Raw genomic sequence first — 55,879 nt, forward strand, 5'->3', positions numbered from 1 at the left:
CAGACCCGCTGCGAGATGATCGAGCCGCTGCCGCGGGATCGCGAGCAGCTCGTTCGCCGCCGGCAGCGCCCGCGCCGCGGCGCGCAGCTCGGTGCGGCGGGCCTCCTGGGCGCGTTGCCAGCACACCATGGTGCGGCGGGCGAGCGCGGCAACCTCGACGAACAGCTCGCTGCGCACCGGCACCGCCATTTCGGCGGCGGCGGTTGGCGTCGGCGCGCGCTTGTCGGCGACGAAGTCGATCAGCGTGATGTCGGTCTCATGGCCGACCGCCGAGATCAGCGGGATATGGCTCTCGGCCGCGGCGCGGACCACGATCTCCTCGTTGAACGACCAGAGGTCCTCCAGCGAGCCGCCGCCGCGCGCGACGATCAAGAGGTCAGGCCGTGGAATCCGACCGTCCTCCGGCAGCGCGTTGAAGCCGCGGATCGCGGCCGCCACCTGCTCGGCCGAGCCGTCGCCCTGCACCTTGACCGGCCAGACCAGCACGCGGCGGGGGAAGCGGTCCTCCAGCCGGTGCAGGATGTCGCGAATCACGGCGCCGGTCGGCGAGGTGACGACGCCGATCACCTCGGGCAGCCAGGGCAAGAGCTGCTTGCGGGCCTCGTCGAACAGGCCCTCGGCGGCGAGCTTCTTCTTGCGCTCCTCCATCAGCGCCATCAGCGCGCCGACGCCGGCCGGCTCCAGCGAATCGATGACGATCTGGTACTTTGAGGAGTTCGGATAGGTGGTCAGCTTGCCGGTGGCGATGACCTCGAGGCCCTCCTGCGGCTTGAAGCGCATCCGGGCATGGGCGAACTTCCAGATCACCGCCTCGATCTTGGCGCTCTCGTCCTTTAGCGCGAAATAGCAGTGGCCCGAGGAATGCGGGCCGCGAAAACCCGAAATCTCGCCGCGGACACGGACATGGCCGAAGCGGTCCTCCACCGTCCGCTTCAGGGCGGAGGAGAGTTCCGAGACGGTGAATTCAGGCGCGTTGACGAGATTCGGAGCAGCGGTCATCTGATCTATAGAATCGGGGTTTTCGACCCCGTGTGCAAGGTCCGGACGCCGCGTTTCGGGCGTCGAATCACATATCCACATCTGATCGAACCGCGTGTTGCTGCGGTTCGGGAGCGTGCTAAACCGGACGAAATGGCGTTACAACCCCTCTGATCGGCGACACAGATGAACATCCTCCTGCTCGGTTCCGGTGGCCGCGAACATGCGCTGGCGTGGAAGATCGCCGCATCCCCGCTGGTGACGAAACTCTGGTGCGCGCCGGGCAATGCCGGGATCGCGCGCGAGGCCGAATGCGTCGCGCTCGATGTCGCCGACCATGCGGCGGTGATCGAATTCTGCCGGCGCAATGCGGTCGATCTGGTGGTGGTCGGTCCGGAGACGCCGCTCGCCGCCGGGATCGTCGACGACCTCGCCGCTGAAGACATCAAGGCGTTCGGGCCGAGCAAGCAGGCCGCCCAGCTGGAGGGCTCGAAGGGTTTCACAAAGGACCTCTGCAGCGAGTTCGACATTCCGACCGGCGCCTATCGCCGCTTCGACAATGCGAAGGACGCGGTGGCCTATGTCCGCGCCCAGGGCGCGCCGATCGTGGTCAAAGCCGACGGGCTCGCCGCCGGCAAGGGCGTCGTGGTGGCACAGACGCTGCCCGAGGCCGAGGCCGCGATTGCGATGATGTTCGAGGGCGCGTTCGGCTCGGCCGGCGCCGAGGTGGTTATCGAGGAGTTCTTGTCGGGTCGCGAGATCAGCTTCTTCGCGCTGTGCGACGGCGAGACCGCGATCCCGCTGGCCTCGGCGCAGGACCACAAGCGGGTGTTCGATCACGACAAGGGGCCGAACACCGGCGGCATGGGCGCCTATTCGCCGACGCCGTTCGTGACATCAGAGGTGCACGACCAGATCATGGCGCGCATCATCCTGCCGACGGTTGCCGGGATGAAGAGCCGCGGCACGCTGTTCAAGGGCGTGCTCTATGCCGGCGTGATGCTGACCGCGCAGGGCCCAAAACTGTTCGAATACAATGTCCGCTTCGGCGATCCCGAGTGCCAGGTGCTGATGCTACGGATGATGTCGGACATCGTGCCGGCGCTGCTCGCCTCCATCGACGGGCAACTGAAGAACTTCGATCTGCGCTGGTATCCGGACCCGGCGCTGACGGTGGTGATGGCGGCGAAGGGCTATCCCGGCGACTACATCAAGGGCACGCGGATCGATGGCCTCGATGACGCCGCCAAGGTCGAGGGCGTCGAGATCTTCCACGCCGGTACGGTGGCGAAGGATGGCGCAATCATCGCCAATGGCGGGCGGGTGCTGAACGTCTGCGCGATGGGCAAGACGGTGACCGAGGCGCGCGACCGCGCCTATCAGTCCGTCGATCGGATCAAATGGCCGGACGGCTTCTGCCGTCGCGATATCGCCTGGCAGGCGGTGGAGGCGGAGAAGGGTTGATCGATCCGGCCTCAGCGGCGACAATGGCGCGCTGCGGGGGCCTTCGAATGACCGATTTCAGACTGCCCGAGACGCACTACGCGCAAAGCGCCGACGCGAGCATCGCCTATCAGGTGATGGGCGATGGTCCTGTCGACATCATCCTTGTCCCCGGCTTGTTCTCGCACATCGAGTTCATGCACGAGATGCCCGGCTACACTGCCGTGCTGCGTCGCCTGTCGCGCTTCGCCCGGGTCGTGACCTTCGACAAACGCGGACAGGGATTGTCGGATCGGATGACCGGCGCGCCCTCCCTCGAGCAGCGCATGGACGACGTCCGGGCCATCATGGATGCCATCGGCTCCACGAAGGCGGTGTTGTTCGGCTTCTCCGAGGGCTGTCCGATGAGTGTGCTGTTTGCAGCGACCTATCCGGACCGCGTTTCGCATCTCGTTCTGCTCGGCAGCTTTGCCCGCTCGAAGGATCGCCTGCCGGACGACGTGTGGCAGCTGCGCTGCGACGAGATCGTGCAGAACTGGGGTTCGGGCGACACGGTCAAGACTGTCGCGCCGAGCCAGGCAACGAATGCAGAAGTGATCGCGCAGATCGCGAAATTCGAGCGGCTGTCGAGCAGTCCGGGAGCGTTGCGGACGCTGCTCGTTCTCAATCGCGCGATCGACGTCACGACGATCCTGCCGATGCTCCAGACTCCGACGCTTGTCCTGCATCGGATGGGCGATGCCCGCGTTCCCGTGGCGCTCGGCCGTGCCGTCGCGCGCTCGATCCCCGGCGCGAAATACGTGGAATATCCCGGCTGCGATCACTACTATTGGGTCGGCGAGACCGAGGCGATGCTCGGCGATATCGAGGAATTCGTCACCGGCCATCGCGATGGTGGTGATGCCGAGCTCGACCGTGTGCTTGCGACCGTGCTGTTCACCGATATCGTCGATTCCACTCGCAGTGCCGCGGTGATGGGAGATCATCGTTGGCGACGCCTGCTCGACGATCACGATCAACTCGCGCAGCAGATGGTCGGCCGCCATCGCGGCCATCTGGTGAAGAGCACTGGCGACGGCATTCTGGCGACCTTCGACGGTCCCGGCCGCGCCGTACGCTGTGCGCTGGCGTTCGGCTCAGCCGCGCGGCAGATCGGCCTGCCGGTGCGAGCAGGCCTGCACACCGGCGAGATCGAGGTGAGGGGGGCGGATATCGGCGGCATAGCGGTCCACGCCGCGGCGCGCGTGATGTCGCAGTGCGGCTCGAACGAGGTGCTGGTGTCACGCGTGGTGACCGATCTGGTCGCGGGCGCCGGGTTGAAATTCGCCGAGCGCGGCGCGTTCGAGCTGAAGGGACTGCCCGGGACATGGGAGCTGTTTGCGGCGAGCGGCTAGGCCCCGCCCCAGGCCGTCATTCCGGACGACGCGCATCGCGCGCCGATCCGGAATCTCGATGTTGTGGGCACCTTCTCGAGATTCCGGGTTCGGCGCGTTGCGCCGCCCCGGAATGACGAAGTGGTCAGAGCAGATCCCCGCCCGCCGCTGACGCCGTGGTGCCGTGCTCGCGGAACGCCTTGATGACGTTCTTGCCGATCTTCCACTTGTGCACCTCGTCGGGCCCGTCGACCAGCCGCTGCGAGCGCACCTGGGTGTACCATTTCGCCAGCGGTGTATCCTGGCTGAAGCCGAGCGCGCCGTGCAGCTGGATCGCGGTGTCGATCACCTTGTGCACCATGTGGGCGTGGAAGATCTTGGCGATCGAGTTCTCTTGGCGGATGTCGAGGCCCTTCTCGGCCTTGTAGGCGATGTGCAGCAGCATCAGCCGGCCGATATAGAGCTCGCTCGCGCAGTCGGCGAGCATGAACTGCACCGCCTGACGGTCGGCCAGCAACTGCCCGAAGGTCGAGCGCTTGGTGACATGGGCGGCCGCCATGTCGAGCGCGCGCTGCGCCTTGGCGACGTTGTGCATGCCGTGGCGCAGCCGGCCGTAGGCGAGGCGGTGCTGACCCATGTTGAAGCCGTTGCCCTCGCCGCCGAGCAGATTGTCGGCGGGTACCTTCAGATCCTTGATCTCGATCTCGGAGTGGCCGCCATGGATCACGTCGTCATGCGGACCCTCGATCGCCATGTTGGCGACGTTGCGCTTGATGCGGTAGCCGGGGTTGGGCAGCTCGACGATGAAGGTCGAGTATTGCTTGTGGCGCGGCGCGTTCGGATCTGTCTTCGCCATCACAAGCGCGAGGTCGGCGACGCTCGCCGACGAGGAAAACCATTTCTCGCCGTTGAGGATGTAGTTCTCGTTGCCGTCCTTCACGGCCGTGGTCTGCATGCCGGTGGCATCGGCGCCGGCGGCCTTTTCCGTCATCGAGAAGCAGATGCGCTTCTCGCCGTTCAGCAGGGGCTTGAGGAATTTTTCCTTCTGGTACTCGGTGCCGTGCGCCAGGATCGTCATCATCGAGGCGTCGTCCGGTCCCTGCGTGTTCATCGAGAGCGCGCCGAGCATGCTCTCGCCGAGCTCCATCTGCACCAGGGCGTTGGCGAGCGGGCCGAGCCCCATACCGCCGTACTCCTTGGGCACGAAGGGGCACCACAGGCCCTGCGCGCGGGCCTTCTTCCGCAGCGGTCCCAGCACCTCGGCAAGCGGCTTGGTGTCGAGTTCCTTTTCCGCCGGAATGCACTCGTCGTGGACGAATTTGCGAACCTTCTCGCGGATCGCCTTGGCCTCGGCGGGGATTTCGAAGTCGATCGACATGGCACTTCCTCGTTTCATGTTGTTGTTGGCAGGACTTGAGGATGGCATAAACCCGGCCTGAGCCAGCGGCAACGCCGAACAAAGTTTGAAGCAGCGCCCGCGACAGGGAAGGAGCTACCGATGCCTGATCTCGCTGATCTTTTTCCCGGCTATGAATCAAAATGGATCAACACCTCGCAGGGCCGCATCTTCGCCCGCGTCGGCGGCAAGGGCCCGCCATTGCTGTTGCTGCACGGCTTCTCCTCGACGCATGTGATGTGGCACACGGTTGCGCCGAAACTCGACGACAGGTTCACGCTGATCGTCGCCGACCTGCCGGGCTATGGCTGGTCCGACATGCCCGACAGCGACAAGGATCATACGCCCTACACCAAGCGGGCCTGGGCGAAGACCATGGTCGAGGTGATGGAGCAACTCGGGCATGTGCATTTCGCGCTCGCCGGCCACGACCGCGGCGGCCGGGTGTCGTACCGCCTCGCGCTCGATCATCCCGGCCGGCTGTCGAAGCTTGCGGTGCTCGATATCGCGCCGACCTATGATTACTGGCAGAAGCTCAATCGCCTGTCGGCGCTGAAGATCTACCACTGGGCGTTCCTGGCGCAGCCCTATCCGCTGCCGGAGACGCTGATCTCCAACAATGGCGAATTCTTCCTCAAGGAGAAGATGGCGAGCCAGACCAAAAGCAAGACGCTGGAGGCGATCGATCCGCGCGCGCTCGCGCACTACCTCGCGCCATTCCGCGATCCCGCGCGCATCCACGCGATGTGCGAGGACTATCGCGCCGGCGCCTATGCCGACTACGAGATCGACAAGGCCGATGTCGACGCCGGCAAGAAGATCACGGTCCCGATGCTGGCACTGTGGGGCGATGCCGGGGTTGCGAGCGCGGCAACGACGCCGCTCGACACCTGGAAGACCTGGGCCACCAATGTCAGCGGCGCGCCGGTGGCGTCGGGGCATTTCCTGCCCGAGGAGGCGCCGGAGGCGACGGCGAAGCTGCTGCGGGAGTTTTTCCTGGCGGGGTGATGCGGCGCGTACCGTCATCCGAAGAGACCGTGAATATATGACTCTCGATGACGCAACACACTCGATGTCGTCCCGGCCTAGTGCGCAATTGCGCACGGGAGCCGGGACCCATAACCACCGAAGGTCATTGTTGCACGACGCTGGGGCCACAGCTTTCTAACGACTCAACCCTGTGGTTATGGGTCCCGGCTTTCGCCGGGACGACGAGGGGAGAGAGTGCGCTGCGTTTCATCCGCGCTACGGATTCGTCAGCGTCGCTCCCGGAAGAACTCGCGCAGCAGGCGCGCGGACTCGGTCTCGCCGACCGCGCCATAGACCTCCGGCACGTGGTGACAGGTCGGCTGCGCGAAGAACCGCACGCCTGACTCGACCGCGCCGCCCTTGGGGTCGGCGGCGCCGTAATAGAGCCGGCGGATGCGGGCAAAGGAGATTGCGCCGGCGCACATGGTGCAGGGCTCGAGCGTCACGTAGAGGTCGCAATCGACCAGCCGCTCGGTGCCGATGGCCTCGGCGGCCTGCCGGATCGCGAGGATTTCCGCATGGGCCGTCGGATCGCGGTCGGTCAGGGTGCGGTTGCCGGCGGTGGCGATCACCTCATAGCCCCGCACAATCACGCATCCGATCGGAACCTCGCCCGCTTTTCCGGCATTTTCGGCGGTTTTTAGCGCCAGATCCATGAAAGAAGGGGCAGACATGCCTCGTATCATCGGAAGAAACCTGCTAGTAGCGTCGCCTTCAGCAGAAGTGGATGCCGGTTTTGCGTCAGTCGCGCCCAGATGGCGCGCGTATCGCCGGTTGCCCTGCGTCCCAATTGAACCTCCAAGCGAGAACATTCATGCCCCGCGACAGCGACAAAAACAACGATTCCCCGCGCGGCCGGCGTGATCGACCCGGCGGCGGCAAGGGTCGCTCCGGTGCCGCCCGTGGCCCGGACAAGAAGTTTGCGAAGCGCGGCTTTGGCGACAAGAAGTTTGCCGGCAAGGGTGATGGCGAAAAGCGGCCCTACCGCGGCGATCGCGAGGACCGTCCGCCGCGCCGCGAGTTCGGCGACAAGCCGAGGTTCAACCGCGACGACCGCCCCCGCGGCGATCGGCCGTTCCGCCGGGATCGCAACAGCGACCCTAGTGATCGGCCCGCGCGTGACGGCGATGGCGAGAGGCGCACGTTCAAGCCGCGCGAAGACCGCGGCGGCGAAAAGCGACCCTACACGCCCCGTGGCGACCGCCCGAACTTCAATCGCGACGACCGCGCGCCGCGGCGCGATCGCGATGATGCCCGCCCGGCGGGGCGGTCTTCCGATCGGAAGTTCGGCGACCGCAAGCCTTACGCGGCGCGCGAGCGCGACGGCGAGAAGCGGCCGTATACGCCGCGTGGCGAGCGATCGTTCGGCGATCGTCCCTCGCGCGGCGGCGACCGGCCCGCGCGGAAATTCGGTGGCGACAGCAAGTTCAAGCGCGGTGCGGCGGATCGCGGGGGTGATCGTGGCGATCGCGGCCCGCGCAAGGACTTTGGCGATCGGCCGCCGCGCGGCGAATCCAAGCCATGGCAGAAGCGCGAGGGCGGCTCCGATCGTCCGGAGCGGGGTTCGCGTCCGTTCCGCGACGGCCCGCGCAATTTCGACAAGCCGCGTTACGACAGGCCGCGCGATGATCGTGGCGGCGGCGAGCGGCCCAGGTTCTCGCGCTCACGCGACGATCGCGAGCAGGGCGATCGCCATGAGCGGCCGAAGTTCAGCCGGCCGCGCTGGGAGCGGGACGAGGCTGGTGGCGACAATCGCCGCCGCGAGCGCCCCGAAGGCCGCACCGATTGGCAGGAACATCCGCGCAGCGAAGGCCGCTTCTCCGACCGGCCGCGCCGCGACAATGAAGACGACAGCAAGGTCTTTGCGAAGCGCCCGGCCTTCGGCGGCCGCGGCGCCTATCGCGAACGCTCCTACGACGAGCGCCGCGAGCGTCCCGAGCCGAAGCCGAAGAAGACCGGCGAGCGCATCGCCAAGGTGCTGGCGCGCGCCGGCCTGGCTTCGCGCCGCGATGCGGAGGAGATCGTCACCCAGGGCCGGGTCACGGTCAACGGACGCGTGATCAACTCGCCGGCGCTCGATATCACCGAGAACGATGTCGTGGCGGTCGACGGCAAGCCGTTGCCGCCGCGCGAGCGGACGCGGCTGTTCATGTATCACAAGCCGCGCGGGCTGATGACGACGCATGCCGATCCCGAGGGGCGGCCGACCGTGTTCGACAATCTGCCCGAGGGCTTGCCGCGGCTGATCTCGATCGGCCGGCTCGATTTCAACACCGAGGGCCTGTTGCTGCTGACCAATGACGGCGGCCTGGCGCGGACACTGGAGCACCCCGACACCGGATGGCTGCGCCGCTATCGCGTGCGCGCGCATGGCGAGGTGACGCAGGGCCAGCTCGACCAGCTCAAGGGTGGCGTCGAGGTCGACGGCGTCAAATACGGGCCGATCGACGCGACGCTGGAGCGCGACCAGAGCTCCAACGTCTGGGTGGTGTTCGCGATCCGCGAGGGCAAGAATCGCGAGGTGCGCAATGTGATGGCGCATCTCGGGCTCGAGGTGAACCGGTTGATCCGGATCTCCTACGGCCCGTTCCAGCTCGGCGAGCTCGAGGAGGGCAAGGTCGAGGAGGTCAAGACGCGGGTGCTGCGCGAGCAGCTCGGCGAGAAGATCGCCAAGATCGCGGGTGCGGACTTTGCGCGGCCGGAGCAGCGTGACGCCGCCGCCGGCGACGATGCGCCCGCCAGGAAGCCGAAGCCGAGCAAGCGCGAAACGATCAATGACCGCAAGGGCCGCCGCGTGCTGGTGCAGCGCACCGGCAGCGAGGAAGCGCGTGCCCGTAACGAGGACGAGGCCAGCGGCTACGGCCCGCCGCGTCGTCCCAAGCGCGGCTACCACGGCAAGCGCGATCTCACGCCGAAGGACGAGTAACGGTCAATGCGTGTCGTTGGGGGCAGGCTGAAGGGCCGCAACCTGGCTTCGCCGTCGGGCCACGAGATCCGCCCGACCGCGGACCGCCTGCGCGAGTCCGTGTTCAATATCCTGATCCACGCCTACGACAATCCGATTGAGGATGCGCGCGTGCTCGATCTGTTTGCCGGCACCGGCGCGCTCGGCATCGAGGCGGTCTCGCGCGGCGCCAGGTTCACGCTGTTCGTCGACAATGGCGCCGAGGCGCGGGCGCTGCTGCGCAACAATGTCGAGTCGCTCGGCCTCGGCGGCACGACCAAGGTCTATCGGCGCGATGCCACCGATCTTGGACCTGCACATCCGGTCGAGCCGTTCTCGCTGGTGTTTCTCGATCCGCCCTACGGCAAGGGGCTCGCCGACAAGGCGCTCGCCTCGCTGCGCGACGGCGGCTGGCTGACGACGGGCGCGCTGCTTGTGGTGGAAGAGGCAAAGGCCGCGGCGTTCGCGGCGCCCGATGGCTTCGAGGAGCTCGAGCGGCGGGCGTATGACGACACCGAGTTCGTGTTCCTGAGGATTTCGAATCCGTAGGATGGGTAGAGCGAAGCGAAACCCATCAACTTCTGAGCCGCGGGAGAGATGATGGGTTTCGCTGCGCTCTACCCATCCTACGCGATACTGATTCATCACCGCTAGCGGAGCGCGAACCATGGCCGACACTCTTGCCGGGCTGGCCGGTCAGCTGGAGACGCAGGTCAAGGCGTTGCGCGGCGCCGGCGATGATGCGGCGCTGCTTGCCGCAGCGCGCGATGCCGCCGACCAGATCGAACGCCGTCGCGGCGCGCAGGATGGTGACGAACGTGAAGTGCTCATGATGGTCCAGCGCTGGACGTTCAATGCGGCGGCCGATTGCTGGCCGGGCTGGAGAGTGTCCGACAAGCCGATCAATCAGGACAATCTGCTGGCCGCACGCGAGCTTGCGGAACGTTCGTTAGCGCTGGTGCGGAGCCTGGGGCTCGCACCGCTGCGCGAGGGAACGGGCGTCTGGATGGTGGGGGCCTTCGACCTTGCGCTCGGCCGCTACGACGACGCGTCCCGGCTGTTCCGCGATGCGCGGGAGCAATATGTTGCAGCGAGCGCGCCCGGCCTCGTGCTGCTGGTGGACGGCTATGCCGCGATCACTCGGCAAGTCAGCAGGCACGCGGCCGACGGCGATGATCTCGATAAGGTCTGCCAGCGGATCGCGGCAGGCGGGTTCGAGGATGGCGACGAATGGATCGCGCAGTTGCGCACGGCGCTGGAGGTGTTCACTCGGCAAAATTCGTAGGATGGGTAGAGCGCAGCGAAACCCATCAAGCTACGTCTGTGCGGCGAGATGATGGGTTTCGCTAGCGCTCTACCCATCCTACGGAATCTTCACCTCCGCCCGAACAGCTTCTCGATATCGCTCAGCTTCAACTCGACATAGGTCGGGCGGCCGTGGTTGCACTGGCCGGAGTTCGGCGTGTCTTCCATCTCGCGGAGCAGCGCGTTCATCTCCTCCGGCTTGAGGCGCCTTCCGGCGCGGACCGAGCCGTGGCAGGCCATGGTCGCGGCGACGTGCATCAGCCGGCGTTCCAGCGGCAGCGCCTCGTCCCACTCGGCCATGTGCTCGGCGAGGTCGCGCAACAGGCCCGCCGCATTGGACTTGCCGAGCAGCGAGGGCGTCTCGCGCACGGCGACGGCGCCGGGGCCGAAGGATTCGATAGCCAGCCCGAACGACGCCAGCTCCTCGGCGCGATCGAGCAGCTTCTCGACAGTCGCCTCATCGAGCTCGACGATCTCGGGGATCAAGAGGATCTGCCGCTGCACGCCGTTCTTCGCCAGCGAGGCCTTGAGCCTCTCATAGACGATGCGCTCATGGGCTGCGTGCTGGTCGACCACGATGAGGCCGTCGCGGGTCTGCGAGACGATGTAGGTCTCGTGGATCTGGGTGCGCGCAGCGCCGAGCGGCCGGTCGAGCAGGTCGGGCGCGGCCTCGAAGCGCACATCGGCGGTCGGCGTGCCGACGTCGAAGGCGGCTTGTCCGGGCTCGGCGAAGGCGGGCGCCGCCGCGCCGTCGAACGCGCGCATTGGACCGGCCGGATAGGACGGCGAGCCGCGCCAGTCCCAATTGCCCGGACGCGGCGGCGTGAAGGCCGGGCGGAAGGCCGAGAGCGCCGCGCCATCGGCGGTGTTGGCCGCGGTGCGCTTGCCTTCGCGCGCGAGGCCTTCCTTCAGGGCGTGCACGATCAGCGCGCGCACCAGACCGGCGTTGCGGAAGCGCACCTCGGTCTTGGCCGGATGCACATTGGCATCGACCTCTTGCGGGTCGCAGGTCACGAACAGCGCCACGACGGGATGGCGGTCGCGCGGCAAATAGTCGGAATAGGCCGCGCGCACCGCGCCGAGGATCAGCTTGTCGCGCACCGGGCGGCCGTTGACGAACAGATATTGCCCGAGCGCATTGGCGCGGGTCAGCGACGGTGCGGCGGCAAAGCCTTCGACCACGACGCCCTCGCGCTCGGCGCGCACCTCGATCGCGGAGCTGCGAAAATCCGCACCCAGGATATCGCCGAGCCGGATCAGCCGGCCGGCGGCGCCGGGCAGCGCCGCAGCCCAGGTGACCGGCGCGCGCTCTTCGCCGGCCAGCGTGAAGGCGATGTCCGGGCGCGCCATGCCGAGCCGCCGCACCACCTCGCGGATCGCCTCGGCCTCGGTGCGGTCGGTCTTGAGGAATTTTAGTCGCGCCGGCGTGGCGTAGAAGAGTTCGTTGACCTCGACGCGGGTGCCCTGGCCGAGCGCGGCCGGCATGACCTCGGACTTCTCGCCGCCTTCGACCGACAGCGACCAGGCATGCGGCTCGCTGGCATGACGCGTCGTGATGCCGAGCTTGGCGACCGCGCCGATCGAGGGCAGCGCCTCGCCGCGGAACCCGAGCGTGCGGATGCGCAGCAGGTCTTCGTCGTCGAGCTTGGAGGTGGCGTGACGGTCGACCGCAAGCGCGAGGTCGCCGCGGGTCATGCCGCCGCCATCGTCGGTGATGCCGATCCGGCGCCGCCCGCCGCCATCGGTGAAAACGTCGATCCGGCTGGCGCCGGCGTCGATCGCGTTCTCGACCAGTTCCTTGACCACGCTCGCGGGGCGTTCGACCACTTCGCCGGCGGCGATGCGGTTGACGAGCTGTTCGGGAAGCTGGCGGACGGGCATGGATTGGGCGTTCGGAGAGCGATTCGAGGCTGGCCATTACTATAAGTCGCCGCGCCGGCAAATGCATGGGACCGATCTGACGGCCGGATGCGGGGTGGGGATGAGTCCGGCCTATCGCCTTGAAGACGCTTGGCTTCGGCGGCTGGTGCGTTACGCCCTACGTCCCGATTGTGGGGTCGCGCGCACAGGTATATCGTTTAGAAAAATTATAAGTTCTCGCCGGAGGAACGCCATGTGCCATCTTTTCGCGCATCAGCCGCAACGCGACTATGAATCGCAGACCCGATCGTTGCGGATCGACGGCCATTGCACCTCGATCCGGCTGGAAATGTCGTTCTGGGATACGCTGGAGGAGATCGCGGCCAAGGAAGGCATGACGCTGGCCAAGTTCCTCACCACCCTGCACAACGAGGTGCTGGATCATCACGGCGAGGTGAACAATTTCGCCTCGCTGCTGCGCTGCTCCTGCCTGATCTACCGCGCCAAGGCGAATGCGCCGGCGGTGGTCCCGGACTATCGCGCGCCGGCGGCGATCATGGACGCGGCGGAATAGATTTCGCACCGGTCCATCACGCAAAGAAGAAAGCGGCCTTGTCCTGCCTGGACAAGGCCGCTTCAGTTCGAGGGGAACTGGATTTTCTTGCTAAACCGAGATGAGTTTACTTCGTATCGAGCAGCTCACTCCGTTTTACCTCGCCCCGCGTGCGGGGAGAGGTCGGAACGCATCGTTAGATGCGTTCCGGGTGAGGGGGAGTCTCCGCAAACGCAGCTAGCGCCGGATATGCGGAGAAAGCCCCTCACCCCAACCCTCTCCCCGTAAGAACGGGGCGAGGGAGCGCAGCACTGTCTCAGATCTCCTTGCGCTGCATCGTGCCGGCGATGTGGTCGGCCTGCCGGATCGCCAGCGACACGATCGTCAGCGTCGGGTTGCAGGCAGCACCGCTCGTGAACTGGCTGCCGTCGGAGACGAACAGGTTCTTGATGTCGTGGGTCTGGCCGAACTTGTTGACCACGCCATCGCGCGGCTTCTCGCTCATCCGGTTGGTGCCCATGTTGTGGGTCGAGGGATAAGGCGGCGTCGGGTAGGTCACGGTGGCGCCGACCGCTTCATAGACCGCGGAGCCCTGCTTGTAGGCGTGATCACGCATCGCGACGTCGTTCGGATGATCGTCGAAATGCACGCTGGCGACCGGCATGCCGAACTTGTCCTTGATCTTCGGATCCAGCGTGATGCGGTTGGTCTCCTGCGGCATGTCCTCGCCGACCAGCCACATGCCGGCCATCCGCGGATAGCCCTCGATCGCGCTGGTGAAGCCGCGGCCCCAGGCGCCGGGATTGAGGAACGCGGCCATGAAGGGCAGGCCGAGCGACAGCGTCTCCATCTCGTAGCCGCCGACGACGCCGCGCTTCGGATCGTTCTTCGCCTCGTCGCGGATGATGCCGGCCATCGTGGTGCCGCGATACATGTGCACCGATTTCTCGAAGCTCGCATACACGCTGCCGGTCATGTGCCGCATGTAGTTGCGGCCGACCTGGCCGGATGAATTGGCGAGCCCGTCCGGGAACATGGTGGAGGCGCTGTTGAGCAGCAGCCGCGGGCTCTCGATCGAGTTGCCGGCGACCGCGACGACGCGGGCCTTCTGGCGTTGCATGGCGCCGGTCGAATCGGCATAGACCACGCCGGTGACCTTGCCGGACTGGTCGTGCTCGATCTTGATCACCATGCTGCCGGGACGCACTTCGAGATTGCCGGTGGCCTCGCCCTTCGGGATCTCGGTGTAGAGCGTCGACCATTTGGCGCCCGACTTGCAGCCCTGGAAGCAGAAGCCGATCTGCTGGCAGGAGCCGCGACCGTCGCGCGGCTCGCTGTTGATCGCCATCCGCCCGGTGTGCACCTCCTTGTAGCCGAGCTTCTTCGCGCCGGCCTCCATCACCTTGAAGTTATTGTTGCCGGGCAATCCCGGGATGCCGTTGGTGCGGGTGACGCCCATCTTGTCCTCGGCCTTGGCGTACCACGGCTCCATCTCGGCGAGCGTGATCGGCCAGTCGATCAGGTTGGCGCCGGGAATGGCGCCATAGGCCGACTTGATCTTGAACTCGTGCTCGTCGAAGCGCAGCGAGGCGCCGGCCCAGTGCGTGGTCGAGCCGCCGACCGCCTTCACGATCCAGGCCGGCAGGCCCGGAAAGTCCTGGTGGACGCGCCAGCTGCCCGAGGTCGAGCGCGCGTCGGACCAGGCGAGCTGGGTAAAACTGTCCCATTCATCGTTGATGAAGTCCTGGTTCTCGATGCGCGGGCCGGCCTCCAGGATCACGACCTTGACGCCCTTCTGCGCCAGTTCATTGCCGAGCGTTCCGCCGCCGGCACCGGAGCCGACGATCACCACAACGCCGCTGTCATTCAGATCGAATTTTGCCATTGTTTCCTCCCGACCCGTTCAGACCTTCGGCAGCCAGTCGATATCGGCAAAGCCGCGCTTGATGTAGCCGCCATGCTCGGCGGAGGAGCCCTCGTAGCCGAACCGCGGCCACACCTCCTTGTTGTTGTAGATGGAGACGATGAGGTCGCCGCGGATCTTCTGGAAGAACGCGCTTTGCTCGATCTGTTGCAGCAGCGCGACGCGGTCGTTTTCCCAGGCGACCTGGACATAAGGCATCTTGTGACGGTCGTTGGCCGCCTGATCGAGCCTCGTGACGCCGTCATTGATCAGCGACTTGACCGCCGGATCCTTCGCGGCCTTCTCGTCATACGGCTTGACCGCCGCTATGTAGTAGCTGTCGCCGAGGAAGTCGTGCGGATAGATGTCGCGCGCCATCTTCAGCAGCGTCTTCAGCGTGGCCGGCGTCAGCGTCGTGGTGCCTTCGGCCCACGCATCGGTGATGCCGAGCCCCGTCGAGGTCGCAATCGCGACTGCGGGTGCGGTAACGGCCGCGCCTTTGAGAAAGACACGCCGGTCATATTTGCTGCGTCGATCGATTTCTCTCATGGGTTCCTCCGTCAATTTTTATTTGTGCAATTGCCTTGTTGTTTGAGCATGCTCTTTTTGCTTGAGCATGATCCTGTCGGAAAACCGGTCTCCACTTTTCCGGATCATGCTCTAGCCGAAGCGCCCGCCGCGCTGGATCACCTCGATCTTGTAGCCGTCGGGATCGGAGACGAAGAAGAAGCGCGCCAGCGTCTTGCCGTCATGCTTGAAGTCGCGCAGCGGCCCGGGCGACAGTTTCTCCTTTTCGAAGCGCGCGTGCTCGGCATCGACGTCATCGACGATGACGGCGAGATGGCCGTAGCCGTCGCCGAGCGTGTAGGGCTCCTTGCGATCGAAATTGACCGTGAGCTCGACCTCGAAGGGCGAGGAGGGATGGCGCAGATAGATCAGCGCGAAATCGGGAAATCTCAGATTGTCCGCGATCTCCAGGCCAAACGCGCGCCGGTAGAAGTCGAGCGCTTTGGCTTCGTCGAGCACGCGGATCATCGAATGCACGGGTTTCGCCATTCAGTTCAGCTCCTTCAGATAGGCGATGATCATGGCGCGGGTTTCCGGCTTGGCCTGCCGGTAGGCCATCACGGCGCCCGGGATCACCTCCTGCGGATTGGTCAGCCAGGCATCGAGCCTGACGTCGTCCCAGACGAAATCGGCCTTGCCGAAGCCCGCGGAATATTTGAAGCCGTCGGCCTTGCCGGCATGGCGGCCGACGATCCTGTAGAGCGACGGTCCCTGCCGGACGGCATCCGACATGTTGGTGGTGTGGCAGGTCGCGCATTGCTGCTTGAACAGCGTCGCCCCATCGGGCGGCTTGGCGGCGGGCAAGGGCATCTGCGCGCCGGCCATTTGCACTGCAAGCATTGCGCTGCAAAATCCCAGCCCCAACGTCCACCTTGCGCGCAGCTTTGTCATCTACATCACCGCCTCTGTGCGGTGACTGTAGGAGGCTGAAATCCGCCGTTGGTAGTAGCGGGCTGTTTCACAGCAGAACAAAGCTGGGCGGTGATCTGGCGCGGAACCGGTGGTTGCCGCATATGCGGACGACAATTTCGCAAAATGACCGCGAAATCCCTGCACGATCACCACACGACGCAGCTTGCATCTCGCGTGCGCCGTTTGCGGAAAATGCAGTCTCGCGCGATGGGGTTCAGGGTCGGCGCTGCAAACGGCGCACCACCTGCGCCGCTCCTCCATCGTCAATTAAAATCCCAGGAGAAGTGGATGACGTTTGCAAAAACCAGCGTGCTCGCCCTTGCCATCTCGGCCGCGATGGCCGGCCCGGTCCTGGCACAGGGAACGACTGCACCGGATACCCAGCTTCGCGGCGGTGCACAGGGCAGAGGTACCATGCAGCAGGGCGGCGGCATGTCCGGCAGCGGCGATGAGGACATGGCTGCGCAGCCGACTGCGCCGACGCAGAAGAGCGGTGCCACCGCCAAGTCAGGCAGCAAGGGAACGGTCGGCAGCGGACGCACGGCACCGAAGTCGGGCGGTTCCGAGATGGCGCCCGCAACCAAGAAATACTAGAGCCTTCCCGGTTCTGACCAATCAGAACCGGAACTCAAGCTTCTTGTTCTGACGCGTTTCCTTCGCGCGAACCGACATCCGCTTCGCGCGAAAACGCGTCTGGGCGTTGACCGGATCCCGGATGCAGTGCCGCGTGCGCTGCGTCCGGCGTTCCCTGGAGCCTTATCCGTTCCGATTGAATCGGAACGGGCTCTAGATTCTGGTTTTAACGCGTTTTCTTCACGCGAACCGGTATCCACTTCGCTCGAAAACGCTTTAATCGTCGAAACGGCGCGTGCCGCGCCCCGCCTTGATGTCGCTGCGGCGTTTCTTGCCCTCGAGCCGGCGCTGCTTGGAGCCGAGCGTCGGCTTGGTCGGCCGCCGCGGTGTCGGCCGCACCATCGCCTCCCTCAACATCTCGAGCAGCCGATCGATCGCATCGGCGCGATTGCGTTCCTGGGTGCGAAAGCGGAAGGCGTGGATCACGATCACGCCGTCCTTGGTCATGCGGCTGCCGGCGAGCCGCGCCAGCCGCTGCGCGGCGTCCGGCGGCAATGCAATCTTGTTGGTATCGAAGCGAAGCTGCGCCGCGGTCGAGACCTTGTTGACATTCTGTCCGCCCGGGCCGGAGGCGCGGACAAAGACGATCTCAACGTCGTTCTCGTCGATCGCAAGGTCGCGGGACACCCGCAGCATGACATCACCCAATGGAGGGAAGAATCGGCAGGCTGCAGGATAGCGGGTTTGCGGTGGATACGCTTGGGGTGCGTGGATCCAGCGCGGGTCGCGACTGCGACCGGCCCGCGCGGCCACCCCTCTCCCCAACCCTCCCCCGCAAGGGGGGAGGGAGCCTGACAGGCGTGCTCACCTCACGTAACGTCGCGGCCAAAGAGATGCAAAGATAGGTAAGGGACGCGCCAGCGGATGGGCTCCCTCCCCCCTTGCGGGGGAGGGGGGGGGAGAGGGGTGGCCACGGCGGTGGTGCGGACGAAGAAGTGAGCGCGCCGAAAAGTGTCAGTTCGCCTTCGGCGGCGCCGATACCGGCTGCGCGGCGGCCTGCGGGGCGCGGCCGACGATTGCGGTGAGCAGGCCGTTGCCCCAGAGCTTCCTGGCGACCCGCTTGGCATCGTCGAGCGTCACCGCGTCGACGATGGCGTTGCGCTTCTCGATGTAATCGATCGGCATCTTGTCGAGCTGGTATTGCAGCATCGCCTGCGCGAGCTTGGAGGAGGTGTCGAGCGCCAGCATCTGCGAGCCCTTCAGGTAGGACTTCGCCTCGTCGAGCTCCTTCTGCGTCGGACCTTCCTCGGCGATGCGGCGGACTTCCGCTTCGATCGCATCGACGGTCTCGCCGGCGCGGTCGGCGCGGGTGCCGGTGTTGCCGATGAACAGCGCGGAGTGATCCATCCAGACCAGCGCTTCATAGATCGAGTAGGCCAGCCCGCGCTTCTCGCGCACTTCCTTGTAGAGCCGCGACGACAGCCCGCCGCCGCCGAGAATGTGGTTCACCACATAGGCCGCCATGAAGTCCGGGTCGTGCCTGGCAATGCCGGGCCCGCCGAAGGTGACGACGGTCTGCGGCACGTCGAGCGGGACGAAGGCGCGCTGCGGCGGCCTGGTCGCCACGACGTCGGGGACGGGCGTCAATTCGGCCTTCGTCGGCAGGCCGCCAAAGGTCTTGTCCAGCAGCTTGCCGAGCGTATCGGGATCGACGTCACCGACCACGGCAACGCGCAGCGTATCCTTGGCGATGATGCGGCGGGTATAGTCCTTGAGATCCGGGATCTGGATGGTCGGCACGCTGTCGAGCGTGCCGGTGGCCGTCCTGGCATAGGGATGATCGCCGAATGCGAGCTCGAGGAATTTGCGGCCGGCGAGCGAGGACGGATTGGTCGATTCGCGGCGCAGATTGGCGATCACCTGAGCGCGGATCCGTTCGACGTCCTTTGGCTCGAAGTGCGGCGAGGTCAGCGCCATCCGCAACAGGTCGTAGGCTTCGTCCTTGTTGTCCTTGAGCATGCGCAGTGAGCCGCGGAATTGATCGCGGTTCGACTGGAAGCCGAGCTCGATGGCGCGGCGCTCGAGCCGCTCGTGATAGGTCTTGGAATCGAGATCGCCGGAGCCCTCGTCGAGCAGGTCGGCGACCAGATTGCCGACGCCGGGCTTGCCGGGCGGATCCTGGCTGGCGCCGCCGCTGAAGGAATATTCCATTGCGATCAGCGGCACGGTCGCGTCCTGCACGAACCACGCCTCGATGCCGCCGGGCGATACCAGCCGCTGGATCTTGGCCGCGGCCTGCGAGGGCGCCGACGTTAGCGTCAGCAGCGCGGCGCAGGCGCCGCCGATCAGCGCCGCGCGGCGGGTGAGGGAATAGATCACGAGCGCTTCTCCTCGCGTTTCGGCGCAGTAGTATCCTTGATCAGATAGCCGGTCACCGACCGCTTCTTGTCGAGCCAGCTCGCGGCGGCAGTGCGCACCTGCTCGGCGGTGACGGCGCGAATGCGGTCCGGCCAGCTGCGGATATCCTCGATGCTGAGCCCGGTGGTCAGCGCGCCGCCATACCAGCGTGCCAGTGTCGCCTGGTTGTCCTGGGCGTAGATCGCCTCCGCGATGAGCTGGGTCTTGACCCGTTCGAGATCCTCGGCGCGCGCCGGGTTCTGCGCGAGGTCGGCGATCACCTTGTCGATCGCGTCCTCGATCTGCGCGAACTCGACGCCGGGTTTCGGCGTCACCGAGATCGAGAATTGCGACGGATCGAGCGAGGTGCCCTGGTAGCCGGCGCCGGCCGAGATCGCGAGGCCCTTGTCGATCACCAGCGAGCGATAGAGATAGGAGTTGGCGCCGCCGCCCGTCAACTGCGCGAGCACATCGAGCGCCTGGCTCTCGCCTGAAGCCGCTGTTGTCGCCGAGGGCACGAGGTAATAGCGGCGCAGGCTCGGCTGCTCGACGCGCGGATCCGACAGCGTCACGGTGCGCGGCGCGGCAGGTGTCGGCTCCTGCGGCCGGACCCGCTTCTCGGGGATCGCATGCTGCGCCGGGATCGGGCCGAAATTCTTCTCGACCAGCGGGCGGACATCCTTGACGTCGACGTCGCCGGCGATGACCAGGATCGCGTTGTTCGGCGCATAGAAGCGCCGGTAGAAGGCGAGCGCATCCTCGCGGTCGAGCTTCTCGATCTCCTGGTGCCAGCCGATCACCGGCCGGCCATAGGGATGGTTGAGATAAAGCGCGGCCATGATCTGCTCGGCCAGCCTTGCATCCGGGTTGTTGGCAACCCGCATGTTGAACTCCTCGAGGACGACATCGCGCTCGGGCAGCACGTTCTCGTCCTTGAGGATCAGGCCGGTCATGCGGTCGGCCTCGAACTCCATCATGGTCGGCAGCTGCTCGCGCGGCACGCGCTGGAAGTAGCCGGTGTAGTCAACCGAGGTGAAGGCGTTCTCATTGCCGCCGACGCGCAGCACGGTCTGCGAGAACTCGCCCGCCGGATGCTTGGCGGTGCCCTTGAACATCAGGTGTTCGAGAAAATGCGCGAGGCCCGATTTGCCGGGCGTCTCGTCGGCCGAGCCGACCTTGTACCAGATCATCTGCGTCACCACCGGCGTGCGGTGGTCGGGGATCACCACGACCTGCAGGCCGTTATCGAGCGTGAAACTGGCGGGGCGTTCCGAGGTGACGGTGGTCTGGGCGCGGAGGCTGGCACCCGGCAGCGGGATGGTGGAAACAAATGCGGCAGCGAACAGGGCGATCGATCGGCGAGAGCGCATCATGGTCCTTATGAAAGCCCGGATACACAGCCGGGGCGCGAAAGCAAGCCATCGTACACGGTCGTTGCCGTGCCCATGGTCACGAAGCGGAGAGACACCCGCCGCCCCGCATTAAGCTTTGCTCATGTCAGCCTTCGCCCGAACGGGCCAAGCGATCACTGCACCGGTTTTCCGGTCATGACGTCGTACTGGCCTTCCTTCGCCATCGGCGCCTGCGGGCCGGTGCCGTAGGCATAGCCCGCGGACGGCGTCTGGTAGCCCGGAGGCGGCTCAGTCAGGGAATCGCGCGTCGGCTCGCCCTTGAAGGGTTTGGACTCGCTGCTGTTCCCCTTGAACATGCCGAGCAGGCCGCCGGTGTAACCGAGCTGGCTCGGCATCAGCGACGGATTGGTGCTCACGCCGGGCTCGAGCGGCTCCTTGCGGCCATCGGTGGCGGTCTGCTGCTTGCGGCCGGCCTCAATCTCGGCCGGCGTCAACGCCACCGCCGACTGCCACGGCTCCTTCTTGACTTCCTTCTTGCGCGCCGCGATCGCAGCCTTGCGCGCCGCGATATCAGGGTCCTTCGGCCAGTTCGGCGCGTTGACCTGGGCGGTCGATGCCGGCGGGGGCAGATCGAGCTTGGGCGGCACCACCAGCGGCGAGCGCTCGCGGTAGTCGATGCCCTTGCTGGCCGCGCTCTTGGCGCCGAGCCCGGTCATCAGATTGTCGACGATCCGCTCTTCGAAGGTCAGGCCGTCGTCGCCGTCATCCTCATCGTCGCCGGCGCGCACCGGGCCGGCCGTCATGACAAGGCCGATCCCGGCTGCGACGAACGCCAGGCGCAGGCCGCGCATCAACGGCAGCCGGGACGTCTCGATCAGGTAACCGCGGGCTTTGGTGTTGCGCATCGCGCCATTCCCATCTCAAAATTCGCCAAAGCGATCACTGGCTTAGGCACAGTTCCGCTTGAGCAGGTGTCGACCGCTGACCGGCTCGTATCGGCCGGGATCAGGGCGCTTTTACGGCGGGGGTCCCCACCACGGAATCATACAATAGGGCTGCCACGCCAGCAACGATGGCTACATCGGCAAGGTTGAAGATGTACCAATTGAAGGTTTTTCCCCCGATCTCGGCATGAAGCAGGGCAAAATCGACCACCGCGCCATAGGCGAAGCGGTCGATGCCGTTCCCGATGGCGCCGCCGATGATCAGGCCGAGCGACACCGTCGCGAGCCAGGTCCGCGACCGCGCCATCCAGATCGCCAGCGCGATCACGGCCGCGGCCTTGATCACCATCAGCAGGATCTGGGCCGCCGGGGTCTCGCTCTGGAACCAGCCGAAACTGATGCCGGGATTCCAGGCCAGTACCAGGTCGAAGAACGGCGTCACGGTCACCGGGGCGTGACGCGCGATATCCAGGACGTGGAGCAGCCAGAGCTTGGAGGCCTGGTCGGCGATCAGGGTGATGATCGCCGCAAGCACACCGGCGCGGAGGGGAGGGGTCATTGTCAGCCCACCAAAGGTGTCGTCCCTGCGAAAGCAGGGACCCATACGCCGTGCCAAGTGTTGTTTGAATGACTCGGAGTCATCAACCTCAGTCCATTCTAGACAGCGGTGGTTATGGGTCCCTGCTTTCGCAGGGACGACGGCTAGGCTGAGCCCCCCAGCGCCTTCCATTCGCGCAGCGCTTGCGCATCGCGCGGCGAGACGTCGGGATATTCGGGGTCCTCGCCCACCGTCGGCAGGATCTTCCACGAACGGGCGCATTTGGTGCCGACCGCCTTCTCGACCACGACCGCAACGCCAGGCACGGTATCGAGGCGGAAGGCGTTCGCCGGCGCCTCGCCCTCGCGCACCTCGTAGTTCGAGGTGATGCAGACCTCGGCGAGATCGATGTCGAACAATGTGGCCAGCATCTGCCTGTCGGCGACGTAGATCACCGGCGATGCCTCGAGCGAGGAGCCGATGCGCTTGGCGGCGCGTTCGAGTTCGAGCGCGCCGGTGACGACGCGGCGAACGTTGCGGATCGTCTCCCATTTCGCGGCAAGCGCGTCGTCGCGGAACTGCTCGAGACCTTCGGGGAACAGCGTCAGATGCACCGAAGGCTCGGCGTTCGGCCGATACATCCGCCAGGCTTCGTCGGTGGTGAAGCTGAGGATCGGCGCCAGCCATTTCAGGATCGCGTCGCAGAGCAGATCGATCGTGGTCAGCGCCGCCTTGCGCGCCACCGAGGACGGCGGATCGCAATACAGCGTGTCCTTGCGGATGTCGAAGTAGAACGCCGACAGCTCGGAGTTCATGAACGCCGCGAGGCTTGCGACCACGGTCTTGTAGTCGAAGTCGGCATAGGCCTTGCGGATGGTCTCGGCGTGGCCGGCGAGCTCGTGCAGCATCAGCCGCTCGAGCTCGGGCATCTCGGCAAAGGCGACCTTCTCGCTCGGCTTGAAATGATGCAGCGTGCCGAGCATCCAGCGGATCGAGTTGCGCAGCTTGCGATAGGTCTCGATGGTGTTCTTGAGGATCTCCGGGCCGATGCGCTGGTCGTCGGCATAGTCGGTGGCGCACACCCACAGGCGCAGGATGTCCGCGCCGGAATCCTTGATCACCTTTTGCGGCTCGACGGTGTTGCCGAGCGACTTCGACATCTTGCGGCCGTTCTCGTCGAGCGTGAAGCCGTGGGTCAGCACGATGTCGTAGGGCGCGCGTCCGCGCGTGCCGGCGCTTTCCAGCAGCGACGAGTGGAACCAGCCGCGATGCTGGTCGCTGCCTTCGAGATACATCACGGTGTCGTTGCCGCCATCGACCTTGCGGACGATGTTGCCGAGCTGCGGAAAGTTCTGGCGGTCCTCCAGCACGAAGGCGTGCGTGGAGCCGGAATCGAACCAGACGTCGCAGATGTCGTCGACCTTCTTCCAGTTCTCGGACGCGCGTGTCCCGAGGAAACGCTCGCGGGCGCCGTCCCTGTACCAGGCGTCGGCGCCTTCCTCCATGAACGCCTCGGTGATGCGCTGGTTGACGACCTCGTCCTGCAGGATCTCGGCCGAACCGTCGCTGTTCTCGCGCACGAACACGGCGATCGGCACGCCCCAGGCGCGCTGACGCGAGATCACCCAGTCGGGACGGTTGGCGATCATGCCCCAAATGCGATTTTTACCCGATGAAGGCACCCATTGTGTCGCTTCGATGCCGTCTAAGGCGCGGTTTCTCAGGGTATCAGGCGATTCGGGGTCGGTGAATTCTGGATGGTGCTTGGTTGCAAGCACCAAGCGCGCGGACACCTTATCCGTGATCGCCTTGTCCATCGCAATGAACCATTGTGGGGTGTTACGATAGAGCACTGGCTTCTTCGAGCGCCAAGAGTGCGGGTACTGATGTTTCCACGGCTTGCGGGCGATGATCATGCCTGCTTTGACGAGTTCATCGATCACAGCCGCGTTCGCATCTCCTTTGTTGCCTTTTTCGTCGAAGACACGCTTACCGGTAAAACCTGGCACATTCTCGGTGAACGCGCCGTTCTCATCCACTGAATACGGGATCGTCGTGTTGATGTTGCGCTGTTGAAGTTCTCGAGTGTGTGCTGTCCAAACCTCGAAGTCTTCCGTGCCATGCCCCGGAGCGGTATGAACAAAGCCTGTACCGGTGTCGTCAGTGACATGGTCACCGGCCAATAGCGGCACCTTGAAATCGTAACCGCCCAAGACTTTTGCGAACGGATGACTACACGTCAGCTCCAAGTCGGCGGGCCCAGCCTCAAAATCGACATCCAAGATTCTTTCAAATTTGACCCTCGATCGGTCGGCGACTTCACCGGCTAGCTTGTCCGCAATCACATACTCGTCGCCTAGCTTCGCCCAATTGTCCGGTGCAGCCTCGACTACTTTGTAGAGACCATACTGAATATCCAACGAGAAACTGATCGCGCGGTTCGCAGGCAGAGTCCAAGGTGTGGTCGTCCAAATGAGGATAGAGCTTGTCTCGAGTCGTTTGCAAAGGTCACGCAGCGGCTGAAGGTCTCCCTCTGTCGCTTGTTCGTGTTCACTAACAACCTTTGCCTCTCGGAGAGGGAATTTCACCCATACCGCATCCGAGGTGTAGTCCTCGTATTCGACCTCGGCTTCGGCCAGCGCGGTCTTCTCGACCACGCTCCACATCACGGGCTTCGAGCCGCGATAGAGCGTGCCGTTGGCCGCGAACTTCATCAGCTCGCGGGCGATCTGGGCTTCGGCCGGATAGCTCATCGTCTGGTAGGGATGATCCCAGTCGCCGATGATGCCGAGCCGCTTGAACTCCTCGCGCTGCACGTTGATCCAGTGCGTCGCATAGGCACGGCATTCCCGACGGAACGCGACCATCGCCGCCGAGTCGCGGAAATCGGGCTTCTGCTTGCCCTTGGAGCGGTAGTTCTCCTCCTCGATCTTCCATTCGATCGGCAGGCCGTGGCAGTCCCAGCCCGGCACGTAGTTGGAGTCGAAACCGAGCATCTGCTGGCTCTTGGTCACGACGTCCTTGAGGATCTTGTTCAGCGCGTGCCCGATATGGATGTTGCCGTTGGCGTAGGGCGGGCCGTCATGCAGCACGAATTTGGCGCGGCCTTCGGCTTCCCGGCGGAGCTTGTCGTAGAGGCCGATCTCGTTCCAGTATTTCAGGATTTCCGGCTCGCGCTGGGGCAGGCCGGCGCGCATCGGGAATTCCGTCTGCGGCAGGTAAAGGGTCTTGGAATAGTCCCTAACGTCAGTCTTTTGGGCGTCGGTCTTTTGCGGCTTGTCGGACATGAAAGCTCTGATTTGGCAGGTGCGGGCGCGGATACGCGATCAATCGCGGGTGAAACGGCGAAGTCCCGGTCTTGCGCCGAGCCTTCAGGCTCAGGCGGAAGCCGGGCAGCTAATCCGTATGATGCGCCGCGAAAACATGGGGTTTCCATAGCAGCCGGACGGGGAAATCGCAAAGCCCCCGCCGCTGGCAAATCCGGCCCCGCCGGGTGGCTAAAACGAGATGAAGTTAGCTTGAATCAGTTTAGCCTCGGGTTCGATACACCCCTCCCCAGCGGGGAGAGGTCGATTTGCGTAGCAAATCGGGTGAGGGGCCGCAGCTCCAACGAGGGACCGTAACCCCTCACCCGGCGCTGCGCGCCGACCTCTCCCAAGGGAGAGGTGGACCTCAGACGTCCCTCCAATTCAAGCCAATCTCATTCTGCTTTAGGCCGGCCGTGCCCGGGCCGGATTTCCCGCCACGATCGCGCCGGGGGCGACGTTCCGTGTGACCACGCTGCCGGCCCCGACCAGGGCGCCGTCGCCGATCGTGACGCCGGGCAGGATGATGGCGCCCCCGCCGATCCAGACGTCGCTGCCGATCCGGATCGGGCGGCCGAATTCCAGCCCGGCGCGGCGGGTTTCGGCATCGCGCGGGTGGTCGGCGGTATAGATCTGCACCGCAGGTCCGATCTGGGTCCGATCGCCGATCACGACCTCGACGACGTCGAGGATCACGCAATTGAAGTTGAGGAACACGCCGTCGCCGAGGCTGATATTGCTGCCGTAGTCGCAGAAGAACGGCGGCCGGATCACGGCATCCCTGCCCACCCTGCGGAAGCGCTCGCCGAGCAGCGCGTGCAACTCGGCGGCGGATGATGCGCCCGACGCGTTGTAGCGCGCCATCCAGTGTTCCGCCGCGGTATGGTCGGCGGCGAGCTCCGCATCCGGGCGATACAGCTCGCCCGCCAGCATTTTTTGCTTTTCAGTCCTGTTCAACCAATCACTCCGAGCTGCGGGAACGCGTCGGGCGCCGCGGCAAGTACCGCGCGCGCCTTGGCGCTGTCGTCATCCATCTGGCGTATCAACGCCTCGATGGTGTCGAATTTCAGCTCTTCGCGAATGAAACCGATGAATGCGACATCGAGGACCGCGTCGTACAGATCGCCCTTGAAGTCGAACAGGAACACCTCGAGCAGCGGCGCGCCGTTGTCGAAGGTTGGCCGGCGCCCGAAGCTTGCGACACCGTCGAACCGTTGCGAGCCCTTGCCGACCCGCACCGCGTAGATGCCGTGTTTCAGGCCGCAATGCTTGTCGAGGCGGATATTGGCGGTGGGGTAACCGAGGTCGCGGCCGCGCTTCTCGCCGTGGATCACCTTGCCGGTGACGAACCACGGTCCGCCCAGCATCGTGGTCGCATCCGCGATCTCGCCCTCGGCGAGCGCCATGCGGATGGCGCTGGAGGAAACCGGGCGTTCCTCGATGTCGACATGGGCCTGCACATCGACCTCGATGCCGAGCCGCGGCGCTTCGCTGACCAGGAGGCTCGGCGAGCCGACCCGGCCCTTGCCGAAATGAAAGTCGTAACCGACCGCGATCCCGCTGATGCCGAGCCGGCCGATCAGGTCATGGTGAATGAAATCCTGTGCCGAGGTCCCGGCGCGCGCCTTGTCGAAGGTCATCACGACGGCGCCGGCGAGCCCGGTGGCCGCGAGCAGCCGCAGCTTGTTGGTCTCGTCCGTGAGACGGAATTGCGGGGTGTTCGGGCTGAAGAAGCTGCGCGGATGCGGCTCGAAGGTCACGGCGAGCGCGGGCACGCCGCGCGCTTTGCCCATCGCAAGCGCCGCGCCGATCACGGCGCGGTGACCGAGGTGGACGCCATCGAAATTTCCCATCGCGACCACGGCGCCTTTCGGAATGGCGCTTGTGGGGGTGTTGTCGCGGATAACGGTAAAGCCGGTGCTCATGAGCGGTATTCTTCAAGGATTCTTAAGCATGATTGGTGCGGGCCGGACCGTGACGCGGCGGCGGCGTGGAAGTCAAGGCTAACGAAAATCGCGTCAAATCCGTAACAATCCGGATTCAGCCGGTTAACGCGCTGTTTAACGCCTGCTGTTAGTCGTTGGCGGAAAGCTGCGTTTGTGCAGAAGCCAAGTTGCGTTTGTGTTTTGGGGGGGAAGATGGCGGTTGATTTGTCCATGCCGGTTCTGGTGGTTGATGATTACAGCACCATGATCCGCATCATCCGGAATCTTCTCAAGCAGCTTGGATTCGAAAATATCGACGATGCCTCCGACGGCTCCGCAGCGCTGAACAAGATGCGCGGCAAGAAGTATGGCCTGGTGATTTCCGACTGGAACATGGAGCCGATGACCGGCTACGACCTGCTCAAGGAAGTCCGCGCCGATCCCAACCTCGCGACCACGCCCTTCATCATGATCACGGCGGAATCCAAGACCGAGAACGTGATCGCGGCCAAGAAGGCCGGCGTGAACAACTACATCGTCAAGCCGTTCAACGCGGCCACGCTGAAGACCAAGATCGAGGCGGTGTTCCCGGACATGGCGACGGCGTAACCGCCCGACATCGATCGCATCACGATTCATCCTCATCTCATCGCGCGTTAGCGAATGACCAGCGCCGCCTCACCGTCACCCTGAGGGCCGCGAAGCGGCGTCTCGAAGGGTCGACGGCCCGGCTGGTGGCCGTGCATCCTTCGAGACGCGCGCAAGAGCGCGCTCCTCAGGATGACGGAGCTAAAGCATGACGCGGATTGCACGATTTCGGAATATTAGAAGAATACCCCTGAGTTGCCCGACGTGTCAAGTTGCCTGGTAGAACGTCGGCCGCCGCCGGCTCCTTTGCATGGGGTTGTTTTCGATATTTTGGCGGCGCGCCCCTGCGGGGGTGGCCGCTACCACTTCAATTCGCGCATCAGCGCACGCGGCGGATGGCCGAACAATTCCTTGATCGAGGCCGCATCGAGCTGCTCGATGCCCTCGAACTGTTCGGAATGGATGCCGCGGGTGACGAACAGGAGATCGATGCCGAAGCCATGGGCGCCGGTGAGATCGGTGCGCACGGAATCGCCGATCGCGAGCACGCGGCTGAGCTCGGTCGGACGCCCGCGGCGCTCGGTGGCCAGCGCCATGGCGCGCTCATAGATCGGCCGGTGCGGCTTGCCGTAGAAGATCACTTCGCCGCCGAGCTCGCGATAGAGTTCGGCGACCGCGCCGGCGCAATAGATCAGCCGGTCGCCGCGCTCGACCACGATATCGGGATTGGCGCAGACCAGCGTGAGCTTGCGCTCGAGCGCCTTCAGCAGCGTGTCGCGGTAATCTTCGGCCGACTCGGTCTCGTCGTCGAACAGGCCGGTGCAGATGATGTAGTCGGCCTGCTCCAGCGGCACCAAGGTGGCGTCGAGGCCGCGGTGGATCGAGCTGTCGCGCTCCGGGCCGATCCAGAAGATCTTCTGGCCGGGATGATCGGCCACGAAGTGGCGCGTCAGGTCGCCCGAGGAGACGATCGCATCATAGGTCTCGTCGGCGACGCCGAGCTTGCGCAGCTGTCGCTGCACGGAATCGGCCGGCCGCGGCGCGTTGGTGATCAGGATGACCGTGCCGCCCTGCTGGCGGAACGTATGCAGTGCCTCGCAGGCCTCGGGAAAGGACTCGAGGCCGTTGTGCACGACGCCCCAGATGTCCGACAGCACGACGTCGACGCCGCCAATGAGATCGCGCAGCCGCTCTACGTAACGCAGCGAGGTCATGATGCGAATTGCCGGCTAATTTGGACCGAGGGCGCGGCGCGCCAGTGCGGCGCTGCCGGTTGCGCGCGGCGGAGCTGCGGGGCTGGAGACAGGGGCTGAAGTGCTGGCGCCATTAAGATCCTGGGGGTTGGTCTGCGGAGCCTCGGCGGTAGCTGATGCCCCCTCCGGCCGCAACGGCCGCGGCGGCGCGAACAGGAACCCCTGGCCGAACCGGACGTCGTAGTCGAGCAGGTCGACCACCGAGCGTTCGCCCTCGATCCGCTCGGCGATCAGGTCGATGCCGTAGCGGCCGAGCAGGTCGGACAGATCGGAAGGATGGATGTCGGTGCTCGCGATCTGCTTGGCGTCAAGCAGCAGCGCCGCCGGCACCTTGATGAAGCGGACACCGCGATCGGCGAGCTCGCGCGGCTCGAGGCGAAGGTCGCTGACATGGTCGATCGAGAACCGGTAGCCGCGCTGCGTCAGCGCCGCGAGATTCTCGCTCTCGACCGGGCCGAGATTGCGGAAGGTCGCCTGCTTGAACTCGAGCACGAAGGACGGCGCCAGCGCGCGGTTGGCCTCGAGGAAGTCGAGACACTGGGTGAAGTGCTGCGGGTTGGACAGCGTCGCCGCCGAGACGTTGCAGAACACGCCGACATCCTTGCTGCGGATCATCAGGCGGCGCAGCACCTGGACGCATCGAAGCATCACCATGTGATCGATGCGGCCGATCAGACCGCCGGCCTCGGCCGCCTCGATGAAATCCTCGGCGGCAAGCACCTGATCGCGCTCGTCGCGCAGCCGCGTCACCGCCTCGTAGTAGCGCACCTTGCGCTGCGGCAGCGTCACCATCGGCTGCAGGTAGATGTCGAGGCGGTTGTCGTCGATGGCCTGCTTGATCGCGCCGATCAGCTGGGTCTGGCTGCGCGAGACCTCCGGCGGAGCCGCAGCTGTCGGCTGAGGCGCAACCACGACGGTCGGCGCCGGCGCAACCCGCTGCAGCACATCGTCGCGCGGGGACGCGACCGGCTGCACCGCCGGAGCCGCCGCCAGCAGATCCTCATGATGCGCGACGGATGCCGCAAGCTGCCGCACCAGTCCGCCGAGCTCGCTGATCTCGCCGGCCATGCCCTGCATCCGGTCAGCGCCGGTGGAGTTGGCCGAGGCGACGCGGCCCTCGACTGCGGCCAGCCGGCGGCCGAACTCGGCGACCTGGCGGGCAAGGTCGGCGGTGCCGCGCGACAGATCCGCGATCTGGCCGCCGACATCGCTGCGGTCGCGCAGCCGCATCGAGACCGCGTTGTAGAGGATCAGGCAGGTGAGGGCGCTGAGCGCCACGATCGCCGATTCCGATCCGCTGATGCCCGCCACCGAATACAGCACGAAGCCGAGCGAGGCTGCGAGCAGCACCATACAGATGGCGATGAAGATCGTCGAAATGCGAATCATGTCGCGCGCCCGCGCCCTCTGTCCGAACGTCCCCGGACCGCGACCTTAGCACCATTGTTGATTCGACGGGCCAGCGATCTTCGGAACCGGCTGGAACTGCACACGATTTTCGTTTCGCCCGGATCGGGCTCCGTAAATCGCCGGAGCCGGCGGCGGCACGCCGGTCAGAGGTCCGCGGCAGCGATCCAGAATACCTCGCCCTCGGAGTCCTCGGTGTCGAGCCAGAGCAGCGGCAGGTTCGGATAGGCGGCCTCGAGATTGTCGCGGCCGCGGCCGATCTCGCAAAGCAGCCCGCCCTGCGGGGTCAGATGCTGCCTCGCCTCATCGATCAGGCGACGGACGATATCGAGCCCGTCAGCGCCGCCATCGAACGCGATCTTCGGCTCGGCACGGCACTCGCGCGGCAGCGCCGCCATGCCTTCGGCGTCGACATAGGGCGGGTTCGAGATGATGAGATCGTATCTGTTGCCGCCGAGCGGCTTGAACAGGTCGCCGCGATGGAGCATCAGGCGATCGTCGAGGCCGTGGTCGGCGACGTTGCGCGCGGCGACCTCGAGCGCATCCTTTGAAATATCGACCGCGTCGACCGCGGCGTTGGGAAAATGCCGCGCCGCCAAAATCGCAAGGCAGCCGGAGCCGGTGCAGAGGTCGAGCACGCGTTCGACCTCTTCGGGATCGCCGATCAGCGAGGTGCCGTGCTCGTCGCCGCCGAAATGCGAATCCAGCAATTCGCCGATGAAGGAGCGCGGCACGATGGTGCGCTCGTCGACATAGAACGGCAGGCCGCGCATATAGACCTTGTTGACGAGATAGGCGGCAGGCTTCCGCGTCGCGATCCGGCGCTCGATCAGGTCGAGGATCTGCTTGCCCTCGGCAATCGTGACGCGCGCGGTGGCAAAATTCTCGAACTGGTCGGGATGCAGGTGCAGCGTTTCACAGATCAGGAACGCGGCCTCGGCCACCGGATCGGTGGTGCCGTGTGCGAACACGAGCTTGGCCGCGTTGAAGCGGCTCACGGCATAGCGCAGGAAATCGAACAGGGTGTGAAGCTCGCCGGCGCCGACTTTCGGCGCTTTCGGCAGGGCGGGGCTGCGCCTCGCCGGCACTTTGCTGCGCTTGGCCATCAGGATTTGGTCCAGCGCGCGGCGGCCGCGTCGTCGTGGTCCTGCGCCTCGATCCAGCTCGCGCCGCGCGCGCTTTCCTCGCGCTTCCAGAACGGTGCGTTGGTCTTCAGATAGTCCATCAGGAACTCGGCGGCCTCGAACGCGGCCTGCCGGTGCGCCGAGGCGGTCACGACCAGCACGATGTTCTCGCCCGGCGCGATGCGGCCGAAACGATGGATGATGGTGAGGCCCTGCAACGGCCAGCGCGACAGCGCCTCGTCGGCGTGGCGTCCAATCTCTGCTTCCGCCATTTCAGGATAATGTTCGAGCGTCAGCGCCGCGATCGGCTCGCCCTGCTCGCTGCCGCGGCAGATGCCGCTGAAGCTGACGACCGCGCCGACATCGGTGCGGCCCTTGCTCAAGGCCGCGATCTCCTGCGCGACGTCGAAGTCGGCTTGCTGGATACGGATGGTCGCTGCGACGGTCATGTTGGGCTTTAGCCACCGGTCATCGGCGGAAAGAACGCGATCTCGCGGGCGCCGGAGATCGCCGCGTCCGATTTGACATGGGCGTGGTCGATCGCGGCGCGGATCACCGTCGGCTTCTCGAACGCATAGGCGTAGGCATCGTCGCGCGCGGCAAGCCAGCCGATCAGGTCGCCGACGGTGCGTACGTCGGCCGGCGGCTCGACGATCTCTTCAGCCTTGCCGATGCGTTCGCGTACCCAGGCGAAATATTTCAGCTTCATCCCTCATCCTCCTTGATGAGGTGATGGATGCCGGCACGGAAATAATCCCAGCCGGTGTAGATCGTGAAGATCGCCGACATCCACAACAGCACGATGCCGATCAGGGTGGTGGCCGGGAAGACCTGCTCGCCCGCTTCGCCGGCGATCAGAAAGCCGATCGCCACCAGCTGGATCGTCGTCTTCCATTTCGCCAGCTTGGTGACGGGAACGCTGACCCGCAAGCCTGCGAGATATTCGCGCAGGCCCGAGACCAGGATCTCGCGGCACAGGATCACGATCGCCGCCCACAGCGTCCAGCCATGGATCGAATTGTCGGCGGCCAGCATCAGAAGGCTGGAGGCGACCAGCAGCTTGTCGGCGATCGGATCGAGCATCCGGCCGAAGGCGGACTGCTGGTCCCACATCCGGGCATAATAGCCGTCGAGATAGTCGGTGATCCCCGCCGCAATGAACACGGCCAGCGCTACCCAGCGCAGCCACAACGGGCCGTCCAGGATCGATTGCCAGTAGACGCAGCCGATCACCACGGGGATCGCGGCGATCCGGGCGTAGGTCAGGATATTCGGGAGGGACATGGTCTTGGTCTGTCCCCGGGTCGTGGCGATGTTCATCCGTTCTACCAATACCGCTGAAGCGAGAAGGTCAACCGTGCGGACGCGTCAGGCGCGACCAGATTGCGCTGGATCGTCATAGCTCCTTAGCTCGTTGTTTAAGCATGATCTTTTCGGATAACTGCCTCACACTTTTTCGCATCATGCCCCAGATGCCCTGTCGCAGGCGACGCCCTGATGACTCGCCTTTGGTTTAACCCGGCTGGGCGTGGAAAAACTCGAAAATCTTGCGGGCGCTCTCGGCGCTGACGCCGGGAACCTTGCCGAGGTCGGCGATCGAGGCCCGCTCGATCTCCTTGAGCGTTCCGAAGTGGTGCAGCAAGGCACGCTTGCGGGACGGGCCGATGCCCGGGATCTCCTGCAGGCCGGCCTCGCGGATGTCTTTTTTGCGCAGCTTGCGGTGCGAGCCGATCACGAAGCGATGGGCCTCGTCGCGCAGCCGCTGGATGAAATAGAGCACCGGGTCCCGCGGCTCCAGCTTGATGGCCTCGCGGTCGGGCATGAACAGGGTTTCGCGCCCGGCATCGCGCTCCGGACCTTTAGCCACTGCCATCAGCGAGACCTCGGTCAGCCCGAGATTCTGGAAAATCTCCCGGACCGCGTTGAGCTGACCGCGGCCGCCGTCGATGATGACGAGGTCGGGCCATTGCGGGAACGAATCGTCATCCGCTTTTGTCCTGGCAGCGGCCTCGCCCTCCGGCGGCTTCAGCAATCGCTTGAAGCGGCGTTCCAGCACCTCGCGCATCATTCCGTAATCGTCGCCCGGCGTCAGCCCTTCGGACTTGATGTTGAACTTGCGGTACTGGTTTTTCATGAAGCCGTCGGGTCCCGCCACGATCATCGCGCCGACCGCGTTGGTGCCCTGGATGTGGCTGTTGTCGTAGACCTCGATCCGCTTGGGTGTGTGCGGCAGGCCGAGCGTCGAGACCATGCCCTCCAGCAGCCGGCTTTGCGTCGCGGTATCGGCGAGCTTGCGGCCGAGCGCCTCGCGCGCGTTGGTGAGTGCGTGGCCGATCAGCTCCTTCTTCTCGCCGCGCTTCGGCACGGAGACCTCGACCCTGGATCCGGCCTTGACCGACAGCGCGTCGGCGAGCAGCGCGCTTTCCTCGATCTCGTGCGACAGCAGGATCAGCTTTGGCGGCGGCTTGTCGTCGTAGAACTGCGCGAGGAACGAGGACAGCACCTCCTCGGGCGTGAAGCTCTTCTCGGCCTTGGGGAAATAGGCGCGGTTGCCCCAGTTCTGGCCGGTGCGGAAGAAGAACACCTCGACGCAGGAATAGCCGCCCTCCTGGTGAATCGCGAACACATCGGCCTCTTCGACCGTGCGCGGATTGATGCCCTGCTGCGACTGGATCGCCGACAGCGCCGCGAGACGGTCGCGGTACAGCGCCGCGGTTTCGAACTCGAGCTCGCCGGAGGCCTTCTCCATCTCCGCCGCGAGCAGCTCCTTCACGGCGTGGCTGCGGCCGGAGAGGAATTCGGTCGCCTCGCGCACCAGTTCGCTATAGCCGGGGAAGTCGATCTCACGCGTGCAGGGGCCGGCGCAGCGCTTGATCTGATAGAGCAGGCAGGGGCGGCTGCGGCTTTCGAAGAAGCCGTCGGTGCAGGAGCCTGTCTCTTATACACATCTGACGCTGCCGACGAACTTGTGTATAAGAGACAGTCAGAATATAGGGAAACGACTTGTCGTCGCGCAGCTGCACATTGAAGCGCGGACGGAGTTGCTTGATCAGATTGGCTTCGAGCAGCAGCGCCTCGGTCTCGGTCATGGTCGAGACGATCTCGACCTGCGTGGTCGCCGCGATCATGCGCAAGATGCGCGCCGGCAGCGGCGCGTTGGCCCGCGCATAGGACGACAGCCGCTTTTTGACGTTCTTCGCCTTGCCGACATAGAGCACGTCGTTGGCGGCGTTGAGCATGCGGTAGACGCCGGGCGAGGTCGGGGCGAGGCGGACCGCGTTCTCGATCGCGGCATGCCCGACCGAGAGTGTGCCCTCGGCGACCGCCTCGGCGGCGTCCTCCGAAGCCTCGGGCAGGCGTGCCTCGTCCTCCTCCTCGGCGGCGGAGGTTTCGGGATCGACGTCGCTTGTATCGAGCGTCAGATCGTCCTGCGGCAGGTCGGACTTTGAACCGCGCCGTGGCTTGGGATCAGCCTTGGAGTCGGCCTTGGGATCAGCTTTGGGGGCCGGCGTCGGACGCTCGGGAGAATCGTGAACCATGGGCCGTAAACTAAGTGCTTGGGCGACCGGTCGCCAGCGTTGGCGGCACCAAGAAAACCACCTCGATTGCAGGAGGTTACCGGCCCCGCGCGGATGCCCGGAGGGGGTGTGTAACACCTTGTTAAGACTGATGAGCGGGCCGGTAACCGGGCTTAACAGCCCTTTAACTTAAAACTCTCGATAAACCTTAGCGAAAAAAGTGGAATTCCGTAACCACGCCGGCCTTGGCCGGCGGGCTGCGGCTGTTGCGTGGTGGAGAGTACCAATGACCCGGTTTGTCGCGCGTGCGCTGGCACTGATCGTTGCAGGCTGGACGACCTCGGCGGCGTCGGCCGACCTCAACTACGGATCGCCCTATACCGTCTATCAGCCGCTCAATGCCTATAGCTGGGCCGGCCCCTATCTCGGCGGCAATGTCGGCTATGGCTGGGGCTCGGTCGAGAACAACCCGACCAAGCCATCCGGGTTCGTCGGCGGTGTGCAGGCCGGCTACAACTTCCAGAACGGCTCCCCCTGGGTGTTCGGTATCGAGGCCGATATCCAGGGCACCACGGCTGACGACCGGTTCGCGCCGTGGAAGTTCTCCAACCCGTGGTTCGGCACGGTGCGCGGCCGCGCCGGCTATGCGGTCAACAACGTGCTGTTCTACGCGACCGGCGGTCTCGCCTTCGGCGAACTGCGCGGCGAGACGTTCGGCATCACGGAGAGCCACACCAACGCAGGCTTCACCGTCGGTGCCGGCGCCGAAATGGGCTTTGCCCCCCACTGGAGCGCCAAGATCGAATATCTCTACGTCGACCTTGCCAACAGCAACTTCACGATCACCGGTGGCGTGTCGAACGGCTACAGCTTCAGCCTGGTTCGCGCCGGCATCAACTATCACTTTTGAGAACAAGAAAACGTCGACCATCAACTCCCGGCCGCGCCTTGCGCGGCCGGGTTTTTCTTTGTGTTGATGATCTCAACGTCGCGCATGGCGGCATGCACGCCGCGGCGTCCGCGAATCCAATCGGTGGGCCGCACGTGTGGGATATGCGGCACCGCCAGTCGCGTCCGCATCATGCAGGTGGTCATCCAGAGCACGCCAGCCGCGCGCTCGGCGGTCAACTCACACGCAACGCCTCATTCGGCGTTCACCACGAGCCGCGCATCGCGAGCGCTCGTCATGAGACCACCAGGTTGACGGCCTTCGGGCCCTTGCCCTTCTTGTCGGGCTCAACCTCGAACGTAATGCGTTGTCCTTCAGTCAGGTCCTTCAATCCTGCACGCTCGACAGCTGTGATGTGAACGAACACATCGCGGCCGCCATCATCAGGCTTGATGAAGCCGTAGCCACGCTCTCCGTTGAAGAACTTGACTGTCCCAGTCATGGCCATCGGGAAACTCCTCCCCCGTATTGCTCCACCGCTACGCGCACGCCGCGTAGCGGTTGACCGACATTCGCTTGTCGGAAGCTTGGCCACCTGAACAGGCCGGCGTCACGCCGCCGGTCTGCCTGGATTTATTTCGGCCTTGTCACTCCGCCGCAACCATTCGCGGAAGCGGAACGTAAAGCCAGTCGTAACAGGATGAGCATAATACGGTTCCGCGCAAATTGCCTATGCTCAAAATTGAACTTTTCAGTAGGAGCTGTCGATCAAGGTTTAGGCGTCTCGAGTCTGAAGCGCCCCGCACCGCCTTGACCGAGCGGCCGCTCGAGTTCGGGCAGGATGATCTTCAACTCATTCGCCAGCGTCCACGGCGGATTCACCAGCAAAAGCCCTGTGGAAACGAGGCCTGCGCCTGCTTCTTGCGGTGCCACACTGAATTCCAAACGCAGGCATTTGCCGGCGGGCCGACTCGCTGCTGCTGCAGCGGCCACACTGCGCGCTAGCTCATCGGTGGCTCTCCGGGTTTTTACGGGGTACCACAAAAGATACGTGCCGGTCGGCCACTTCGCGAATGCTTCCGTGAAAGCACTGGCCAGCCGCTCGAACTCGTCCTTCGCTTCGAACGGCGGATCGATCAGCACCAGGCCGCGCCGTTCGTTCGGCGGCACGAATGCGGGCAGCGCCATCCAGCCGTCGAGATCGACGACGCGCGCTTGCGCGTCACGTCGCAAGGCGTCGATCAGTTGTTTGCGCGCCGTCGGTTCGATCTCGCAGGCGGTGAGGCGATCTTGCGGACGCAGCAGCGCCCGCGCAATCAACGGCGAACCCGGATAGGCTTTCAGCTCGCCCCTCGGATTGAATGCCCTGATGATGTCGAGATAGGGCGCGATCAGCGGCAACGCCTTGTCGGAGAGCCGCGCCTGCATCAGCCGCGCGATGCCGGTGAGCCATTCGCCGCCGCGCTGCGCTTCGCTCGACGTCAAATCATAGAGGCCGGCGCCGGCATGGGTGTCGATGACGCGGAACGGCGCCTGCTTGTCCTGCAGATAGGTGAGCATGCGCACCAGCACGATGTGCTTGATGACGTCGGCAAAGCTGCCGGCATGAAAGGCGTGACGGTAGTTCATGTGATGATCGTACTGCGCTCCCAAAGGGTGCGCATGTTGTACTCGTCATGCCCGGGCTTGTCCCGGCCTTCGCTAAAGCTTCGGCGGGGTTACCACCCGAGCTCGGCGAAGCCTTGGCGTAGCCGGCTCGCGGGCATCTGCGCCTTATCTTGCTTGTTTCGCGATGGCGCAGGTGGCCGGGACGTTCTGCGCGACGACGCGCGGCACGGGTCTGCCGGCCATGACCCAGAGCGTCAGCCGCCGCGAACCGGCGGCATCAGCACCTGATCGCGGCGGCAGGCGCGGCGATCGATTTCCTCGCAGGAGCGGAATTGCAGATCCTTGCTGAGGCAGATCCGCACCTCGCTGAGCCGCTTGCTGTCGCAGGTCACCGAGATTGCGGAGTTGCTGAGGCCCGGATTGACCTTGATGAACGCAGCCTCCAGCTCGTCGGGCGCGACCGTCTTCGGCTCCGACAATTGCAGGAATTCCTCGGGGATCTTCACCGTGGCGCGGGCCTTGCGGATGGCTTCGAAATAGGCGCGTTCGCCGAGACCGGAGCAGGTGCCGTGCTTGTCCCACTCATTGTAGATCAGCCCGGGCGCCGGCATCAGGTCGAGCATCGAGCTCATGATGCTGCGGGCGAGTCGCGGCGAGGGCCGCTGGCAGTATTCCGGAAAGCCCCGCTCATATTGCGGCCACAGGCCGTGCACCACGAAGGAATAGGGCCGTCCGCCGCACTGCGCCTGCGTGCCGCGGCCGTTGTTGCCACGCTCGCTCGCCGCCTCGCAGAACGAGGGCGACCACGACAGCGACAGCACATAGAAATCGAACTCACCGGGCGCATTCTGGCGGCGATCCTGGGCCGAGGCCCCAACCGCACCGCACAGAATAATGGCAACCGAAATCAAAAATCGGGAAATTGTGTCCAACCGAGGCATCAAACGCTCCCCTCACTCGACCGCCCAGAACCTAGCAGGCCGCGAGAACATTTCAAGAACAAAAAGCCGCCGTCCAAATGGCGGCGGCTCCTGCTTTAGCAGTCTGGTCGGAGATCAGGGCCGGGCGGCCTTGCAGGACGGGTTATAGGCCCAGTTGCGGTCGAGCCCCGCGACGCACCATTCGACGCCCTGATTGATGCTGGCAAAGCCGCCGTCCTCGATGATCGAATAGTGCACCTTGCGCACCTTGCCGTCGCTCAGCATCGCCTCGCCGCTGCAATAGCGGCGCGGAATATTGTCGGACTGCCAGGGACGGAAGGCGGTTTCGTGAATCCCGTTGAAGCCGGTGATCACGAGCGGCGAATTCCAGAAGGTCGCTTCCTTTTCCTGGAATTGCGTGCTGATGACCGTCAGGGCCTTCTCGCATGGGGCCACATTGCCGTCATAGCGCGGGCCGGACAGCCAAAAGTTCATTTCGAACGGATTGGCGGCCTGGGCCGTGCCCCCGAACGCCAGCGTGCCGACCACGAGTGCGGCGCCGAGGCCGAGCTTGCGGCCGAGTTTATTGCGGGAGCTGAACAGGTTGCGCATGGGAATCCACCCGATTATCCGATGCCGCGGACGGTGCCGCGAAGCCTCGGCAAGGTCAAGTGCAGCGCGGCAACACCTGCGGAGAAGTCCACCTTGGGGAGCCGGCTCGTTCTTTTCACGGTCGCCGGCGCACTCTATGTTGGTCTCAGCGAAATGGAGTCTGCGATGCGAAGGAAATTGGCCGCGTGCCTGGTTGCCGTTTGCGGGATGCTGGCCGTTGTGCCGGCGCGGGCGGATTGGATGCAGCCGGTACCGCCGTTCAAGGGCAACGATACCGGCGGTATCATCGCCTATGCGCTGGCGACCCAGAGCGACGCCCGGCAGCTCGCCGTCGATCACTGCGCCTCCTACGGCAAGGTGGTCAAGTTCCTTGCGATGCAGAACTATCCGGGCGGCTACATCTCTTTCGCCTGTCGCTGGGTGCCCTATGGCGCGGCCCAGAGGCCGCTGCGCACGCTCTACTGAGCGCGCTTCAAATCTTTCGATCGTTCAGCCGGGGAGCCAACCGCATGACCCGACAGCTTGCCTTGCTTGGTTCGGCTGTGTGCCTTGTCCTGTCCGTTGGCGCCGCAAGTGCCGTCGACCTGCCGATCCGCAAGGCCGGCCTGTGGGAGATGAAAATGGTGCGCACCGGCGGGCCGATGCCGGAAATCACCATGCAGCACTGCACCGACGAGACCACCGACAAGGAGATGAGCGCGGCGGCCTCGCCGATGGCCAAGGAAGTCTGCTCCAAGCAGGATATCCAGAAGACCGCGACCGGCTATGTCAGCGACAGCGTCTGCAGCGTCGCCGGCATGACGATGCAGAGCCATGCCGAGATCGTCGGCGATTTCAATTCCGCCTACACGGTGAAGAGCACCTCGCATGCCGAGGGCGGCGCGGCCGGCTCGCGCGACACCACGATGACCATCGAGGCGAAGTGGCTCGGCGCCTGCAAGAGCGACCAGAAGGCCGGTGACATCATCATGCCCGGCGGCATGAAGATGAACGTCAAGGACATGGAAAAGCTGAAGGGCCTCCTGCCCAAGCAGAAGTAGCGCGCAGCGCATTCGGCCGTTGCCGCGCGACTGAATACATCGCCTCGCATGCCGAGAGGCTGTGCCGCTTCGCATCACCGTCATTACGAGCAGTTCGCGACGAAAATGCGGAGCAATCTTGCGCTGAGGCGATGCGCAATCCATCCGATCCCTCCCGGTCACCCCCAAGGGCTATCGCATATGCCCCTTGGCGACCGCGCAAGTGCTTGGCCTCGTGGTTCGAGACGCGCCGCAAGCGGCGCTCCTCACCATGAGGGTCTACTATTGTGCCGCAGAACAAGACCTCATCCTGAGGAGCCCGCCGAAGGCGGGCGTCTCGAAGGATGGCCATGGGCACACCGCCACGAAATGGCGATAGCCTTTGCGCGGGGATGACGGTTCGCCGCGTTCGTGCGCTCCTTGGCGCGCGATGACGTCGACCGGATGCAACATCATTGAATGATCACCGAGTGCGTCGCGTTCGAGACTCTCTGCGAGCGACGACGCGCATCGCGTTCGTCGTGTCGGAAGCGTGATGCACCAACATGTCGTTTTGAACCCTTCCAGTGTTGCGCAACTTGAATCGCTCCAGTGTTTCGCATCGTGTGCGTTTCAATGGATTCTATTTTGCGCGTGTGGAATTTCGTTCATCCCGCCGATAGTAGTCCGCCCCAATCGATGCCGGCCTTGTCGCGAACGCGACTCGATCGATGTCAGCGTAAGGCAATGTGGGGATTTGTTCGGTGGGAATGGCTTCGTTGCGGTGCAAGCGCGGCTTGCTTGCATCAAATGCTGCGATCAATGCAGCGCTGCTCGGTTCGGTCGCGCTTGTGCCAATGGGCTCAGACGTCGCTTGCGCTCAGGCGCAGAGCAGTCCTCCGCAGAACAATGTCAGCGAACTTCCCGCAGTGACGGTGGATGAACCCGGCGCCGCAAAGAAGCGCGGTGCCGTCGTTTCAAGTCAGAATACCAGGGCTTCGCGCGCGGTCGCGGCGAACCGGCGCCGCAATGCCGCGGCGCCCGCTCAGAGTCAGGCTCCGCGGTCGCAAGGCACAGGTGGCGCGATCGGTACGACGACGGGTTACGTCGCGACCGCCAGCACGGCCGGCACCAAGACCAGCACAGCGCTGATCGAAACGCCGCAGTCGCTTTCGGTCGTCACGCAAAAGGAGCTTCGGGATCGCAACGTTCAGACGCTCAAGGACGCCGTCAGCTACACGCCGGGCGTGACGACCACGGCGTTCGGCTATGATCCAAGATTCGATAGCTTCTATATCCGTGGCTTCGATGCGACCTATACGGGGATCTATCGCGACGGCCTGCGTCAGGGCGGCGGCAACTTCGCCATTCCCAAGATCGAACCTTACGGTCTCGACAGCGTGTCGATCCTCCGCGGACCGGCCTCGGGCCTCTATGGCCTCGGCTCTCCGGGAGGCATCGTGGATGTCACGACCAAGCGGCCGCCGTTGACGGCATTCGGTGAGGTGCAGCTGCAGGGCGGCACCTACGACCGTTACCAGGGCAGTTTCGATGTCGGTGGTCCGGTGCCCGGCAGCGATCAACTGTACTACCGGCTGACCGGTTTGCTGTGCGACGCGAAGACCTGGTACCCCGGCAACGACGACGATCGCGCCTATATCGCGCCTGCGCTGACCTGGCGGCCGGACGCCGACACGTCCTTCACCATCCTGAGCGAATATCAAAGCAGCCGAACCGCCGCGAGCATCGGCAACTTCCGCACGCCTGACGGACAGTTGACCAACATCTATTCGAATGATCCGGCCTTCAGCGCGATGGATCAGAAGCAGTATCGCATCGGCTACGCGTTCGAGCACAATGTCGACGACGTGTGGACGGTGCGGCAGAACTTCCGCTTCTACCAGGTCGACGTCGACGCGAAGTACACCCAGATCGATTCGATCGACAGCAGCACCAATCTCGCGTCGCGGTCAGCCTGGCGGATCCTGGACAGCTTCAACACGGTCACGCTCGACAATCAGGCCGAGGCCAAGTTCATGCTCGGCGCGATCAGGAACACGGCCCTGTTCGGCGTCGACTACGGTCACTCCTACTACAATGACAAGATCGGCTACGGGCCGGCGCCCGATCTCAATCTCCTGACCATGAACTACGGCGCCCAGGCGATCGCGACGCCGGCATTCTCGATCTTCAACAAGCAGTCGACCGACGAGGTCGGTGTCTATGCGCAGGAGCAGGCCAAGCTCGGAGGCTTCATTCTGACGCTCAACGGCCGTCAGAGCTGGGTGTCGCAGACGACGACCGCGGGTCTGGACGGCGTGCCGTCAACGCAGAGAGCGACCGCCTTCACGGGCCGTGCGGGGCTGAGCTACGTCTTCGACAACGGCATTGCGCCCTATGTCAGCTATGCGACGGCATTCGCCCCGCAGGTCGGCGTCGATGCATCCGGATTGCCGTTCAGGCCGACCACCGGCGAGCAGAAGGAAGTGGGCATCAAGTACCAGATGCCGAACCTTCCGGTGCTGTTGACCGCTGCGGTGTTCGACATCACGCAGGACAATGTGCTGCGCACCGATCCGAACAACATGGCGTTCCAGGCAGCGACCGGGCAGGTCGAATCCAAGGGCGTGGAGCTCGAGGCGAAGCTGGCGCTCAAGCAGGGATTTGATCTCACCGCCGCCTACACCCATCTCAACGTCGTGATCACGCAGGGCAATCCCGATACGACCGGCAATGAGCTCTCCGGCATTCCGAGGAATTCCTTCGCCGCCTTCGGCAAATATACGTTCCAGTCGGGCGTGCCCGTCGAAGGGCTCGGGCTTGGTCTCGGCGTGCGTTATATCGGGACGAACTTCGGCAACGACCAGAACACGTTCCAGAACGCCGCGACGACGCTGTTCGATGCGGTGATCGATTACGATCTCGGCAAGCTGGACCGGCGCTTCCTCGGCGCCACCGCGCGCCTGAACGCGACCAATCTGTTCGACACGCACTACCAGACCTGCCAGTCCGGCTACTGTTATGCCGGCGAGCGGCGGCAGGTCATCGGCACGTTGTCCTACCGCTGGTAGCTCGAATTTGTTGTTTGGACGCGTTGTCTTCACGCGAACCGGCGTCCACTGCGCTCGAAAACGCTGTGTTACACCGGCACCCGCACGACGGCGCGCAGGCCGCCCATCGGGCTTTCGCTGAGCATGATGTCGCCGCCATGCGAGCGGGCGATGTCGCGGGCGATGGCAAGCCCGAGCCCGGTGCCGCCTTCGTCCTGGTTGCGGGCGTCGTCGAGCCGCAGGAACGGCTTGAACACTTCCTCGCGCATGTCGGCGGGGATGCCCGGCCCGTCGTCGTCGACCGTGACGTTGAGATAGCGATGGTCGCGATGGCCGGTGATCGAGATCGTGTTGGCGTGGCGCGCCGCGTTGGAGACGAGATTGGCGAGACAGCGCTTGAACGAGGCCGGCTTCACCGTGACGACGGGCAGGCCGTGGAACGCAACGGTTGCGGTGTGGCCGTGGCGTTCGGCGTCGCTGCGCAATTCCTCCAGCGCCAATGCCATGTCGGTCGGCTGCGCGACCTCGCCGGAATCGCCGCGCGCGAAGGCGAGATAATCCTCCAGCATCATCGACATCTCGTCGACGTCCTTGCGCATCGCGTCGATCTCGGGGCCTTCGCCGATCAGGGCAAGCTCGAGCTTGAACCGGGTCAGGATGGTGCGCAGATCATGCGATACGCCGGCGAGCATCGCGGTGCGCTGCTCGATCGAACGTTCGACGCGCGCCTTCATCTCGATGAAGGCCTGCGCCGCGCGCCGCACCTCGCGCGCACCGCGCGGCCGGAAGTTCGGCGCCTCGCGGCCCTTACCGAAACTTTCGGCGGCGTCCGCCAGCCGTAGGATCGGCTTGATCTGGTTGCGCAGGAACAGCACGGCGACGATCAAGAGGATCGTCGAGGTGCCGAGCATCCAGAAGATGAAGATCTCCGAATTGGAGGCGTAGGCCGCGCTGCGCTGGGCGAAGATCCGCATCACCGAATCGTCGAGCTGCACGCGGATCTCCACCAAATTGGATTTGCCGACGGTGTCGATCCAGAACGGACGGCTGATCTGGCGGCCGAGCTGCACCGACAAGGTCTGGTCGAGCAGCGAGAAGAAGGGCTTCGGCCCCGGCGGCGGCATGTCGCCGGCGGGCAGGAAGTCGACCACCAGCTGCAGTTTCTGGGCGATGCGGCGAAGCTGCGCGCGGTCCTTGTCCTGCGGGTAGCTCTTGTAGACGTCGATCAGCGCGGCGATATCGGACACCACCGCGGCCGACAGCCGCCGCGTCACCGTGTTCCAGTGCCGCTCCATGAACACGAACGCCACCACGGTCTGCAGGATCACCATCGGCACGATCATGATCAGCAGCGCGCGGGCATAGAGGCCGGTCGGCATCCAGCTCTTGAACGCATTGCCCATCCAGCCGTTCGCCTTCGAGACGCGCTGCGAGGCGTTCTTGATCAGGGTCAGGCCGGAGTCGAGCGTGCTCATGGCAGCATCTTTGGCAGCATCTTATGGCGAGGCGACCAGGCGATAGCCGATGCCGCGCACCGCCTGCAGGAACAGCGGATTGGCGGGATCGTGCTCGATCTTGCGGCGCAGGCGGTTGATCTGAACGTCGACCGCGCGTTCGTTGACGGTGCCGCCGGAGGTCAGCTCGGCGCGCGGCACGGTCTCGCCAGGCGCGCTGGCGAGGATGCGCAGCATCTCGCGCTCGCGATCGGTGAGATGGATGATCTCTTCGCCCTGGCGCAGTTCGCTGCGCTCGATGTGGAAAATGTAGGGGCCGAACGCGATCTGCTCGACGATTGCGACCTGCGGCGGCGCGGTGCGCTTGAGGATATTGCCGATCCGGAGCACCAGCTCGCGCGGCTCGAACGGCTTGGCGACATAATCGTCGGCGCCGATCTGCAGGCCCTCGATGCGGGCTTCCGCCTCGTGGCGGGCGGTCAGCATGATGATCGGCACCGTCGAGGAGCTGCGGATGAAGCGGGCGAGGTCGAAGCCGTTCTCGCCGGGCATCATCACGTCGAGGATCAGCAGGTCGAAATGCAGCCCGAGCAGCTTGGCGCGTGCGTCGGTGGCGCTCATCGCCGTCGTGACGCGATAGCCTTCGCCGGAAAGAAAGCGCGACAGCAGGTCGCGAATGCGGCGGTCGTCGTCGACCAACAGAAGATGCGGCGCGTCGTCGGCCGGCTCGACCGGCGCGCGCATCATGGTTGCAGCCTGCACCAGCTCACTCCCTCGTTTTTTTGCCGCCGCCGAAGATCGCTTCGAGCACCTTGTCGGGATCGTCGCGGTCGATCATCGCGCGGAGGAATTGGCGAACCGTCTCGACGCCGGCCGGATCGATGCCGGCGACCGCGCGGTTGATGCGGTCGGTCTGCAGCCCGGCGAGCTTGGCGACCAGCGCCTCGCCCTTCGGGGTGGCGTAGAGCAGGCGCTGCCGGCGGTCGTTGTTGCCGGTCTTCTGCACGATGTAGCCCTCGTCCAAGAGCTGCTTGAGCACGCGCCCGAGCGACTGCTTGGTGATGCGCAGGACGTCGAGCAGGTCGGCGACCTTCAGCCCCGGATAGCGGGTAACGAAGTGGATGACGCGGTGGTGGGCGCGGCCGAAGCCGAACGCCTCCAGCTCCTGGTCGGCGTCGCCGACGAAGTCGCGGTAGGCGAAGAACAACAGCTCGATGATGTCCCAGCGCAGGTCGCGCGGCCCCGCCGCAGGAGCGTGGTCGTCTCCCTGCGAATCGGGCTTGGCAGCCCCTGAGAAATTTATGTCAGTCATATTGACGTATCTTGGGTTCAATGTTACAAAACTGCCTGTCACGACGAAACATTAGGTCGTTTTGTCCTCGACAGCGTTTGAGGCGGCCTGAACGAGCCTGTGAGGCGGTTTGGGCCGCAAATTGGACTACCGTGCGATTGTCGAGCGGCATTTCGGCAAACATACTGGACTTCAGCATTCCGCAAAAGCATGTCTAAACGGCATGTTGGCGATGGAAGCCGGCGGCGCGGCCGGCGGTGGTGAAGTTCGGGCCAGCCGAGCCTGATGGCTCCGGGGGAAACAGGCCGGCGCCGGGTATCGCGCCGGTTCCGACAGCGGAAAGCAAGAAAAATGACTTTGAAATTCGACATCCAGCCTTCGCCGAATGCAACGTCCGACAAGGATCGCGCGGCGAAGCTCGTGGACCCCGGCTTCGGCCGGGTCTTTACCGATCACATGGCGATCGTCCGCTACAGCCAGGGCAAGGGCTGGCACAGCGCCCGCGTCGAGGCCCGCGCGAATTTTCCGCTCGATCCGGCCGGCGCGGTGCTGCACTACGCCCAGGAAATTTTCGAAGGCCTCAAGGCCTACAAGCGCGACGATGGCGGCGTGAACCTGTTTCGCCCCGACGCCAATGCCCGCCGCTTCCATGATTCGGCCGAGCGCATGGCGATGGCGCCGTTGCCCGAGGATTTGTTCATCGATGCGGTCGAGCAGCTGGTGCGGATCGATCGCGCCTGGATCCCGGGCGGCGAGGGCAGTCTCTATCTGCGGCCCTTCATGATCGCGAGCGAGATCTTCCTCGGCGTGAAGCCGTCGGCCGAATACATCTTCTCGGTCATCGCCTCGCCGGTCGGCTCCTATTTCAAGGGCGGCCCTGCGCCGGTGTCGATCTGGGTGTCGGAGAATTACACCCGCGCCGCCATCGGCGGCACCGGCGCCGTCAAGTGCGGCGGCAATTACGCCGCCAGCCTGCGCGCGCAGGCCGAGGCGATCGAACGGGGCTGCGACCAGGTCGTGTTTCTCGATGCGGTCGAGCGCCGCTACATCGAGGAGCTCGGCGGCATGAACGTGTTCTTCGCGTTCGATGACGGCTCGCTGCTGACGCCGCCGCTCGGCACCATCCTGCCCGGCATCACCCGCGACTCGATCATCGCGCTTGCCAAGGATGCCGGCACGCGTGTGCGCGAGGAGCCCTACACGATCCAGCAATGGCGGGCTGACGCCGCCAGCGGCAAGCTGAAAGAGGCGTTCGCCTGCGGCACCGCGGCCGTCATCTCGCCGATCGGCAAGGTGTGCTCGGCGAGCGGCGATTTCCAGATCAGCGGCGGCGTGGCCGGCCCGGTCGCCATGGGCCTGCGCAAGAAGCTGGTCGACATCCAGTACGGTCGCACCAACGACCCGCATAACTGGATCCGAAACGTCCAGTGACGGACGCAACGTCATTCCGGGGCGAGGCGCAGCATCGAACCCGGAATCTCGAGATTCCCCGGTGCGCAATTGCGCACCTGCGGTCTGGTCCTGCGGACCATCCCGGAATGACAGCGTAGCGGCACCGGTTGCCGCCTTGCGCGCCGGCTGGTAAACGGCCGCTCATGGCCGAGAAACCCAAAAAACCCCAGAAACTGAAGGCGCGCCTGCCGCGCGGACTGGAAGATCGCGGCCCGGCCGCGATCAATGCCACGCGGGCGATGGTCGAGAAGATCCGCGCCGTGTACGAGCTCTACGGCTTCGAGCCGGTGGAGACGCCGGCGATGGAATACACCGACGCGCTCGGCAAGTTCCTGCCCGACCAGGACCGTCCCAACGAGGGCGTGTTCTCGTTCCAGGACGATGACGAGCAGTGGATATCGCTGCGCTACGACCTCACCGCGCCGCTGGCGCGCTATGTCGCGGAAAACTTCGACGCGCTGCCGAAGCCTTATCGGTCGTATCGGTTCGGCTATGTCTTCCGCAACGAGAAGCCCGGTCCCGGCCGCTTCCGCCAGTTCATGCAGTTCGACGCCGACACCGTCGGCTCGGCGACGCCGGCGGCCGACGCCGAGATTTGCATGATGGCAGCCGACACGATGGAGGCGCTCGGCATTCCGCGCGGCTCCTATGTCGTGAAGGTGAACAACCGCAAGGTCCTCGATGGCGTGCTCGAGGCCATTGGCCTTGGCGGCGACGAGAATGCAGGCCGCCGTCTCACGGTGCTGCGCGCGATCGACAAGCTCGACAAATTTCCCGCCGAGGAGGTTCGCAAGCTGCTGGGTCCCGGACGGTGGGATGGCGGCGAAGAGGGCAAGGGCGACTTTACCAAGGGCGCCGACCTGAGCCCTGCCGATGCCGATATCGTCCTGGCCGTCACGCAGCAGCGTGACGATTGGCGAGAGGCGATTGCTGCGGCCGAGACCTATCTGGCGAAGAGCGAAGTTGGTCAGGCCGGCGTGAGCGAGCTCGAAGAGATCGCCAAGCTGGTCGCGGCGTCCGGCTATGGCGCGGATCGCATCCGCATCGATCCCACCGTTGTTCGTGGTCTCGAATATTACACCGGCCCGGTCTACGAGGTTGAACTGCTGCTCGACACCAAGGACGAGAAAGGCCGCCCGGTGCGGTTCGGCTCGGTCGGTGGCGGCGGCCGCTATGACGGTCTGGTCTCGCGCTTCCGCGGCGAGCCGGTGCCGGCAACCGGCTTCTCGATCGGCGTGTCGCGCCTGCAGGCCGCGCTGACGATGCTCGGCCAGCTCGATACGCAGGCCGAGTTCGGTCCTGTCGTCGTCACCGTGTTCGATCGCGATCGCGTCGCCGACTACCAGAAGATGGTCGCGCAGCTGCGCCAGGCCGGCATCCGCGCCGAGCTCTATCTCGGCAATCCGAAGAACATGGGCAATCAGCTCAAATATGCCGATCGCCGCAACTCGCCCTGCGTGATCATCCAGGGCTCGGACGAGAAGGCGCGCGGCGAGGTGCAGATCAAGGATCTGATCGAAGGCGCCAAGGCCGCGGCTGCGATCGCCTCCAATCAGGAATGGCGTGAGACGCGTCCGGCGCAGTTCTCCTGCGCGGAAGCCGATCTGGTCGCCAGGGTCCGCGAGGTCCTGGCGCGGCATGACGTAGCGTGGGGATAGCCATTCGCTTGTGACGTCATGCCCGGCCTTGTGCCGGGCATCCACCTCTTGTTTGATGCGCGGCGACGTGGATGGCCGGGAGGAGCCCGGCCATGGCGACAACAAGAGGGAGAGCAACAATGCCTGAGATCACCGTGAGCATGGCCGCCGGCCGCACCGACGAGCAGAAGCTCGGCATGATGCGCGACATCACCCAGGCGCTGGTGAAGAATCTCGGCGTCGATGCCGACGCGGTCGTGATCCAGATCAACGAAGCGCCGCTGCATCACAAGATGAAGGGCGGCAAGTCGTTCGTCGAGCGCGCCGCCGCGGCGAAGAAGTAATTCACCTCTGTCGTCCCTGCGAAAGCAGGGACCCATAACCACCGATGCCGGTTGTTGCGCTCGCTGGGGCTCCAGCTTGCGCAATAACTAGCTTTGGTGGTTATGGGTCCCGGCTCAAGGCCGGGACGACACCTGTTTTGAGGCACCGATGGACGCACGCGACTTCATCAAGGTCGGCATGAGCGCCGAGCGCATGCTCGTGGTGCCGCCGGAGCGCACCGTCGGGCATTTCGTGCCCGGCATGCCGATGGTCTATGCGACGCCGATGATGATCCTCGAAATGGAGATGGCGTCGGGCGACGCCATCCGCGCCGCGTTGCGGTCCGGCTGGGTCACGGTCGGGACCGAGGTCGACATCCGCCATCTCGCCGCTGCCCTGGTCGGCGCCACCGTGCGGACCACCGCGAAGGTGATCGCGGTCGAGCGCCGCGTGATCCGCTTCGAGGTCGAGGCCTTTGAGGGCACGCGCAAGCTCGGCGAAGGCCGCCACGCCCGCGGTTTGATCAATGTCGAGAGTTTTAACAAGCGGCTCGCCGGGGCATCGGGCACTGAGTAGGGTGGACAAAGGCGCGCTTGCGCCCTGCCCACCGCATACGGCGTGTTCGCGATGGTGGTCACGCTGCGCTTTGCCCAGCCTACGACTCTTGCCACTTGTTCAGACGTCATCCTGAGGTGCGCGCCCTTGCGCGCCTCGAAGGATGGGCCGCGGGCCGTGCACCCTTCGAGGCTCGCTTCGCTCGCACCTCAGGGTGACGGGCAGGCAGTGTACTCGCAGCTACTTCGCCAATTCCCTTGAACGCCTTGTCGCGGCGGCAATCGCGCGGGTCATCAGCGGCTGCATGCCGTCGTTGGCCATCAGCACCTCCAGCGCCGCAGCGGTGGTGCCGCCGGGCGAGGTGACGTTCTGCCGCAGGGTCGCGGATGGCAGATCCGAGCGATGCAGCAACTCGCCGGAGCCCGCGACGGTCGCCCGCGCCAGCGTGGTCGCAAGCTGCTCGGGCAGGCCGGCCGCAACGCCGGCACGCGCGAGCTCCTCGGCGAGCAGGAACACATAGGCGGGGCCCGAGCCGGACACCGCGGTCACCGCGTCCATCAGGCTCTCATCGTCGACCCATTCGACGAGCCCGGTCGCTTTCAGCAGCGCATCGGTCATCGCGCGCTGCGCGGCGGTGACGCGATTCGACGGTACCGCAACGGTGATGCCGCGGCCGATCGCCGCCGGCGTGTTCGGCATCGCGCGCACGACTGCGCCGCCGACAACCTCTTCCAGCGCTGACATGGTCGTCCCGGCCATGATCGAGACGACGAGTGTCGAGGGGCCGACGAAGGATTTCAGCGCGGCGCCGGCGTCGCGGAATGATTGCGGCTTCACCGCGACGACAAGCGTGTCGACCGTGCCGAGATCCTTCGCCTGCGGATTGAGCCGCACGCCCTTTGCGGCAAGCGCGGAGATCTCCGGCGAGAGGTGCGGATCGATCACCGCGACGCGCTCGGGTGCGAGGCCCTGCGCGAGCCAGCCGGTCAGCATGGCGCCGCCCATCTTGCCCGCGCCCGCTAGCGCGATGGTGCCGGTGGTGTTCTTAAGTGCGCTGCTCGTGTTCACAGGCGTCTCCACAAACCCGGTGTCGTCCCGGCGAAAGCCGGGACCCATAACCACAGCCGGTTCTAGTGAGACGAGCGATCAGCCACAAGCAGTTTGCGTGAGCCCCGCGGCCGCGGAGTATGGGTCCCTGCTCCCGTGCGCAATTGCGCACTAGGCAGGGACGACACTGAGGGTGTGGATTGCTGGAGCGAAACCGTTACGCCTCGCCCTCGGTGTCGAACATCGCCGCGGCCATCGCCTCGGCGGTCGACTTGCCGGCCCACACCACGAACTGGAATGCCGGATAGTAGCGCTCGCAGGCGTGGATCGCGTTGACCACCATGGCCTCGCACTGCGCGGTGGAGGCGGTGAGACCGCCGGGCAGCACCAGCGCCTGACGGTGCATCACCATGCCGGTGTGGGTCCACAGATCGAAATGGCCGACCCACAATTGTTCGTTGATCGCGGCGACCAGCCGCTGCACCTCGGCGCGGCGCGCCTGCGGCATCTTCATGTCGAAGGCGCAGGCGAGATGCAGCGCCTCGATCTCGCCCATCCAGGTGAACGAGAGCTGATAATCGATCCAGTCTCCCTTGGAGACGATCGTCACCTCGTCTTCGCCGGAACGCTCGAACGCCCAGTTGTTGTCGGTGGCGATATCCTCGACCACCGCAAGCGGGTTGTTCCGGGAATCGATAATGCTTTCGAGGAGGGACATGCCGTCTCGGACCTTGTTCTTATGATCGCTTGATACGCACACGGAAGCCGGCACTTGCGACATACTGCGTCGTGGCCGAGTGCAGTTCCTGATGCGGGCTTCCGGATGCCCCTGGACCTGACGCCGATGAAGTGATGTGATTTGCGGAATCCGCGCAACCGCACGCCGAGTCCGTCCACAGCCAAAGCGCGCATCGTCCACAGCTGATCTCCGCCACATCTGTGATTTTGAGAACAAATCGGAATCTAAGCGTTCGCGTAACGCTTTGTTAACCATTTGCCGGCGCTTCGCCGCGCCTGTGAATCAGTGGTCGGGCCTTCACATCAACCTCGCAGAGCCGCAACCCGCTCATGGGGACATGCCGTTTCCCCATGCCAAAGGCCTTGCCCGGCTGTCGCGCTTTGGTCATATTTCGCCTCAGGCACGTCCATCCCGGGCGTGCCGAGTTCTCAGGGCGGGGTGAAAATCCCCACCGGCGGTAAGGGTGATGAGCCCAAGCCCGCGAGCGCCTTCCTCCGCGAAGCCGGGGGAAGGGTCAGCAGATTCGGTGCAATTCCGAAGCCGACGGTTACAGTCCGGATGAAAGAGAACGGTTGCGGCGGCCAACGCGATTTTCGCGTGGGCTCGTGTCGTTGTCCGTGTGCCCTGATTCTGGTCCTGAAAGAGGAAAGCCATGAATCAGATGTTGCAAGACCAAGACGTTCAAGCTTCTCAAGTCCAAACCTCCCAGGCAGAAAGTGCTCCCGATACGCCGGCCATTCCGCCGGCGCTGGAGCATCCGCACTTCGCAAAGCCGCAGCGCGTTGCCTTCGTGCAGTCGTCCTGGCATCGCGACGTGGTGGAAGAGTGCCGCATCTCCTTCCTGAAGGAGATCGAGGCACGCCACATCACCAATGTCGACGTGTTCGAGGTGCCGGGCTCGTTCGAGATCCCGCTGCACGCGCAGCTGCTGGCGAAGACCCGCCGCTACACCGCGATCGTCGCGGCCGGGCTCGTCGTCGATGGCGGCATCTACCGCCACGAATTCGTCGCCGACACCGTGATCAAGGCACTGATGGATGTGCAGTTGCGCACCGAGGTGCCGGTGTTCTCGGCGGTGCTGACGCCGCAGCAATTCCACGAGACCGAGGTGCATTACGAGTTCTTCCGCAAGCACTTCGTGATCAAGGGGATCGAGGTCGCGGAGGCCTGCGCCAACACGCTGCTCAGCCTCGAGCGGCTGCGCGGCCAGGTCGCGGCGGGAATCCCCGGTTAGCATCGGCGGAAAAGCGATTCCGGCATGCGTGCCGGGATCGCTCTCGCCTGCGGCGCGTTCGGTTATGCTTGCGGCATAAAACCAAAACGCGCGGGAGGCGCCCATGATCGAACAACATTCCTCCGACTGGCTCGGCCTGTCGGGCCGCGTTGCCGTCGTTACCGGCGGAGGCGGCGGCATTGGCCGCGCCACCGCGCTCAGCTTCGCGCGCGCCGGCGCCAGGGTCGCCGCGCTCGATCGCGACGAGCGCTCCCTCGCGGAGACCAAGGCAACGCTTCGCGAGTTCGGTGACGGTCATCTCGTTGCGAGCTGCGACACGACCAGCGAGGACAATGTCGCCGCTGTCGCCGACGCCGTCGCGCGCACGTTTGGCGCTTGCGACATCCTCGTCAACACCGCGGCGGTGCTGCGCCCGGGCGGACTCGATACGCTCGCGCTCGCGGAATGGAATGCGGTGCTGGCGGTCAATCTCACCGGCTATTTCATCTGCGCGCAGGCGTTCGGCCGCCAGATGCGCAAGGCCGGACGCGGCAGCCTCATCCACGTCGCCTCGATCGCCGCCAGCAATGCGCAGGGGCAGAGCGGCGCCTACAGCGTCAGCAAGGCTGGCGTCGTGATGCTCTCGCAGCAACTCGCAGCGGAATGGGGGCCGCATGGCATCCGCAGCAATGTGGTGAGCCCCGGCCTTGTCGTGACGCCGATGAGCCAGGCCTTCTACGACACGCCTGGCGTCACCGAACGGCGCACCGCCGTGGTGCCGATGCGCCGGATCGGCGCGCCCCAGGACATGGCGGACGCGACCCTGTTCCTGGCCAGTGATCGCTCGTCTTACGTCAACGGTGAGGAGATCATCGTCGATGGCGGCTATGCGCGGACGTTGATGAGCCACGTGCCACGGCCGGGGTTTTAGCGCGGTGGCTGCCGCATACCCGGTGTCGTCCCGGCCTTGAGCCGGGACCCATAACCACGAATGCGAATTGATTGACAACGCCGGAGCCACAGCCTTCGCAACAACAACGGCCTGTGGTTATGGGTCCCTGCTTTCGCAGGGACGACAGCAAATATCGATTTAATCGAACAGGCTCGAGACCGACTCTTCCGCCGCGGTGCGACCGATCGCTTCGGCGATCAGGCCGGCGATCGAGATCTGGCGGATGTTCGGCGCCTTGTTGACGGCCTCGGTCGGCAGGATCGAGTCGGTGATGACCAGTTCCTTCAGCCGCGACGAGGCGATGCGCGCGGCGGCGCCGCCGGACAGCACGCCGTGGGTGATGTAGGCCGAAACCTCCTTGGCGCCGTGCGCGATCAGCGCTTCGGCTGCATTCACCAGCGTGCCGCCGGAATCGACGATGTCGTCGACGAGGATGCAGTTGTAGCCGGCGACGTCGCCGATCACGTTCATCACCTCGGACTCACCCGGGCGCTCGCGGCGCTTGTCGACGATGGCAAGCGGGGTGTTGATGCGCTTGGCGAGGCCGCGGGCACGCGCCACGCCGCCGACGTCGGGCGACACCACCATCACCTTGGCGAGGTCGAACTTCTCCTTGATGTCGCGCACCATCAGGGGCGCCGCGAACAGGTTGTCGGTCGGGATGTCGAAGAAGCCCTGGATCTGGCCGGCATGCAGGTCGAGCGTCATGACGCGGTCGACGCCGGCGTGCGAGATCAGGTTGGCGACGAGCTTGGCCGAGATCGGCGTACGCGAGCCGGACCTGCGATCCTGCCTGGCGTAGCCGAAATAGGGCACCACCGCGGTGATGCGGCGCGCCGAGGAACGGCGCAACGCGTCGGTGATGATCAACAGTTCCATCAGATTGTCGTTGGCCGGAAACGACGTCGACTGCAGGATGAACATGTCCGAGCCGCGGACGTTCTCCTGGATCTCGACGAAGATCTCCATGTCGGCGAAGCGCCGGACCACGGCCTTGGTCAGTTCGATGCCAAGTCCCTTGGCGATGTCCTGCGCCAGCGCAGGATTGGAGTTGCCGGCGACGAGTTTGATTGATCCGTTCTTTGCCGACATCGATGCTTCCCCCCGCGCCTTGCTGGATACGACGTTCAGCATCTCAAGTCCTTACAGAACCGGCGGGTTTTCGGTGCGCGAGGGAATATCAGGCAGGCGCCTCCGATGGCAACCCATTAGCCGGCCTTGGCCGCCGTTTTTCCTGGGCAAAAAACCCATTTCCCCGGGAGATAACGGGGTTTAGTCGGCGGAATAGCCGAGCGCCACGGTCTCGGGCGCGGCGGAGGCCGGGACGCTTGCCACCGTGGGCCCGCGGAGGTCCGGTGCCGGGGCGGGTGCGGGGCTGTCCGCCGGGCCGCCATTGAGCATGCTGGAGAGGCCGCTGAAGCCGGCCTGGGCGATCTTGCGCAGCACCAGGTCGTCGGCGGCGGCCCAGGCGTCGCGGCCGGCCTTGCCGGCGGGCTCCTCGCCGGAGAGCCGCAGCGCGCGTTGCTGGTTGCTGTCGTAGACGTCCCACACCCACGAGATCATGGTGCGGCCGCGCACCACCTGCGCCGACAGATAGCTGCGCACGCGATAGGCGGCAGCGCCCTGGCGCGACACGATCGACAGGCTGCGCAGCTTGGACTCGCTGTCGAGCACGCCGACCATGCGGTCGAACACCTGGGGCGGCGGGCCGTCGATCGATTCGAACGCAACCGTTGCGCCGCTGCTTGCCGGCGTGGCCATGGCGTAGGAGTCGGCCACGTTGCCGCCGGCCGCGCAGCCGCCAAGCGCGCACGCGATCGCGAGCCACGTGCCTGCGATCGCGGCGCGCGCGGCTGTCCCAGTTTGAAACTGGCGGTTCGACGCTTCCCTCATTGCGTCCTGCGATATCGTTAAAACGGCTTAACGTCTAGGGCAGGACGGCCACAGCACT

Annotated in this window: 53 protein-coding genes, 1 pseudogene and 1 riboswitch (1 of these 55 cut by a window edge); of the genes and pseudogenes, 19 read left to right on the plus strand and 35 right to left on the minus strand. The window is 65.0% G+C overall.

The genetic code is table 11. The annotated features are described in order from the left end of the window. Nucleotides 1–999 carry the 5' portion of an exodeoxyribonuclease VII large subunit gene (gene xseA / locus IF803_RS21915; RefSeq protein WP_461193439.1) on the minus strand. Its footprint begins 624 nt before the window's first position, so only the first 999 of its 1,623 coding nucleotides appear in the window; it begins with the start codon at nt 997–999; the stop codon falls past the left edge of the window. Between the two features lie 165 nt (nt 1,000–1,164). On the opposite strand from xseA, the gene purD reads away from it, so the two are divergent. Both purD and IF803_RS21925 read left to right on the plus strand, forming a co-directional pair. After that, entirely contained in the window at nt 1,165–2,442 is a 1,278-nt protein-coding gene (purD, locus tag IF803_RS21920; RefSeq protein ID WP_461193440.1) for a phosphoribosylamine--glycine ligase, read from the plus strand. 47 nt (nt 2,443–2,489) lie between these two features. Beyond that, nucleotides 2,490–3,815: an adenylate/guanylate cyclase domain-containing protein gene (locus IF803_RS21925; RefSeq protein ID WP_461193441.1), complete on the plus strand. Its 1,326-nt coding sequence runs from the start codon at nt 2,490–2,492 to the stop codon at nt 3,813–3,815. A 124-nt stretch (nt 3,816–3,939) separates the two neighbouring features. Here the strand turns inward: IF803_RS21925 and IF803_RS21930 are convergent, their stop codons facing one another. Beyond that, nucleotides 3,940–5,172: an acyl-CoA dehydrogenase family protein gene (locus IF803_RS21930; protein WP_038388024.1), complete on the minus strand. Its 1,233-nt coding sequence runs from the start codon at nt 5,170–5,172 to the stop codon at nt 3,940–3,942. 120 nt (nt 5,173–5,292) lie between these two features. Here IF803_RS21930 and IF803_RS21935 point away from each other — a divergent pair, with 120 nt between their 5' ends. After that, nucleotides 5,293–6,198, plus strand: a complete 906-nt coding sequence (locus IF803_RS21935; RefSeq protein WP_461193442.1) for an alpha/beta fold hydrolase — start codon at nt 5,293–5,295, stop codon at nt 6,196–6,198. Nucleotides 6,199–6,446: 248 nt separating this feature from the next. Here IF803_RS21935 and IF803_RS21940 read toward each other — a convergent pair whose 3' ends face one another. Next, nucleotides 6,447–6,893 (minus strand): nucleoside deaminase, encoded by a 447-nt coding sequence (locus tag IF803_RS21940; protein WP_244978690.1) that lies wholly within the window; start codon nt 6,891–6,893, stop codon nt 6,447–6,449. Nucleotides 6,894–7,033: 140 nt separating this feature from the next. Here IF803_RS21940 and IF803_RS21945 point away from each other — a divergent pair, with 140 nt between their 5' ends. The 3 genes from IF803_RS21945 (at nt 7,034) to IF803_RS21955 (ending at nt 10,448) form a co-directional block, all read left to right on the plus strand. Further along, on the plus strand, nt 7,034–9,145 hold the full coding sequence (locus IF803_RS21945) for a pseudouridine synthase (RefSeq protein WP_461193443.1): 2,112 nt from the start codon (nt 7,034–7,036) through the stop codon (nt 9,143–9,145). A 6-nt stretch (nt 9,146–9,151) separates the two neighbouring features. Further along, nucleotides 9,152–9,712 (plus strand): 16S rRNA (guanine(966)-N(2))-methyltransferase RsmD, encoded by a 561-nt coding sequence (rsmD, locus tag IF803_RS21950; RefSeq protein WP_028341069.1) that lies wholly within the window; start codon nt 9,152–9,154, stop codon nt 9,710–9,712. Nucleotides 9,713–9,830: 118 nt separating this feature from the next. Then, nucleotides 9,831–10,448 (plus strand): hypothetical protein, encoded by a 618-nt coding sequence (locus IF803_RS21955; RefSeq protein ID WP_461193444.1) that lies wholly within the window; start codon nt 9,831–9,833, stop codon nt 10,446–10,448. Between the two features lie 89 nt (nt 10,449–10,537). On the opposite strand, the gene mutL is transcribed toward IF803_RS21955, so the two are convergent. Beyond that, on the minus strand, nt 10,538–12,349 hold the full coding sequence (gene mutL, locus IF803_RS21960; protein WP_461193445.1) for a DNA mismatch repair endonuclease MutL: 1,812 nt from the start codon (nt 12,347–12,349) through the stop codon (nt 10,538–10,540). 232 nt (nt 12,350–12,581) lie between these two features. Here mutL and IF803_RS21965 point away from each other — a divergent pair, with 232 nt between their 5' ends. Further along, entirely contained in the window at nt 12,582–12,902 is a 321-nt protein-coding gene (locus IF803_RS21965) for a ribbon-helix-helix domain-containing protein (protein ID WP_069278853.1), read from the plus strand. A gap of 295 nt (nt 12,903–13,197) precedes the next feature. Here the strand turns inward: IF803_RS21965 and IF803_RS21970 are convergent, their stop codons facing one another. The 4 genes from IF803_RS21970 to IF803_RS21985 form a co-directional block, all read right to left on the minus strand. Beyond that, on the minus strand, nt 13,198–14,766 hold the full coding sequence (locus tag IF803_RS21970) for a GMC family oxidoreductase (protein ID WP_461193446.1): 1,569 nt from the start codon (nt 14,764–14,766) through the stop codon (nt 13,198–13,200). A gap of 18 nt (nt 14,767–14,784) precedes the next feature. After that, nucleotides 14,785–15,333: a gluconate 2-dehydrogenase subunit 3 family protein gene (locus tag IF803_RS21975; RefSeq protein WP_157346836.1), complete on the minus strand. Its 549-nt coding sequence runs from the start codon at nt 15,331–15,333 to the stop codon at nt 14,785–14,787. Between the two features lie 111 nt (nt 15,334–15,444). Continuing rightward, nucleotides 15,445–15,840, minus strand: coding sequence for a VOC family protein (locus IF803_RS21980; protein WP_069278856.1), 396 nt, complete (start codon nt 15,838–15,840; stop codon nt 15,445–15,447). Continuing rightward, a complete protein-coding gene (locus tag IF803_RS21985; protein ID WP_028341062.1) occupies nt 15,841–16,161 on the minus strand; it encodes a c-type cytochrome in 321 nt (106 codons plus the stop codon). A 390-nt stretch (nt 16,162–16,551) separates the two neighbouring features. Between IF803_RS21985 and IF803_RS21990 the strand changes: the two genes are divergently transcribed. Continuing rightward, nucleotides 16,552–16,857, plus strand: a complete 306-nt coding sequence (locus IF803_RS21990; protein WP_028341061.1) for a hypothetical protein — start codon at nt 16,552–16,554, stop codon at nt 16,855–16,857. 255 nt (nt 16,858–17,112) lie between these two features. Here IF803_RS21990 and arfB read toward each other — a convergent pair whose 3' ends face one another. The 8 genes from arfB to IF803_RS22030 all read right to left on the minus strand — a co-directional run bounded on the left by arfB (nt 17,113) and on the right by IF803_RS22030 (nt 27,297). Continuing rightward, nucleotides 17,113–17,532, minus strand: a complete 420-nt coding sequence (gene arfB / locus IF803_RS21995; RefSeq protein WP_461193447.1) for an alternative ribosome rescue aminoacyl-tRNA hydrolase ArfB — start codon at nt 17,530–17,532, stop codon at nt 17,113–17,115. 318 nt (nt 17,533–17,850) lie between these two features. Continuing rightward, nucleotides 17,851–19,215 (minus strand): M16 family metallopeptidase, encoded by a 1,365-nt coding sequence (locus IF803_RS22000; protein ID WP_461193448.1) that lies wholly within the window; start codon nt 19,213–19,215, stop codon nt 17,851–17,853. Then, nucleotides 19,212–20,606 (minus strand): M16 family metallopeptidase, encoded by a 1,395-nt coding sequence (locus tag IF803_RS22005; RefSeq protein WP_461193449.1) that lies wholly within the window; start codon nt 20,604–20,606, stop codon nt 19,212–19,214. Before IF803_RS22005 ends, IF803_RS22000 begins: the two co-directional genes overlap by 4 nt. Nucleotides 20,607–20,758: 152 nt before the next feature. Further along, entirely contained in the window at nt 20,759–21,490 is a 732-nt protein-coding gene (locus IF803_RS22010; RefSeq protein ID WP_172648529.1) for a hypothetical protein, read from the minus strand. A gap of 100 nt (nt 21,491–21,590) precedes the next feature. After that, complete coding sequence (gene lspA, locus IF803_RS22015) at nt 21,591–22,088, minus strand: signal peptidase II (protein ID WP_461193450.1); 498 nt, start codon at nt 22,086–22,088, stop codon at nt 21,591–21,593. A 143-nt stretch (nt 22,089–22,231) separates the two neighbouring features. Next, nucleotides 22,232–25,354, minus strand: a complete 3,123-nt coding sequence (ileS, locus tag IF803_RS22020; protein ID WP_461193451.1) for an isoleucine--tRNA ligase — start codon at nt 25,352–25,354, stop codon at nt 22,232–22,234. 423 nt (nt 25,355–25,777) lie between these two features. After that, nucleotides 25,778–26,329 carry a sugar O-acetyltransferase gene (locus IF803_RS22025; protein WP_461193452.1) on the minus strand — a complete coding sequence of 184 codons (552 nt, stop codon included), beginning with the start codon at nt 26,327–26,329 and terminating at the stop codon, nt 25,778–25,780. Beyond that, the gene (locus IF803_RS22030) at nt 26,326–27,297 is read right to left on the minus strand and encodes a bifunctional riboflavin kinase/FAD synthetase (RefSeq protein WP_461193453.1); all 972 of its coding nucleotides are present in this window, start codon (nt 27,295–27,297) and stop codon (nt 26,326–26,328) included. The genes IF803_RS22025 and IF803_RS22030 overlap by 4 nt, the downstream gene beginning before the upstream one ends. 213 nt (nt 27,298–27,510) lie before the next feature. On the opposite strand from IF803_RS22030, the gene IF803_RS22035 reads away from it, so the two are divergent. Next, nucleotides 27,511–27,906, plus strand: coding sequence for a response regulator (locus tag IF803_RS22035; protein ID WP_016844467.1), 396 nt, complete (start codon nt 27,511–27,513; stop codon nt 27,904–27,906). A 338-nt stretch (nt 27,907–28,244) separates the two neighbouring features. On the opposite strand, the gene IF803_RS22040 is transcribed toward IF803_RS22035, so the two are convergent. The 7 genes and pseudogenes from IF803_RS22040 to uvrC form a co-directional block, all read right to left on the minus strand. Further along, entirely contained in the window at nt 28,245–29,099 is an 855-nt protein-coding gene (locus IF803_RS22040) for a TIGR01459 family HAD-type hydrolase (protein WP_411782943.1), read from the minus strand. A 15-nt stretch (nt 29,100–29,114) separates the two neighbouring features. Beyond that, entirely contained in the window at nt 29,115–30,527 is a 1,413-nt protein-coding gene (locus tag IF803_RS22045) for an EAL domain-containing protein (RefSeq protein WP_461193454.1), read from the minus strand. A 164-nt stretch (nt 30,528–30,691) separates the two neighbouring features. Beyond that, entirely contained in the window at nt 30,692–31,651 is a 960-nt protein-coding gene (prmB, locus tag IF803_RS22050; protein ID WP_461193455.1) for a 50S ribosomal protein L3 N(5)-glutamine methyltransferase, read from the minus strand. Further along, complete coding sequence (locus IF803_RS22055) at nt 31,651–32,118, minus strand: molybdenum cofactor biosynthesis protein MoaE (protein WP_461193456.1); 468 nt, start codon at nt 32,116–32,118, stop codon at nt 31,651–31,653. Before IF803_RS22055 ends, prmB begins: the two co-directional genes overlap by 1 nt. Before the next feature lie 8 nt (nt 32,119–32,126). After that, on the minus strand, nt 32,127–32,378 hold the full coding sequence (moaD, locus tag IF803_RS22060) for a molybdopterin converting factor subunit 1 (protein WP_016844473.1): 252 nt from the start codon (nt 32,376–32,378) through the stop codon (nt 32,127–32,129). Beyond that, on the minus strand, nt 32,375–32,989 hold the full coding sequence (gene pgsA / locus IF803_RS22065; RefSeq protein ID WP_016844474.1) for a CDP-diacylglycerol--glycerol-3-phosphate 3-phosphatidyltransferase: 615 nt from the start codon (nt 32,987–32,989) through the stop codon (nt 32,375–32,377). Before pgsA ends, moaD begins: the two co-directional genes overlap by 4 nt. A gap of 193 nt (nt 32,990–33,182) precedes the next feature. Next, nucleotides 33,183–35,208, minus strand: a pseudogene (gene uvrC, locus IF803_RS22070) (excinuclease ABC subunit UvrC). A gap of 265 nt (nt 35,209–35,473) precedes the next feature. Here uvrC and IF803_RS22075 point away from each other — a divergent pair. Next, a complete protein-coding gene (locus tag IF803_RS22075; RefSeq protein ID WP_016844476.1) occupies nt 35,474–36,097 on the plus strand; it encodes an outer membrane protein in 624 nt (207 codons plus the stop codon). Between the two features lie 20 nt (nt 36,098–36,117). On the opposite strand, the gene IF803_RS22080 is transcribed toward IF803_RS22075, so the two are convergent. The 5 genes from IF803_RS22080 to IF803_RS22100 all read right to left on the minus strand — a co-directional run bounded on the left by IF803_RS22080 (nt 36,118) and on the right by IF803_RS22100 (nt 39,216). Continuing rightward, a complete protein-coding gene (locus tag IF803_RS22080) occupies nt 36,118–36,315 on the minus strand; it encodes a hypothetical protein (RefSeq protein WP_253592597.1) in 198 nt (65 codons plus the stop codon). Nucleotides 36,316–36,371: 56 nt separating this feature from the next. Beyond that, nucleotides 36,372–36,584, minus strand: a complete 213-nt coding sequence (locus tag IF803_RS22085; protein WP_016844477.1) for a cold-shock protein — start codon at nt 36,582–36,584, stop codon at nt 36,372–36,374. A 260-nt stretch (nt 36,585–36,844) separates the two neighbouring features. Further along, a complete protein-coding gene (locus tag IF803_RS22090; protein WP_461193457.1) occupies nt 36,845–37,705 on the minus strand; it encodes a 23S rRNA (adenine(2030)-N(6))-methyltransferase RlmJ in 861 nt (286 codons plus the stop codon). Nucleotides 37,706–37,938: 233 nt separating this feature from the next. Next, nucleotides 37,939–38,625: a ribonuclease T2 gene (locus IF803_RS22095; protein WP_304498787.1), complete on the minus strand. Its 687-nt coding sequence runs from the start codon at nt 38,623–38,625 to the stop codon at nt 37,939–37,941. Between the two features lie 114 nt (nt 38,626–38,739). Further along, on the minus strand, nt 38,740–39,216 hold the full coding sequence (locus IF803_RS22100; protein ID WP_304498788.1) for a hypothetical protein: 477 nt from the start codon (nt 39,214–39,216) through the stop codon (nt 38,740–38,742). A 165-nt stretch (nt 39,217–39,381) separates the two neighbouring features. Between IF803_RS22100 and IF803_RS22105 the strand changes: the two genes are divergently transcribed. From IF803_RS22105 to IF803_RS22115, 3 genes are all read left to right on the plus strand, one after another. Then, a complete protein-coding gene (locus IF803_RS22105; protein ID WP_461193458.1) occupies nt 39,382–39,681 on the plus strand; it encodes a hypothetical protein in 300 nt (99 codons plus the stop codon). 44 nt (nt 39,682–39,725) lie between these two features. After that, nucleotides 39,726–40,256: a DUF3617 domain-containing protein gene (locus tag IF803_RS22110; protein ID WP_461193459.1), complete on the plus strand. Its 531-nt coding sequence runs from the start codon at nt 39,726–39,728 to the stop codon at nt 40,254–40,256. 887 nt (nt 40,257–41,143) lie between these two features. Beyond that, a complete protein-coding gene (locus IF803_RS22115; protein WP_461193460.1) occupies nt 41,144–43,285 on the plus strand; it encodes a TonB-dependent siderophore receptor in 2,142 nt (713 codons plus the stop codon). A 68-nt stretch (nt 43,286–43,353) separates the two neighbouring features. Here IF803_RS22115 and IF803_RS22120 read toward each other — a convergent pair whose 3' ends face one another. Genes IF803_RS22120 through IF803_RS22130 form a run of 3 tightly spaced genes read right to left on the minus strand, consistent with a single transcriptional unit; the run spans nt 43,354 to nt 46,030 of the window. Beyond that, the gene (locus IF803_RS22120) at nt 43,354–44,739 is read right to left on the minus strand and encodes an ATP-binding protein (RefSeq protein ID WP_016844484.1); all 1,386 of its coding nucleotides are present in this window, start codon (nt 44,737–44,739) and stop codon (nt 43,354–43,356) included. Nucleotides 44,740–44,760: 21 nt separating this feature from the next. After that, nucleotides 44,761–45,465 carry a response regulator gene (locus IF803_RS22125; protein ID WP_411782950.1) on the minus strand — a complete coding sequence of 235 codons (705 nt, stop codon included), beginning with the start codon at nt 45,463–45,465 and terminating at the stop codon, nt 44,761–44,763. Nucleotides 45,466–45,484: 19 nt separating this feature from the next. Continuing rightward, nucleotides 45,485–46,030 carry a MarR family winged helix-turn-helix transcriptional regulator gene (locus IF803_RS22130; RefSeq protein ID WP_461193461.1) on the minus strand — a complete coding sequence of 182 codons (546 nt, stop codon included), beginning with the start codon at nt 46,028–46,030 and terminating at the stop codon, nt 45,485–45,487. Between the two features lie 330 nt (nt 46,031–46,360). On the opposite strand from IF803_RS22130, the gene IF803_RS22135 reads away from it, so the two are divergent. From IF803_RS22135 to IF803_RS22150, 4 genes are all read left to right on the plus strand, one after another. Continuing rightward, nucleotides 46,361–47,440, plus strand: coding sequence for a branched-chain amino acid aminotransferase (locus tag IF803_RS22135; RefSeq protein WP_411782935.1), 1,080 nt, complete (start codon nt 46,361–46,363; stop codon nt 47,438–47,440). 164 nt (nt 47,441–47,604) lie between these two features. Continuing rightward, the gene (gene hisS, locus IF803_RS22140; protein WP_461193462.1) at nt 47,605–49,119 is read left to right on the plus strand and encodes a histidine--tRNA ligase; all 1,515 of its coding nucleotides are present in this window, start codon (nt 47,605–47,607) and stop codon (nt 49,117–49,119) included. Between the two features lie 119 nt (nt 49,120–49,238). After that, entirely contained in the window at nt 49,239–49,442 is a 204-nt protein-coding gene (locus tag IF803_RS22145; RefSeq protein WP_018269806.1) for a tautomerase family protein, read from the plus strand. Nucleotides 49,443–49,590: 148 nt separating this feature from the next. Continuing rightward, nucleotides 49,591–49,998, plus strand: coding sequence for a thioesterase family protein (locus IF803_RS22150; RefSeq protein WP_461193463.1), 408 nt, complete (start codon nt 49,591–49,593; stop codon nt 49,996–49,998). A gap of 219 nt (nt 49,999–50,217) precedes the next feature. On the opposite strand, the gene proC is transcribed toward IF803_RS22150, so the two are convergent. Together proC and IF803_RS22160 are read right to left on the minus strand one after the other, a co-directional pair. Continuing rightward, nucleotides 50,218–51,093, minus strand: a complete 876-nt coding sequence (gene proC, locus IF803_RS22155; RefSeq protein WP_461193464.1) for a pyrroline-5-carboxylate reductase — start codon at nt 51,091–51,093, stop codon at nt 50,218–50,220. A gap of 148 nt (nt 51,094–51,241) precedes the next feature. Then, the gene (locus tag IF803_RS22160; protein ID WP_016844492.1) at nt 51,242–51,742 is read right to left on the minus strand and encodes a type III secretion system chaperone family protein; all 501 of its coding nucleotides are present in this window, start codon (nt 51,740–51,742) and stop codon (nt 51,242–51,244) included. A 441-nt stretch (nt 51,743–52,183) separates the two neighbouring features. Next, a riboswitch (FMN riboswitch) is annotated at nt 52,184–52,337 on the plus strand. A gap of 78 nt (nt 52,338–52,415) precedes the next feature. Between IF803_RS22160 and IF803_RS22165 the strand changes: the two genes are divergently transcribed. Continuing rightward, entirely contained in the window at nt 52,416–52,997 is a 582-nt protein-coding gene (locus IF803_RS22165; RefSeq protein ID WP_461193465.1) for a 6,7-dimethyl-8-ribityllumazine synthase, read from the plus strand. Nucleotides 52,998–53,100: 103 nt separating this feature from the next. Further along, nucleotides 53,101–53,907: an SDR family NAD(P)-dependent oxidoreductase gene (locus IF803_RS22170; RefSeq protein ID WP_461193466.1), complete on the plus strand. Its 807-nt coding sequence runs from the start codon at nt 53,101–53,103 to the stop codon at nt 53,905–53,907. A gap of 159 nt (nt 53,908–54,066) precedes the next feature. Here IF803_RS22170 and IF803_RS22175 read toward each other — a convergent pair whose 3' ends face one another. Both IF803_RS22175 and IF803_RS22180 read right to left on the minus strand, forming a co-directional pair. Continuing rightward, nucleotides 54,067–55,020 carry a ribose-phosphate pyrophosphokinase gene (locus tag IF803_RS22175; RefSeq protein WP_028344316.1) on the minus strand — a complete coding sequence of 318 codons (954 nt, stop codon included), beginning with the start codon at nt 55,018–55,020 and terminating at the stop codon, nt 54,067–54,069. Nucleotides 55,021–55,200: 180 nt separating this feature from the next. Then, nucleotides 55,201–55,821 carry a hypothetical protein gene (locus IF803_RS22180; RefSeq protein WP_461193467.1) on the minus strand — a complete coding sequence of 207 codons (621 nt, stop codon included), beginning with the start codon at nt 55,819–55,821 and terminating at the stop codon, nt 55,201–55,203. Nucleotides 55,822–55,879: the final 58 nt, after the last annotated feature.

It is taken from the genome of Bradyrhizobium sp. UFLA06-06 (genome assembly GCF_054820065.1).

Coding starts and splice junctions, on each gene's coding strand:
- IF803_RS21945 (WP_461193443.1), top strand. CDS start 7,034: ATGCCCCGCGACAGCGACAAAAACAACGATTCCCCGCGCGGCCGGCGT.
- mutL (WP_461193445.1), bottom strand. CDS start 12,349: ATGCCCGTCCGCCAGCTTCCCGAACAGCTCGTCAACCGCATCGCCGCC.
- IF803_RS21925 (WP_461193441.1), top strand. CDS start 2,490: ATGACCGATTTCAGACTGCCCGAGACGCACTACGCGCAAAGCGCCGAC.
- IF803_RS22125 (WP_411782950.1), bottom strand. CDS start 45,465: ATGATGCGCGCGCCGGTCGAGCCGGCCGACGACGCGCCGCATCTTCTG.
- ileS (WP_461193451.1), bottom strand. CDS start 25,354: ATGTCCGACAAGCCGCAAAAGACCGACGCCCAAAAGACTGACGTTAGG.
- IF803_RS22135 (WP_411782935.1), top strand. CDS start 46,361: ATGACTTTGAAATTCGACATCCAGCCTTCGCCGAATGCAACGTCCGAC.
- prmB (WP_461193455.1), bottom strand. CDS start 31,651: ATGGCCAAGCGCAGCAAAGTGCCGGCGAGGCGCAGCCCCGCCCTGCCG.
- IF803_RS21965 (WP_069278853.1), top strand. CDS start 12,582: ATGTGCCATCTTTTCGCGCATCAGCCGCAACGCGACTATGAATCGCAG.
- IF803_RS21970 (WP_461193446.1), bottom strand. CDS start 14,766: ATGGCAAAATTCGATCTGAATGACAGCGGCGTTGTGGTGATCGTCGGC.
- purD (WP_461193440.1), top strand. CDS start 1,165: ATGAACATCCTCCTGCTCGGTTCCGGTGGCCGCGAACATGCGCTGGCG.
- proC (WP_461193464.1), bottom strand. CDS start 51,093: ATGGGTCCCGGCTTTCGCCGGGACGACACCGGGTTTGTGGAGACGCCT.
- IF803_RS22055 (WP_461193456.1), bottom strand. CDS start 32,118: ATGACCGTCGCAGCGACCATCCGTATCCAGCAAGCCGACTTCGACGTC.
- IF803_RS22105 (WP_461193458.1), top strand. CDS start 39,382: ATGCGAAGGAAATTGGCCGCGTGCCTGGTTGCCGTTTGCGGGATGCTG.
- IF803_RS22170 (WP_461193466.1), top strand. CDS start 53,101: ATGATCGAACAACATTCCTCCGACTGGCTCGGCCTGTCGGGCCGCGTT.
- IF803_RS22075 (WP_016844476.1), top strand. CDS start 35,474: ATGACCCGGTTTGTCGCGCGTGCGCTGGCACTGATCGTTGCAGGCTGG.
- IF803_RS22110 (WP_461193459.1), top strand. CDS start 39,726: ATGACCCGACAGCTTGCCTTGCTTGGTTCGGCTGTGTGCCTTGTCCTG.
- IF803_RS22035 (WP_016844467.1), top strand. CDS start 27,511: ATGGCGGTTGATTTGTCCATGCCGGTTCTGGTGGTTGATGATTACAGC.
- IF803_RS22085 (WP_016844477.1), bottom strand. CDS start 36,584: ATGGCCATGACTGGGACAGTCAAGTTCTTCAACGGAGAGCGTGGCTAC.
- IF803_RS21940 (WP_244978690.1), bottom strand. CDS start 6,893: ATGTCTGCCCCTTCTTTCATGGATCTGGCGCTAAAAACCGCCGAAAAT.
- moaD (WP_016844473.1), bottom strand. CDS start 32,378: ATGAAGCTGAAATATTTCGCCTGGGTACGCGAACGCATCGGCAAGGCT.
- lspA (WP_461193450.1), bottom strand. CDS start 22,088: ATGACCCCTCCCCTCCGCGCCGGTGTGCTTGCGGCGATCATCACCCTG.
- IF803_RS22010 (WP_172648529.1), bottom strand. CDS start 21,490: ATGCGCAACACCAAAGCCCGCGGTTACCTGATCGAGACGTCCCGGCTG.
- IF803_RS22120 (WP_016844484.1), bottom strand. CDS start 44,739: ATGAGCACGCTCGACTCCGGCCTGACCCTGATCAAGAACGCCTCGCAG.
- IF803_RS22165 (WP_461193465.1), top strand. CDS start 52,416: ATGAATCAGATGTTGCAAGACCAAGACGTTCAAGCTTCTCAAGTCCAA.
- IF803_RS22005 (WP_461193449.1), bottom strand. CDS start 20,606: ATGATGCGCTCTCGCCGATCGATCGCCCTGTTCGCTGCCGCATTTGTT.
- IF803_RS22095 (WP_304498787.1), bottom strand. CDS start 38,625: ATGCCTCGGTTGGACACAATTTCCCGATTTTTGATTTCGGTTGCCATT.
- IF803_RS22040 (WP_411782943.1), bottom strand. CDS start 29,099: ATGACCTCGCTGCGTTACGTAGAGCGGCTGCGCGATCTCATTGGCGGC.
- IF803_RS22150 (WP_461193463.1), top strand. CDS start 49,591: ATGGACGCACGCGACTTCATCAAGGTCGGCATGAGCGCCGAGCGCATG.
- IF803_RS22180 (WP_461193467.1), bottom strand. CDS start 55,821: ATGAGGGAAGCGTCGAACCGCCAGTTTCAAACTGGGACAGCCGCGCGC.
- IF803_RS21930 (WP_038388024.1), bottom strand. CDS start 5,172: ATGTCGATCGACTTCGAAATCCCCGCCGAGGCCAAGGCGATCCGCGAG.
- arfB (WP_461193447.1), bottom strand. CDS start 17,532: ATGCTGCGGGTGTCCCGCGACCTTGCGATCGACGAGAACGACGTTGAG.
- IF803_RS22175 (WP_028344316.1), bottom strand. CDS start 55,020: ATGTCGGCAAAGAACGGATCAATCAAACTCGTCGCCGGCAACTCCAAT.
- IF803_RS22100 (WP_304498788.1), bottom strand. CDS start 39,216: ATGCGCAACCTGTTCAGCTCCCGCAATAAACTCGGCCGCAAGCTCGGC.
- rsmD (WP_028341069.1), top strand. CDS start 9,152: ATGCGTGTCGTTGGGGGCAGGCTGAAGGGCCGCAACCTGGCTTCGCCG.
- pgsA (WP_016844474.1), bottom strand. CDS start 32,989: ATGAACATCGCCACGACCCGGGGACAGACCAAGACCATGTCCCTCCCG.
- IF803_RS22045 (WP_461193454.1), bottom strand. CDS start 30,527: ATGATTCGCATTTCGACGATCTTCATCGCCATCTGTATGGTGCTGCTC.
- IF803_RS22030 (WP_461193453.1), bottom strand. CDS start 27,297: ATGAGCACCGGCTTTACCGTTATCCGCGACAACACCCCCACAAGCGCC.
- IF803_RS21935 (WP_461193442.1), top strand. CDS start 5,293: ATGCCTGATCTCGCTGATCTTTTTCCCGGCTATGAATCAAAATGGATC.
- IF803_RS21955 (WP_461193444.1), top strand. CDS start 9,831: ATGGCCGACACTCTTGCCGGGCTGGCCGGTCAGCTGGAGACGCAGGTC.
- IF803_RS21975 (WP_157346836.1), bottom strand. CDS start 15,333: ATGAGAGAAATCGATCGACGCAGCAAATATGACCGGCGTGTCTTTCTC.
- IF803_RS22090 (WP_461193457.1), bottom strand. CDS start 37,705: ATGAACTACCGTCACGCCTTTCATGCCGGCAGCTTTGCCGACGTCATC.
- hisS (WP_461193462.1), top strand. CDS start 47,605: ATGGCCGAGAAACCCAAAAAACCCCAGAAACTGAAGGCGCGCCTGCCG.
- IF803_RS22145 (WP_018269806.1), top strand. CDS start 49,239: ATGCCTGAGATCACCGTGAGCATGGCCGCCGGCCGCACCGACGAGCAG.
- IF803_RS21980 (WP_069278856.1), bottom strand. CDS start 15,840: ATGGCGAAACCCGTGCATTCGATGATCCGCGTGCTCGACGAAGCCAAA.
- IF803_RS22160 (WP_016844492.1), bottom strand. CDS start 51,742: ATGTCCCTCCTCGAAAGCATTATCGATTCCCGGAACAACCCGCTTGCG.
- IF803_RS22130 (WP_461193461.1), bottom strand. CDS start 46,030: ATGACTGACATAAATTTCTCAGGGGCTGCCAAGCCCGATTCGCAGGGA.
- IF803_RS21985 (WP_028341062.1), bottom strand. CDS start 16,161: ATGCCCTTGCCCGCCGCCAAGCCGCCCGATGGGGCGACGCTGTTCAAG.
- IF803_RS21990 (WP_028341061.1), top strand. CDS start 16,552: ATGACGTTTGCAAAAACCAGCGTGCTCGCCCTTGCCATCTCGGCCGCG.